We start from the raw sequence: 57,671 nt of genomic DNA, 5'->3' as shown, positions 1-57,671 counted from the left end.
AAAGTTCAACCTGGAGCGGGAAGGTTATAAAGTTTTGGAAGCTTATGATGGGATAAGAGCCCTTGAGATTGTAAAAAAAGAGCTACCGGATTTAGTTATCCTTGATATTATGCTTCCCGGGATGAGTGGGTTGGAAGTATGTAAAAATATCAGGAACAATGAAAAAACAGCGGAAATACCAATCATCATGTTAAGCGCTCGCGGGGAAGAAGTGGATAAAATCCTGGGCTTAGAGTTAGGGGCCGATGATTATATGGTGAAGCCCTTTTCTCCCCGGGAACTGGTAGCCAGGGTCAAGGCAAGACTCAGACGTTTGGAAGGAAGAGAGGGGAAAAAAGAGGGTATTATCAAAATTAAAGATATTGTCATAGATCAGGAAAAATTTGCGGTTTACGTTAAGGGCAAAAAAATGGACTTTACTCCCAAGGAGTTTGAGCTTTTAAAACTTTTAGCCAGTAATCCCGGTAAAGTATTTACCAGGGAATATCTTTTGGAAAAAATATGGGGCTACGAATTTTTGGGAGATACCCGGACGGTAGATGTTCATATTCGCCACATACGACAAAAGATAGAAGATAATCCGGCAGAGCCGGTTTATATTGAAACCGTTCGGGGAGTGGGTTACCGGTTCGGTGAGGAAAAGAAATGAGATTGAAGATTGGCCTGTTACTGCTGTTTATTGTTAATTTAATAATCCTTTTTCTGGTTGAAGGAAAATTGCTTTCAATTTTGGATGGGGTTTTACTTGCTGTCCTGGGATATATAATTTTTTGGGCATTTATTAAAGAAGTTAATAACAAGTTTAAATTATTAGAAGAATTTACCTCAAAATGGCGGCAGGGCCGGTATTCCAAGGTAAGCTATTATAATGATAAGGAATTAGGGAAAATTGTTGATAATATAAACCACCTGATTGAGCAGCTGGAAAAGTACAATAGAGCAATTACCGAAGGTGAAAAACGGCTTAATGCAATTTTAGCCGGAATTAAAGCCGGGGTTATGGTATTGGACCGGGAAGGGAGAGTTATTTTAGTAAATAAAGGTTTGGAAAATCTTTTCGGGAAGTTAAACTTTACCGGGGAGCCAAAGCCTCTCTTGGAAGTAATTAGAAACTACGAATTAGAAAAATTTTTAAAGGAAGCTCTGGCCAATTTAAAAGAAATGACCCGGGAAATAGAATTTTTACTGCCAAATTCCAAGACCATTTTAATTCACGTAACACCCTTAAAAGATGAACACGACCAAAAGGTTGGTCTGGTGGCAGTTTTTGATGATATTACCGAAGAACGAAAGTTAGAGAAAATGCGCAGTGAATTTATTGCCAATGTTTCGCACGAATTAAGAACGCCGCTAACCTCCATTAAGGGCTTTTTGGAAACTTTACTGGACGGAGCGTTGGAAGATAAAACCATTGCCAAGCATTTTCTCCAGATAATGAACAGTGAGACCGAAAGGTTGACCCGTTTAATTGATGATTTGTTAAGCCTATCCAAAATTGAAGCCAAAAAGGTGGATTTTGCTCCGAAACCGCTAATGCTTCAGGAATTAGTCCAAAAAATGAAGCTTTTGTTTAAAAGTCGTCTTGAAGAAAAAGAATTAAGTTTTATCATTTCCCTTCCGGAAAATTTACCCTTAGTATTGGCCGATGGCGATATGATCAGCCAGGTTTTAATTAACCTTATCGATAATGCAATAAAATACACCCCTGCCGGAGGAAAGATAGAAGTTTCAGCCGACGTCAAGGGGTCTTGGGTAGAGGTTGTGGTCAAGGATACGGGAATTGGTATTCCCGAAGAAAGTCAAAAACGGATTTTTGAGCGTTTTTACCGGGTTGACAAGGCCCGTTCCCGGGAACTGGGAGGTACCGGACTTGGGCTTGCTATCGTTAAACACATAATTGAACTGCACAACGGAAAAGTTTGGGTCAAGAGCAAGGTGGGAGAGGGAAGCGCTTTTGGTTTTACCGTTCCTATTGCTCAACAAGCACAAAAGGGGGAATAGCAAATGACAGCTCGGCGAAATTTTGATAAAGCGTTAAATGAATTGGAAAACGAAATATTACGGATGGGTAGCATGGTGGAAAGGGCCATTTATGATGCGGTTGAATCCCTGGCCAAACAAGATGTGGATTTGGCTCAAAGGGTAATTAACGGGGACCGGGATATTAACTATTTGGAAACGGAAATTGAAGATCGGTTGGTAACTTTAATTGCCACGCAACAACCAATAGCCCGGGATTTAAGGCGAATAATCACCGGGATAAAAATCATAACAAACTTAGAAAGGATGGGCGACCACGCGGTTGATATAGCTCGAGTAACTAAGAGGATAGCAGGACAGCCGCTTATTAAACCTTTAGTTGATATTCCGCGAATGGCCAAAATATCCCAGCAAATGGTTAAAGATGGGTTGGATGCTTATGTCCGTTCCGATGTGGAGAAAGCAAAATATATGTGTTCGTTAGATGATGAAGTTGATCATCTTTACTCGCAGGTTTTCAGGGAATTGCTGACTTATATGATGGAGGACCCCAAAACCATTGCTCAGGCTACTTCATTGTTATTTGTTGCCCGGTTTTTGGAACGTATTGCCGACTATGCTACCAATATTGGTGAGGCGGTTATTTACCTGGTTACCGGAGAAAGGTTCGATTTAAACCTGTAATGGGGCGAATTAAATGAATAACGCGAAAGTTGTTTTTCTAAAGAAAAAAAACAAAAAAAACAAAAAGGTTTTTCTTTACATTTTAATGGGTAGTTTTGTTGCGTTTATTCTTTTAAATTTTGGAAAAATTCTTTTGGTACAAAACTTCAACCCGGTTGGTTATTTAGAGTGGAAGGTTTTTGAGGATGGTGTCAGGACCGAAGGATTTCTTTTTAAAAATGAAGTTCCCGTTTATGCCGAAGCTAACGGCAAGGTTGAACTTCTTCTTACCTGGAAAAAGGTTAGAAAAGGAGATATAATTGCCAAAATAAAGGATAATGCCAGTCAAAAAATTATTCCGGTTAAAGCAAAGGTAAACGGAATATTTGTTCCCAATACCGATGGTCTGGAGTTTATTGGCCCCGATAATATTGAAACTATAAACCCAGGTAAAATTCTGGAACTCTACCAGCCCAGGAAAGTCGAAGAAGATGCGGTGGAAGGACAGCCTTTAGGAAAAATTATCGATAATTTAAATCCAATTCTCTTGGTAATACCCGAGTTATCGTTAAACTATAACTTATTAGAAGGGCGAGAGTACCGCCTAACTCTTAATGAAAAGTATAATTTGAAAGCTAATTTTCTTCGGAAAAATGGAGAAATGGCGTTGTTTTCCGTTAATTTTTACCCCGATGAACTTTTAAATCAGAGAAGGGTTACGGTATTTATTAAAACCAAAGAGTATAGCGGGTTTTGGGTTCCGGTTTCAGCGGTTAAACAAATTGCCGGAAAAACTTATCTTTATACGCTAAAGAACGAAGAGGTTGTTTTAACTCCCGTAAAAGTAGTGCTTCGCCGGGAAAATAATGTTTTGGTAGAAGGAGAAAAGGTATCTAAGGACGAATTAATAGGGAAGAAGTATTTAATCCGTCCTTTTCTTGTCCAACCCGGGGACAAGTTTCATTAATATTTCAGGGTGGAGGATCAACCATGGAAATATCCCAAAAGCTTCAGGAAGTTAAGCGAGAAATTGCAAAAATTCGACCGGGAAGTAAGGTAAAAATATTAGGAGTTACCAAAACGGTGGATGTGGAAAGGATTAAAGAAGCAAGTAAAGCCGGGGTAGAGGCTTTTGGTGAGAATAAAGTTCAGGAGTTTTTGGAAAAGTATGAGAAGCTTCCCCACCTCGAGTGGCATTTTATCGGTCACCTGCAAACCAACAAAATTAATAAAATTTTAGGGAAAGTTGTACTTATTCATTCACTGGATCGTTACAACTTGGCAGAGGAACTAAATAAACGGGCTTATAGATTGGGGATTAACGTTCCGGTTCTTTTAGAAGTTAACATGGCAAAGGAGGAGACAAAATTTGGTTTAATGCCGGAAGAAGTGGAGGAATTTTACTTTGAAGTTCGGGAAAATTTTAAGAATCTTGAGGTATCCGGGTTAATGACCGTAGCACCGTACGTGGAAAACCCCGAAGAAGTAAGACCGGTTTTCCGGGCTATGCGGGAGCTTTTTTTAAAACTTAAAGCTCAAGACCCGGAGAACGATAAATTCCAGTACCTTTCTATGGGGATGTCCAACGACTATAAAGTGGCGGTGGAGGAAGGTGCCAACATTATTCGTTTGGGTACCTTGCTTTTTGGGGAGAGAAACTATTAAAGGGGAGGGTATTTATGTCGGGAGGTTTTTTGGATAAGGTCTTAAATTTTATGGGATTTAGTGAGGAGGAAGAAGAAGAGTACGTTGAAAAAGAACCGGCGAAAAAAGTAAGAGGGAAAGCTAATTTAGTTGCTTTGCCGGGAATGAGCATGCTCAAGATGATGGTTTTTGAACCAAGAAGTTTTGACGAAGTGCAAAGCATTGCGGACAGTTTAAAATCCGGAAGTCCGGTGGTGGTGAATTTAGAGCGAATTGATGGGGAATTGGGCCGTAGAATTATTGATTTCCTGATGGGCACTACCTATGCTTTAGGTGGGCATTTACATAAAATTAACCCCCAGATTTATCTATTTGCTCCCCAAAATGTTTTAATCGAAGGGGAAATGCGCGAGTTTCGGGATAAAACCTTTTTTAACCCTTTTAAATAACGTGGAGGATTAACTATGAAACCAGCTGTGGGAATAATTGGCGTGGGCCAAATGGGCGGGGCAATTGCCCGGGGCTTATTGAAACAACAACCTTCCCCCGTAAAAAAACTTTATCTCTCCGATAAAAATCAGGAGTGTTTAAAACCTTTTTTAGAGCAGGCTGAGCCGGTTACCAGTGAACTACTGGTTAAAGAAGCTGATGTGGTTATTGTTGCGGTAAAGCCGCACCTGGTAGAAGAGGTGATAAAAGAAATTGCTCCTGAGCTTACCGGTAAGATTTTAGTTTCGGTGGCGGCTGGAGTTTCCTTGAAAAAAATAGCCGGGTGGGGGGTTCCTGCCGAATGCGAAGTGGTAAGGGTAATGCCCAATACCCCGGCTTTAATTGGTCAGGGTTTTATTGCGATTACGCCATCAAAAGTAGATGAGCTGTTAGCCAATATCTTTAACTCTCTGGGGGAAGTGGTCTTTCTCGAAGAAAAATATTTTGACCATATTACTGCCTTATCGGGAAGTGGACCGGCTTATATTTATTTAGTAGCGGAAGCATTAATTGATGGAGCGGTCCGCCTGGGTCTTCCACGGGATGTAGCAAGGAAAGCGGTTGTTCAGACTTTAATTGGGGCAGGAACAATGCTCAAGGAAACTCAGGAACATCCGGGAATTCTCCGGGATGCGGTAGTAACACCCGGTGGGACCACGGCGGCGGGTTTATACCAGTTGGAAAAACAGGGGATTAGAGGTATGTTTGCTGACTGCCTGGAAAAAGCTTACGAACGGGCCAAAAATCTTACTTAAATAGAGGTGGAACATGAATTTTTTGACGGATTTTATTAACATAGCTTTTAATATTTATGGCTGGCTTATTATCATTCGGATTTTACTTACCTGGATTCCGGTTAATCCGTATCATCCAATCGTTAATTTTATTACTTCTTTAACCGATCCCTATTTGAATATCTTTAGACGGCTTATTCCACCGGTAGGGATGATTGATTTTTCCCCAATTGTGGCGTTTTTTGTTCTCGAAGTAGTGAGAATGGTAATTTTACAGTTACTGTTGATGCTGGGGTGATGGTATGGAACTAAGTCAAGCCGAAATTGAAGACCTGCTTTCCCGAGCTGCTAAAGGGCAGATTGTTCGGACTGACTTTCTTGACCCTGCTGCAGCTTCTTTTACCCGGGACTTATTAAGAAATTATCCAGAGGTAAATTATAAAGTAGACGGTGGCTATCCCAGTGCGGAACGGGTCCGTTTTGCTTTTTTTCCTATCTACGTTTTTCCCGAAGATGTGGAACTTAATATTGGATTTATTGAAATAACTGGAAATTTTAAATTTCAAACGGTAACTCACCGGGATTTTTTGGGAGCGATCGTAGGTACGGGGATAAAAAGGGACAAAGTTGGTGATTTAATTCTTATTCCCAATGGTTGTCAGGTGGTGGTAGACCGGGATTTGGTACCATATTTAATTCAGCAGTTAGATAAAGTCCACCGGGTAAGTGTTAAAGTTAAGGAAATTGTTCGGGAGGAGCTTTTATTACCAGAAGCCAAAACCCGGGAAATAGTTGCTTTTGTGAAGTCTCTAAGACTTGATAGTGTTGGGGCCAGCGGCTTTGGAATTTCCCGAAGCCAGATGGTTAAGGAAATCGAAGGGCAAAAAGTAAGGGTTAACTGGAAATTGCAGGTTAAACCTTCGTATGAAGTTGCTCCGGGCGATGTAATCTCTTTAAGAGGACGGGGCAGGGTGGAAGTTGTTGAAATTGCTGGAGTTAGTAAGAGCGGGCGAAATAAGGTAATATTAAGACGATACCTTTAAATTTTGGGAGGGTCATAAATGCAGCTGCCGGTGGAAATCAGAGCAAAGGAATTTAAAAGGGTTTTTCGGGGTTACGAGCCGGAAGCAGTGGATAATATTTTAGAAATGGTAGCCCAGGATTTAGAAAAACTACTTGCCGAGAATCAACGGTTAAAAGAGTTACTTGAGGCTAAAGAACAGCAATTAGCAAATTTTAAGCTTTTAGAAGACAGAATAAATCAAGCTTTAATTGTGGCGGAAAAAACTGCAGGAGAAATAATCGAAAACGCTAAAAAAGAAGCGGAAATTATTCTTAAAACGGCGCAAAATCAAAAAGGAGAAATGATAAGTCAAGCTAAGTTAGAGGTGCAAAAAATTATGGAAGAATACGAAAGATTAAACCAGGAATACGAAAAATTCAAAAGGGAATTTAAAGCGTTGTTATTAAGTTATTTAGACGAGGTGGGTGAAAAAGACCTAAATACTAAAGACCGCCAAATTTCTCAAATAAAGCCCAAAAACGTGGAAATGCCTTAACAAAAAAGCCCTGCAGGAAAACTGCAGGGCTTTTTAACTATCAGATCCGGCAATTACAAGCTGGTCTTAATATACGAAATCATATCATCGGTAACAAGTTTTGCTACATCCGGCAGCATCTTAGGCATCAGCCGGTCCATAACCACCGGCATCAGGTTGGGCATCTGCCGCTTCATGTAATCGGGCATCGGAATCCGTTTTTCCACTTCTCTCAGCATATCCGGAAGGACCTTGGGCATCACCATGGGCATCAACATAGGCATCATCTTGGGCATCATTGGCTTCATTAAGGAAAGTCCACCGGGGATTGCCCGCATGACTTTCATCATTGCCACCATGTAGCCCGGCATTGCTTTAAACATTTGCGGGAAGAGAGCCTTCATAACTTGAGCAAAGCCTTCCGGAGTCATCAAAGCAATCATCTTTTCAAACACGGCCCACAGCTCTAAAGCATAAGGGGTAGGATTTGGTAACTCGATTCCCAAACCTTTGGCAGCAAAGGCAGCCAAGTCGACTACCGGCATATCGATATTGTTTTTATCGGCCGCTACCCTTAACTGAAACTGGCAGCAGGGGCAAAGGGCTATAAGCATATCAGCGTTAACTTTAACGGCTTCGTTTACCCGCTTTCCACCTAATTTATCGGAAGTGGGATGGGATTCGCCAATACGGGTTAACACGCTACCGCAGCAGAGGGCATTTTCCCGGTTGTGTTCCATTTCCACGAATTCGACGCCGGGTACCGCTTTAATAAGCTCCCGGGGTGGTTCGTAAACGCCGCCCGCCCGACCGATATGGCACGAGTCGTGGAAAGTAACCCGGGCATTGACTTCATGGGTGAATTTGAGCTCGCCGGATTTAATTTTTTCTTCTAATACCTGTGAATAATGCTTGGCTTCAATATCGTATTCAAGACCGAGCTTTTTCGCCCATTCGGGGTACAGGTCATGCCACGATAACCAGCAGGCTGGGCAGGAAGTTACAACCGTTTTTACACCCCGTTTTTTAGCTTCGGTAATGTTGTGCTTAACGATTTCCTGGAAGACATCCCAGCGTCCGGAAACTAACATGGGTATACCGCAGCATGCTTCATCTTTGCCAAGGTAGGTAAACTCAATGCCCGCCGCATCTAAAAGCCGGGCTGAAGCAATGGCAATGTCGTTTTCGACGTAACTTGCGGTGCAGCCGGCAAAATAAGCGATTTCAGCTTGGTCTTTAATTTTGCCTTTTAAGTCGTCCGGGACCCACTTATCCCGGTCTTCCCGAAAGCCCGCCCAGATGTTGATATCTTTTTGTAAACTGGCAGCCATCATTTCAAAGGCCGGGAAGGTCATATAACCTTTTTCCATTACAAGGTCGCCCCGCAGGACTCCCCAGGACGGTTCAATGGGTAAATCTAACTGACAAACAAAGTCACACTTCTCGCAAGTGGTACAGAGCAGGAAAGTATCGACCATTTTTTGATCAAACTTGGCTTTTCCTTCAATTACCTTGCGAATAAACGACCATTTACCCCGGGGGCTTGCCGACTCCCAGCCACGGCCGTCATACAGAGTACATACGTTGCGGCAGTAACCGCACTGGGCGCAGGCATAAGCATACCAGGCGACGTTTCCGGGAATTCCGTTTTTCGCTGCGAATTTTTCGCCCAAGTCGGGTTTTGCTTTATTGCCGAACCACCGGGCTACCCCTTCAAAAGTATTGGCCAGGGACATAACCGTATTAATGATGCCTTTTCCTTCAAGTTTCAAGGGGTTAAATAAACCATCGGGGTCCACTTTAGCTTTTAATTCTTTAATTTTTTGTAACCTTTCGCCATAGACCGCTGGTGCTTCATTAGCTAAATAGAGCCCTGCGGCATAGCTTCTACCGCCAAACTTTTTCGCCGTTTTTAAAACGGTAAGAGATAGGCTATAGGCAAAGTTAAAGGAAAACTTTCGTTCATCGTGCGGGATAAAGCCTAAAAGGACAATTTCACTATCGCCTACAACCGTACCTTCAACGACTAAAGGAAGGGAAATCAAGCGTTCAAACTCATTAAATACTTCACTTAAGCGATTTTTGGGAATCACGACTTCTGCTGGCACTAATGAAGGACCAATTCGTTTAACTTTCATGGGATTGTAGCGTTGCTCCCATTCGTGCTTGGTTATTTCCGCCGGTAATATTTCTCCACCATTTTTTGCAGCTAAACTTTCTATTTTACCGGCTATATTGCTGTCTTCAAAGGCAACAATGGTTATAAAGCCTTTGGGGAGAACTGGTCCTTTTTCTTCGTGCCCGTGGTGTATCTTGGGAGGTAACTGGTTTTTTAATTCGGCAGCCGTTGGATTGATAAAACCAACATGCCAGATATCAAGGCCGCTTTTGCCTAAATCAAGAATAAAATTTTGTAAATCTTTAGCTGACTGGAAGTTTGCGGCAATTACGTGGGTATCTTTAAGATGTTTTACCTTTAAAGTAACTTCGGTAATAACCCCGATAGTTCCCATGGTACCAAAAATCAAATCTAAATCTTTTCCGGTAAAGGTGCGGACTTCACCGTTGGCTAAGACAGCTCTGACGCTAACCACATTTTCTTTAAACCAGCCGTACTTGTAGCTACCGATACCGGATCCTTCCTGAGCTACCCAACCGCCAACCGTTGAAGCCGGGGCACTGGTAGGAACCATTCTCGGGGCAAGACCGTAAAAACTTAAATAATATTCTAAATCTTTCCACACTACACCGCCCTGAACCGTTACCGTTTGGGATTTTTCATCATGGGCGATAATTTTGTTAAAGCGGGATAAGTCTATAACCAACCCGCCTAAAACCGGTAACACTCCACCGTAGCCGGAAGATGCGGAAGCCCTCGGCGTAAGGGGAACTTTCTTATTTCTGGCCCACTTAAAAAGCCAGATTAATTCTTCTTCGTTTTCCGGCTGAACAATACCGGCAGGGGTGGTGTCACCTACCAGTGGTTTAATTAGGCTTGGTAAGGCACCTACATCATGGTCATATAAAATTCGCTCATTGTAATTAAAGTTGACCCGCGCACCAAACTTACGCTGAAGTTCGGCCTGCTCGGCTTGTGAAAAACTTCTTTTTTCCGCCACCATTACTCCTTCCTCCCTTTCGTAGGCTATTTTAAGTATACTGCAAGAAAATTTCGCTGTCAATATGGTTTAGAAGGGGGCGAAAAGTGAAAAATTTTAGAAAGAAAAGGTGAGAAGTGTCTAATATTATAAGACTTTATATATCTCTTGTGAAAGTTGCCACCAAGTATTTATATTTTTTAACTCAAGTATTTTTAAAAAATTCAAAAAAACTTTAGCGCAAATTATCGCATCCCCCAGAGCAGTGTGTCTTCCCCGGAGGCTTATAGCAAATTTTTGGGCAAAATTTTCTAAAGAATAGTTTGGTTCCCGGGGAAAGAGATATAGTCCTAAATCCACGGTATCCAGGATACGGGGGGTTAATTTTTTTCCGGTTAAGGAAGTTAGATGCTTATTTAAAAAAGCCAGGTCAAAATTTACCGAATGCCCTACGATAACCGAGTTATCGGCAAAATCCAGGAAAGTTGTCAGGGTATTAATAAGAGGAGGGGCGTTTTGCACAGTTTTTGGGCTAATCCCGGTTAATCTTTGGACTATTTCGGGTATTTCCCGCTGGGGGTTGACATAAGCATGAAAAGTTGGACGGGTAATGTTACCGTTAATAATTTTTACCGCACCAATAGCGATAATTTCGTCCCCCTGAAAAGGTTTTAGGCCGGTGGTTTCCAGGTCAATTACCGTATAGGTTAAATTTATAAGCGGAATGTCGTAAGGGTAAAAAGCATTTATCTTTTCAATTTTAGTGCGAAGCGGATTTTTATTTGGTTCTAAAAATTTTCTTATGGATCTTATCATTGAGATTCCTCCTTAAAAGACAGTTACCCGGAAGGCGTTGGCGGTTAGTTGCTGAAGTTTCTGAGCGTAAATTAAAGCTTCTTTTAAAAGCATTTGGTCTTTGCGGGGCAAATGGTAAGGATTAATAAGATTTGTCGGGGTTAGGTTTACTTTAATTTTGCTTAAATTTTCTTTGATTCTAAATAAAGAAAGGGTTTCAAAAGCAAATTGAAAGTTTTCAATTTCTTCCCGGGAAAAAATCTGTTTTGTTTCTAAAAACTTTAAACGTGTTAAAGTGGCGCTGGACGAATAGTATTTTTCCCTTAAGGCAAAAAGGCGGATGGCATCGACAAAATGGATTGTCCCCTGTCTTTTTAAATCAAGCATATCTTTGCGGGGACCGGATCTGGGGGTAATAAACGAATGCCAGACGTTAAGCGGCACTTTATTTAAATACTCATCCCGGGCTAAATGGAAAAACACTATTGGGGTTTGGGAAAGCTGTTCTAAAACCTGCTCTTTTAATTTTTCGGCTAATTTAAAATTACCGTAAACCGGGCGAAAATCGAGAAAGATGGAAAAAAGCCGAATATTTTCACCGGTTAAGTTTAAAAACCATTCCAAAAGTTTTTGTTCCCAACTTATTATTTGCCCGTTCCATAAAGGATTGCTGGCCATTACTCCGCCTTTACAGGGACTAAAACCCACTTCTATTAACAGGTTATTGATTTTTTGGCCAAGTTTTAAAAAGTAATCCTGAACTATTTTGGGCTCCTCCTGGGGGTTATCCCAGAGAAGACCGTTATCCAGGTCGGTGCGTAAATATTGTTCTTCCCGACCGGCACTGCCCATGTTAATAAAGCAAAAATCGGCTGGAGGAGGACCTGACTCTTTCTCCATTTCAGCGAGAGCCAGCTCTACCGCTTTTCGGTACGCTCGATCGAAAAATTCGGTCATGATTTTATAAATTTCGGCAATTCCGGCTTTTTCGGAAACGAGAGCGGTTAATACCCCTTCGGCATCTTTCAATCCCTGTTTAATTTCTTTTGAGCTACTGGCGGTCTCCAAAGAATTAACGATGGTAATGGTGCCGGTTTCCCGGCTTTTTAAAAGGTCTTTTAAGGTAATAATGCCTAACAGGGTTTCATTTTCGGTTACCAAAAGGTGGCGTACTTGTTTTTTAATCATTTCTAAAAGAATCTGGGAGTAGTAAGCATCCGGGCTTATCGTTGCCGGATTTTTATTCATAATGTCCAGGGCTATTAAAGAGTCGGTAGGAGTTTTACTTTCGGCTAAAACTTTTCTTACCAGGTCGTGTTCGGTAATAATTCCCAAAGGGCGATTGTAATTATCAACGATAACTACCGAGCTTACCTGGTGCTGGGCCATGAGGTTAGCTATAGTTTTAATCGACTCACCGGGGGTTGCTTTTACCACGTCAGGATTCATGAGCTGGGAAGCTTTTTTAATAATGTTTAGCGGCGAATACGATTCTGTTTGACTTTCCCGGGATATTTCTAAATATAATTCCCGCAGACGGTCGGTAAGAATTTTGTTAAAGGCGGCAGTAAAAGGGAGATTTTTGTTTAAAATCTCCATAAAAATATTTTTCGGGATAAACCCAATTAAGGCTTCCGTTGCGGCTCGAATACCTGCCGGGTAAGGTTCACCGCTAAAAAGCACCGCCTCGCCGAAAAATTCTCCCGGACGGCGGAGACTTATGACGATATCCTGACCGCGTTCGCTGGTAACCACAATTTCTAAAATGCCGTTAAAGACGAGAAATAGACCGTTTCGTGCCGGTTCTTTTTCCCTGAAAATATATTCCCCCGGCTGGTAGTTACGGGAAGTAAGGTTATTACTTAATTCTTCTAAATGATTTTCCGGCAGCAAAGAAAAAGGATAAATATGGGATAGAGTTTGGGGCAAAGAAATTCCCTCCTTTAAGGGGATTTTTTATAAATATAATAGCTTTTTGAATTTACTGTCACTAAAATTCCTCCGAACTGCCAAAAAGGCTGTTTTAACTGCATTTTTCTTTTTTCTTATTTTTTAGTTTCAACTAAAGAGGGGAAATTAGGCAGTTGGCTCTAAAAATAAAACCGTTTAAGGAGAGATAATTGTCAGAAAATTTTAATAAATAATACTTTAATATTAAAAACAGGGGCGTAAGCCCGGAAAGGAGGAGGTTTTATGGAACATTTAAGAGAACAGCAGCTTTTAAAGGAAAAACTATCCCACATCGACGAGAACCCAAAGTACCAGAAACTCATTGCCGAAAAGAAAAGTTTTATTGTAAAGGGGGTCATCTTTTTCGTTATTTACTACTTTTTGTTGCCGATTTCTGTTGGCTTTTTCCCGGAAATCATGAAGAAACAGGTAATCGGCAGCATTAATCTGGCGTATTTATTTGCCTTATCCCAGTTCTTCATGGCATGGATTTTGGCTTATCTGTATGTGCAAAAAGCCAACAAAGTGTTTGACCCCCTGGCGGAGGAAATTATTAAAGAAGTTAAAGGAGGGGCGTAGGGATGAAGATTAATTTGGCGTTTACCCTTTTTTCCATTATTGTTCTTATTACCCTCATCATAACTTACTGGGCGGCTAAAAGGACCAAGACTACGTCGGAATTTTATGCGGCGGGAAGGTCAATTACCGGAGTGCAAAATGGTATTGCGGTAGCTGGCGACTATATGAGTGCTGCATCGTTTTTGGGGATTGCCGGACTGATTTGTCTTTATGGTTATGATGGCTTTATGTATTCCGTAGGCTGGCTGGTGGCGTATCTTACGGTTTTGCTGGTGGTAGCGGAACCTTTACGGAATTCAGGTAAATATACGATGGCGGATGTTTTAGCCTACCGGATGAATAATAAAACTGTCCGGTCGGTGGCAGCGCTAAGTACTTTAACGGTGAGCCTCTTTTATATGATTGCCCAGATGGTAGGTTCGGGCAACTTGATTAAACTTCTTTTAGGCTGGAAGTACGAAACGGCTGTTGTGGTAATCGGTATACTCATGGTTTTATATGTGGTGTTTGGCGGAATGTTAGCTACTACCTGGGTGCAAATTATCAAAGCTATCCTGTTAATGACCGGAACCATAGTGCTTTCAATTGCCGTGCTGGCCCACTTTGATTTTAGTTTGGTTAAATTTATGGGAGCCGTTTCACAAAAATTCGGCCAAAGTTTTTTGGAGCCGGGGAATTTGTATAAAAATCCGTGGGATCAAATTTCCCTTGGTATTGCGCTAATCTTTGGTACTGCCGGTCTTCCCCATATTCTGGTTAGATTTTACACCGTGCCCAATGCTAAAGAAGCAAGAAAGTCTGTGGTCATCGCAATGTTAATTATTGGAACGTTTTATATATTGACTACCTTCCTGGGTTTTGGCGCTGCCTACTTTGTTGGGCAGGATGTGGTAAAAAGCTTTGATAAAGGCGGTAATATGGCGGCTCCCCTCTTAGCCCAGTATATCGGTGGTGGCCCCGGTACTCTTGGAGGAGAATTTTTCTTAGCCTTTATCGCAGCAGTTGCTTTTGCAACTATCTTAGCGGTAGTTGCCGGCCTTACCATCTCCGCTTCCTCGGCTTTTGCCCATGACTTTTACACCAACGTCTTACGGGGAGGAAAAGCCAGTGAAGCCGAGCAGGTGAAGGTAGCAAGGCTAACGGCACTAACGGTAGGGATACTATCCATCTTAATTGGAATATTGGCCAAAGGCATGAACGTCGCTCACTTAGTGGCTTTAGCTTTTGCGGTAGCTTCCAGCGCTAATTTACCGGTAATTGTTTTATCGATGTTCTGGAAGCGGTTTAATACTGCCGGAGTGGTGACCGGTATTTTAACAGGTTTGATAGCCTCGGTGGGCCTGGTTATGATTGGTCCTGATGTCATGGGTAAAGAAGCGGCAATCTTCCCCTTAAAAAATCCCGGAATTGTCAGTGTTCCGCTGGGCTTTTTAGGAGCAATTTTGGGGAGCTATCTTAAAGTGGAAAAAGCGGCGGAAGAAAAATTTGCCGAACTTTCTGTTCGAGCCAATACCGGTCTAGGGGCCGAAATGTAAGGGTTAAAACTTTGGCGCGGTATCCTGCGTGAGGGCCGGGTACTGCTGCCAGGATAACGGTCCCGCCTTTAGGTATAAAACTAAAGGCGGGGTTTTTTCTTGAAATGCTAAAATTAATGTTCGAATTGCTATTTTTTTAAAATTTAAAACAATTGCCCCCGAAAATTTGGTAACTCAACCGCAAAATGTGGCTTTTAAAGTAAGTTTTATTGTTGTTCGGGGATATCAAACCTATAATCTAAAAGTGAATATTAAGGGAAAGGAGGGTAGCAGAACAGTTAATTTCAATACTTTATTAGACAGGGGGGGAAAAAGTGAATAAAGGTATCTTGGTAACCGCTGCTGGTACCGGAATTAATTTAATGCTTGGGGTGCTTTACAGCTGGAGCGTAATAAAGAAAGCGTTAGTTGCCCAGGGCTGGAGTAATACCCAGGCGGCACTTCCCTATACCATAGCTTGTGCGGTTTTTGCGATTATCATGGTTTTTGCCGGCCGGCTCCAGGACCAGATAGGTCCGCGCAAGGTGGCAACGGTGGGGGGAATATTAATAGGTAGCGGAATGATTTTGGGCGGATTAATAACGTCCCTACCGGGTTTGATTATTTCCTTTGGAATTCTGGCAGGGACGGGAATTGGTCTTGGTTATGCGGCAGCAACTCCGGCAGCGGTGAAATGGTTCGATCCTGAAAAGAAGGGGTTAATTACGGGAATTGTAGTAAGCGGATTTGGTCTGGCTTCAGTATATATTTCACCCCTTACCACCTGGTTTTTAAATCATTTTGGCTTAGAGAGAACTTTTATCTATTTAGGTATGATTTTTTTGGTAATTACCGTTATCCTGGCTCAATTGTTAACCGACCCTCCCGCAGATTACCGGGCGACGGGAGCAACCGGTAAAACTTCAAAAATTAGTGTGGATTTTACCTGGCAGGAGATGTTAAAAACTTCCCGTTTTTATCTTTTATGGTTGATGTTTGCTTTTTCTGCTTCGGCGGGGCTCATGGTAATCGGTCACATTACAACCATTGCCAAAGATCAAGCCAACTGGGAAAAAGGCTTTTGGCTGGTGGCTTTGCTGGCAATTTTTAATGCTTCCGGCAGAATATTGGCGGGACTGGTATCCGATAGAATTGGCAGGGTCAACACCATGCTTTTAGTTTTCCTGGCTGGCGGGGTTAATATGCTTCTCTTTGGAACTTATCATACCATCGGCAGTATGGCTATCGGTACGGCAATTGCCGGTTTAGCTTACGGTGCTTTATTGAGCCTTTTCCCTTCGGCTACGGCCGATTATTACGGTACAAAAAATCTTGGAGTAAATTATGGTTTAGTTTTTACCGCCTGGGGTATTGGAGGGGTTTTTGGTCCGCTTTTAGCGGGTAAAGTGGTAGACCTGACGGGAAGTTACCTTTTAGCCTATAAAATTTCTGCTGTCCTTTTAGGAGGAGCGGTAGTGCTTGCTTTACTTTTAAAAATACCGCGGTATGTTCTGGCCAAAGCGTAATTTTAGGGACGGTTCTGTCAACCACCATTTTCTGTTCCGACAGAACCGTCCCTTTTGTTACTTTTTCAACATTACGCAGGAGGGAGCTAAGAGCTTAATGGCAGCTTCCATGTAGTTTTTTATTGGCTCGGTAGGGTCAAAAATGTCATTTATTCCAAGAGCCATAGCAACTAAATCGGTAATATCTTTTTGCCTTACTTTCGCATTTAAAGCATTAGAAGTATAATTCATCTGTGAACCGCAGCCGGCACAGTTAGTTACTATATAATCAGCCTGGGTGTCAATTGCCTCCTGAATCCGCTTTTGCCCTGAATAAGCAACGGTTGGCATAGAGTGGAACGATGCTACCAGACCGCAGCAGAGACCTTTTTCCCGGTTGTGCTGCATTTCTACTAACTCTACTCCCGGTAAAGCTTTTAAAACATTTCTCGGTTCATCGTAAATATTAAACCAGCGTCCGACATGACAGGAATCGTGGTAGGTTACCTTAACATTAAGGGGTTCTGTGAATTTTAGTTTTCCTTGTTCAATGAGACGGTTTAAAAATACGGTGACATGTTCGGTTTCAATATCCCAGTTAATTCCCAAGTGATGGGCTATTTGATGATAGTTTTCGGTAAAGGTAGCAAAACAGCCGGGACAGGAGAGAATTAATTTTTTAATACCCCGGGCTTTTAAATTTCGGTAATTTTCCCGGACTTTTTCGGCAAACTGTTCTTGATACCCGCCAAGAGCGTGGTATAAGCCGCAGCAACCTTCCGCATCACCCAGGTACACAAAAGGTACTCCTGCTTTATTCATTATCCTGGCTATGTTTTGCGGCATATTTTTCATGATGATACTTGCCCAGCAACCCGGCCAGTAGGCAATTTCCCCTTCTTCTACATATTCAATATCAGGAAGAAGCCAGTTTTTAGCCTCTTTTGGTACTCCCCAGAAGTTTCCGGTATTTACTACGTTCTCTTTAACTAAATCCAGACCGGTAATAATATAACCCTTTTCGTTAACTATCGGTCTTAAGCCAATCCAGCGTTCGGCGTTAGGTAAGTTGGTTTGACAGACCACATCGCACTTCTTGCAGGTGGTACACAGTACTAACGAGCTTACTAATTCTTCGTTAAGTTCAATTTCTCCTTTAGCATACTGGTTTAATAAATACCATTTACCTCTGGGAGAGTTCGATTCCCAGGGGTCGGGCATGAAGACGGTACAATTGGTTCGGCAAAAACCGCACTGGGCACAAATATAACTTTCTTCTACCATTTCTGCCGGTAGTCCCTTTACGGCTTTACCGTTGCCATTATCTTCTCTGCTGCCGCCTAACAGTTTACCGAGTCCGCCCAAGAGAGATTTACTGAAATTAGCGCTCTTCATAGCGGCGTTTAAAGCTTTTAAGGGAGAGTTTTTGTCTAAAGATGGAGGAAGAATTTTGCCTGGATTTAAGATACCGCTTGGGTCGGTTTTTTGTTTAAAGTTTAAAATTTTTGACACTAAATCTTTACCTAAAAACTCTTCCGCATAATCGGTAAAGTACATGCCAAGGGCAAAGATGCGACCATTCATTTTAAAAGCCAGATCATTTACTACTAACGAGTTGGCATAAAGGAGAGGGAAATTAAGCTTGCGCTCATCGGCTAAAAGGAAACCCAAGAAGGTAATTTGGTCTTTAGCAGCAAAAGTACCTTCAAAAGCAAATTCGCCTTTAAACTTATTTTTTGTTTCAGTTAAAAAGCGCCAGGCTTGATTTTTTGGCAATAAAACTTCGGAAGCTACAATTGACGGACCAAGACGTTTTAAACGCATGGGATAAAAACGGTTGTTCCATTCCTCTTCAGCAATAGCGGAGGGCATTATTTTTCCGCCAAACCGGTTTAAGGTTGCAGTAAGACTATCTAAATCTTTCTGGGTTGGGGATAGCAGGACAAAATTAAGAAAATATTTATCTTCAGGAAGAATATGGTGATTTTGGGCTTTTTGTTGAAGTTTTACAAATTCCGGGGACATTAAATTTACGGACCACAGGGGAAGATTTTCTTTTTCCAAACTATCCATTAATGAACTTAAATTTTCAAGTTCAGGAAAAGCTGCCAGTACAGGGACTTCTTCTTTTCTGGGCATAATTTTTATCGTAACTTCGTAAATTAAGCCGGTGATACCTTCTAAACCGTAAATTAATTTAAGCTCGTCACCGGCAAAAATTTTTTCCGTTCCGTCCCCCAGGATGGCTTTAACCTCTACGATATTTTCCAAAAAGCTTCCAAACTTATAACTACCGATTCCCGTGCCGCCCTGGGCAACCCAGCCGCCAACGGTGGAACCGGGATAGCTGGTAGGATAGAGCCGTAGCGTGTAACCGTAACGGTTTAGATACTCATCCAACTCCTGCCAGACAAGCCCTGGCTCAACGGTAACGGTTTGCTTTTCCGGGTTAAAGGAAATAATGTTTTTCATCCTGATAAAATCTACCACAATTCCACCTTTAGTAGGAACAGCTCCTCCGAAGCCAGCGGTAGCAGCGCCCCGGGGAACAATAGGGATTTTTGCCGTTTGCGCATAAATTACCAACTGTTTAATTTCTTCTTTGTTTACTGGCTGAACTACAGCGTCGGGTAGGGAGTTAAAAGTCTTTTTAACGGCACTCGGGATAACCCCCATGTCATGGCTGTAAAGAATTCTTTCAAGGTAATTATCCCGAAAACGTTCCTGAAAAATTTCCTTTAATTTTTCCATTTCTAAAACCTCCTGCAAAAATTATTTTGAGAAACTTGTAACAAAAAATTATAAGAACAGAAGCCCTTTTACACCGTTTCACCTCCTTGAAAGAAAGAATATTCTTTCACAAATATTTTTATAAAAAAGAATATTCTTTCTGTTACATTTAAAAAAATAAGATTACTTTTTTAAGGCATCAAATATTAGCTGGGCAGTGGTATCGATGATACTGGATAAAGGCTGGGTGATAATACCGTCAGTTTTTAATTCTATTAAACGCATGACAGGGCCGGAAATAAAAGCAGCTAAAAGTATCTGGTCTGCATCTTTAAAAGTACCTTCCTTTTGGCCAAACTCAACGATTTTTTTCACGGCTTCCAGGCCTTCAGCAGTGCAAATAGTAAAGTTGCAATCTAAAATTTCTTTGGGACGGGCGTGTAAAAGATAGTTAACGGTGATTAAATCTTCATCGGCCCAGTTAAACATCATTTCTACAAAACCACGAATTTTTTCTTTAGCAGTGGCCTTTGCTTCCACCTGTAACTGGTAACGGCTTAAAAAGCTTTCCACCGCATCTTCATGAATGACGCGGGCCAATTCCTCTTTAGAAGAGAAGTGGTGATAAATTGCCCCAATACTTACCCCGGCATCTTTGACAATATCCGGGATACTGGTTTGGTGGTAACCTTTTTCAACAAAGAGTTTCCGGGCTGATAGGTAAATTTTTTGTTTTATTTCTGTCTCTGGAGTTTTTTTTGCCAAATCCGCACCCCCACAGAAAGAACATTCTGTTTATATTATACCTTAAATTAAGATTTTGGCAAGGAGAAATTTTTGTGTTATTTTGAATATGTAACAGAGTTTTGTGGAGGTTGAGGCCATTGGAAGGATTTTGGGAAAAGTACCAGACTTTTATAGGAATTGCAGCAGAAAAATTAAAAGAAATAATTAACGATCCTCCTTTTCGCGGTTTAAGAATTAATCCCGGAAAAATCAGCAAAGAGGATTTATACCAGCGCTATGGATACTTAGAAGCGATTCCCTGGTGTCCGGAAGGTTATTATCTTTCTGAAGAAATGCTTTTGGGAAAAGACCCCTGGCACTGGGCGGGGGCATTTTATTTACAAGAGCCTTCAGCAATGCTGCCGGTGGAAGTTTTGGACCCTAAGCCGGGAGATAAGGTACTGGATTTGGCTGCTGCTCCCGGGGGTAAAGCAACGCAAATCCTAAGCAAATTAAAAGGGGAAGGAATTTTGGTTGCCAATGAAGTAAACTTTTCCCGGGCTAAAATACTGGCGGAAAATTTGGAACGGTGGGGCTATGAAAATTTTTTAGTTTTAAATGAAAGTCCGCTTAACCTTGAAGAAAAGTTTGAAGCTTATTTTGATCGGATTTTAGTGGATGCTCCATGCTCCGGGGAAGGGATGTTTAGAAAAAACCCCAGAGCTATTGATGAATGGTCCATTGAGCATGTTCTGGGGTGTAGCGTGCGCCAGAAAAAGTTATTAACCACTGCAGCAAAACTCTTAAAAGAAGGAGGTGTACTGGTTTATTCAACCTGTACCTTTAATCCCGAAGAAAATGAAAGGGTGGTAGCATGGTTTTTAAAACAAAACCCCAACTTTGTGCTGGAAAGTATTGAAATCAAAGGGGTTTCGCCGGGTATACCGGAGTGGGCCGAAAGTAACCTGGAGTTACAGAAAACCTTTAGGATCTGGCCTTTTAAACAAAAGGGAGAAGGACATTTTGCTGCACGAATGGTTAAGTTGTTTGATGATGGAAATAAATCGCATTTACCCAGGAAAGGTAAACCCGAAAGGAAAAAGATAAATATGGAAGAGTTTAGTAAGTTTTGGCAGGAATATTTTACTGTACCCGAGCCGGAAGTGGCCTTTAAAGGAGAAAAATTATTTCTCTTGCCGCAAAATTTGCCGGATATAAACGGTCTAAAGGTGGTTTGTGCCGGCAGAGAACTTGGCGAAATAAAAAAGGGACGCTTTGTACCGTCCCAGGCTTTGGCTTTTAGTTTGTTGAGTAAAAAATTTACTCGTGCCCTGGAATTGCCCAAGGAGCAGCTTCGAGCATTTATAAAAGGTGAAAGTTTTTCGGTACCGTGGGCGGAAGGCTGGTATTTAATCTGCGATGAAGGTGTAGCTCTTGGTTTTGGGTACGTCAAAAAAGGAGTATTTAAAAACCAATTAGCTAAAAATCTCCGTAGTTTCGCTTTTTAGCTGGTATAAGGTTTTTACAAAGACATCCAGCAAGTCGGGGTCAAAGTGGCTGCCACTGCAGTTTTTTATTTCGAGGATGGCTTCTTTGAAATTTAAAGGTTCACGGTACGGACGGGTTGAGGTCATGGCGTCAAAGCTATCGGCCAAAGTAATTATCCGCGCAAGTAAAGGGATATTTTTTCCCGAAAGACCGTCGGGATAACCGCTGCCATCGTATTTTTCATGGTGGTGGTAAATTATTGGAATCAAGGGTTTTAAAAAAGATATGGGCTTTAATATTTCGGCGCCGATAACCGGATGTTTTTTAATTGCACTTGATTCTAAAAGGTTTAGAGATCCCGGTTTATTGATAATTGCTTCATCAATCCAGATTTTACCCACATCGTGTAAAAGTCCTGCTAAATAAATAATTTTGAGGCTTTCCTGGTCAAGGTTTAAATTTTTGGCCACATGGTAAGACAGGATGCTTACCTGACGGGAGTGTTCTAAAGTGTAGTGGTCTTTAAAATCGATTAAGGATAATAAAACTTTTAACGTTTTGAATAAGGTTTTTTCTGCCTGGTTAAAATCAGAAAGTATTTCTTCTTCTATAGCAATGTGGTTTAAAATGTTAAAGCGGCTTCTTTTAATCTGGTACATGGCTTTATCGGCAAGATCCAGGACCATTTGCGGCGTCGGAGCAATCCCTAAAGTTGAAGCTCCCACCGAGGCTCTTATAAAACCGCGAAAACGATTTTTCCCAATAACATAAGTATATTGTTTGATTTTTTCTGATATTCTTTGGGCTACATTTAAAGCAGTTTGATAGTCAGTTGCCGGTAGTAAAACGGCAAACTCATCGCCACCGTAGCGAAAAACAAAGTCGTTTTTGCGCACGGAACTTTTTATGATTTTTGCGGTAGTTTTAATGATCTGGTCACCGGCCCTGTGGCCAAACATGTCATTAAACTTTTTAAAATTGTCCAGGTCGATCATGATAACCGAAAGGGGAAGCTTTGTTTGGTCTTCGGCTATTTTTAAAAGGCATTCCTGCAGGTAACGGTAATTATAAACGCCGGTTAAGAAATCCTGATAGATACCTTTTTCCAGCCGGTATAAGAGCTGGAGAGTTTCTATGACGTAAGCCGTATGATTTGCAAAAAAAGTCAAAAGTTCCAAATCTTCAATGGTAAAAAAGTCTTTTTCTTTATGAAATACTATAATAACCCCCAAAGTTTTGGACTTTCCGGCCATAGGAGCGGCAATAGCACTTTTATGACCATAGTAATTAACTATTTCTTTATTGGTAAGAGGAGAAGTGGTGGTATCGTTTATTAAAACAGGACGTTTTTCCTTAAAAACAAGACTACTGAGTCCCTTGTTTTTATTGATATTTTCCGGAATTGGCTTAGCGGCGGATGAATAATGGGATTTTAGTTCAAATTCATATTTGGGGTTTTTAGGGATGACAATATTACATCCTAAAGCCTGCCATAAATCTTTTAAGTAAAAACATACCTCCCTTAAGATGTCATCGGGATCTTTGAACTTTGCCAGTAACTGATGAAATTCATTTACCTTTTGCAGAGGATTTTTAAGATTGTTAACTCTAATATAGGCAGGTACAGGATTTAACATAATTACCTCCTGCTTGTATTTTATATAAAGTATTTCTACATAAGATGGTAAAATCCTTTTTAATTTGCAAAAATTGTGAAAAAGTATACATTGATTTTTATTTAAAAAGTGCAAATACTATCTTGTAAAACCTTTAAATATATCCTAATATACAAGAGGTGCATTTATAATATTTTTTGCGGAGGTAAAGTATGGATCTGAAAAAATACATTTATGACATTCCCGATTTTCCAAGTCCGGGAATTATCTTTCGGGATATTACTCCTTTACTGCAAAATCCCGAAACTTTTCGCCAAACGGTAGATTTACTGGCCGAAAAAGTGGAAGATTTAAAGCCTACCCACGTGGTGGCGATTGAGTCCCGGGGCTTTATGTTTGGGGCTCCTTTAGCTTATAAGCTGGGACTTGGTTTTGTACCGGTGCGCAAGGAAGGAAAGTTGCCCCGGGAAAGTATAAGTGCTTCCTATGATTTGGAGTACGGAAGCAACACGCTGGAAATTCATACCGATGCGTTAAAACCTGGAGATCGGGTGGTAATTGTTGATGACGTCTTAGCTACCGGCGGTACGATGAAGGCTACCGTTGAGCTTTGTGAACAATTAGGAGCACAGGTAGAAGCCCTTTTGTTTGTAATTGAACTTTTAGCTCTCGAAGGGCGGAAAAAACTTACCGGGAAAAAGGTTATTTCGCTTGTTCAATACTAAACCATAGCCCTTCCAGGCACCGGAAGGGTTTTATCATTTTCTTCAGGTGAAAATAGTGATATAATGACAGAAAAAGTGAGGTTAATTGCAATGAGCTTTCCTTTTATCGATTTCAATGGTAAAATAGCCCGCTATCCGATTATTCAGGGAGGGATGGCGGTAAAAATCTCTACTGCCGGTCTGGCAGCTGCAGTTGCCAATGCCGGGGGAATTGGTTTGATTGCGGCTTCCGGGTTAACTGCGGAAGAGCTGGTCGCCGAAATTAAAAGGGCCAGAAGTTTATCTTCCGGTATTATAGGAATAAACATAATGTTTGCAGTAACCCGTTTTAAAGAGCTGGTATTAACCGCTTTAAGGGAAGGCATTGATTTAATTGTTACCGGGGCGGGATTTTCGAGGGATGTTTTTGCAATGGGGAGGGAATTTCGTACCCCGGTGGTGTCTATTGTTTCCTCGGCTAAACTTGCTAAAATTGCCGAAAGCTATGGGGCAGCGGCAGTGGTGGTGGAAGGAAAAGAAGCCGGGGGTCATCTGGGTACGGATAAATCATTATGGCAAATCCTCCCGGAAGTGGTAAAGGCGGTAAAAATTCCGGTTATTGCTGCCGGTGGGATACTAACCCGGGGTGATATTAAAAAAGCTTTGGGAATTGGAGTAGCCGGCGTGCAAATGGCTACCCGCTTTGTTCTGACCCGGGAGTGTGAAGTACATGCAAATTATAAAAACTTATATTTAAAAGCCGGTACGGAAGATGTTGTGCTAATAGATAGTCCGGTAGGACTTCCCGGAAGGGCTCTAAAAAACCGATTCGTGGAAAGATTGCTTGCGGGAGAGGACTTAACTCCCCGGCGGTGTGTAAACTGCCTTAAAAAGTGTCGTCGGAATTTTTGTATTATGGAAGCATTAGAGCGGGCCCGACAGGGAGATATGGAAAATGGCCTGGTGTTTTCCGGGGAAAGGATCGGCGAAATTAAAGATGTTAAACCGGTTACGGAGGTTATAAGGGAATTATTTACGGGGGTGGAGTCATGAAAATTATTGTTTACGGAACACGGAAACGAGAGTGCTATACTTGAGGAACGCTTCCAACTCAGGAAGAGTTGGTAAAGTTTTTAAAGCCAAGCCTGGAACGTCGCTTTGGTAGCAAAGTAAGCATCCAGTTTGTAGATGTTGAAGGAGAAGAATTGCCTGAAGAGGTCCAGGAAAAAATGCAAAGGTACCCCTTGCCTTTGGTGTATTTTGAAGATAAGTTTAAATTTGCAGGTACGTTAAATTACTCGGTATTGGCAAAACATTTGGCGGAAGTAGGGATAAAGGAAGAATAAAACCGGGCCTAAAAGGTGCCCGGTTTTATAATGGGAGTATTTTTCATAACTTTTATAAATTTTACATTAACTTTGTTAGAAAAATGTAAAAATATCAGATTGGACCTTGAATTAGTATATTTTAACGGTAAAATATAAAAATGGAGGTGATAAGGTTATGAAAAACGGAGCGGTAAAAGGCTTGTTATGGTATGAAACCTACGTCAAGTTAATTACTGGTAATAACAAAAACAAGGAAAGAAAAAATTAATCTTCAACCCAGAACTCCCAGGCGCAGTAAAAATCATCCGGATGCTCGTCCGGCGGGCAGGCAAGACATCGGGTTTTAATCCGGGGATCTATGGTTTTAGCAAACCCGGAATATTCGGTTATTCCCACCGGTTTACAGGGAAAATCTGGTAAATTTTTCCGCTTGCGTGCTTCCTGAACCCGACAGGTTTTCATCCTGTAAGTTAATTTATTGCCTTCCCTGGAGATTTCCTGCTGGTTTAAAAAGCCATAAAGGCGAAACCGAAGGGCAATTTCTAAGGCTTCGAGGCCTCCGTTTTCCGGAAGTTTTAAAAAATCTTTAATTCGTTTAGCCTCGATGACAGTAAACTGGGCCCAGGCAGCTTCATCGAGCTCGATGGCTTTTTTTAAACCAAAATTTTTTTCCACTTCCAAAAACCAGAGGCCATCGTGAGCAAGCCATCTCTTAGCAAAATCCTCTAAAAGTTTTAAGGCCTGCTCTTTAGTTAAGTCTTCAGGTGTCATGCTTTTCCCCCCTCTTAAAGTAAAAATATTCAAAAAATTCCCCTTAAATTATTATTCGCTTTTTTATAAAAAAATCCTTTATAAGTTATTTTTTTATCAAGGGAAAAAGGAATTATTATAAACATTGTCGAATATTATCCACTTGAGGTGGGGATTTTGTCGAAAACAGGCGTTTCGGTGATTTTTTGTATTATACTATTTAGCACATCTTTTTTAGTACTGGCAACCAACCCGGTATTAGCTGGAGAGAAGGTTATCGTCGTTGGTGATAACGATTATCCCCCTTTATGCTATCTCGATGAAAGCAATAATCCTGCGGGATTTGATGTGGATTTAATTATTGCAATTGCCCGCAAGGCAGGAATCGACATTGAAATTAAGCTTTTACCCTGGGCTGAAGCCCGGAAAATGGTTGAAGAGGGTAAGGCCGATGTCCTTTTGGGGGTAAATTATACTCGAACCCGGGCCAAGCTGTATGACTTTACCGAGTCGTATCTGGAAAACCGTCAGGTAATTTTTGTTAGAAGCGATAACTATGTGGTAAAAAGCTTAGACGATTTACGAAACCTGAAGGTAGGTGTCCAAAGGGCGGATGTGGCTTTAGACTTTATAGGCGATTATCCGGATATTACTCTGGAGTATTTTGAAAACCAGCAACTGGCTCTTAAAGCCCTGGGACAGAATGAAGTTGATGCGGTAATTGGAAATTATTATACCGGTCTTTACTGGCTGCAAAAACTTAGTCTCGAAAATGAAATAAAAGTTGTGGGTATACCCCTTTCTATTACCAAGTACGGTTTGGGGGTTAAAAAAGGGCAAAACCAGGAGCTATTAAAAAAGTTAAATGGAGCTATCGTTAAATTAAAAGCTACCGGCGAGCTTGATAGTCTTAAAACCAAGTGGTTTGGAGAATTTCCTTACGAGAAAAGATTGTATTTTAACCGGATTCGTACATATGTTATCGTGGGAATCTTTATTTTTACCGCAATCTTATTATTTACTTTATGGTTAAACCGTCTTTTGCAGCAAAAAGTAGAAAAAGCTACCTATGAATTAAATTTAGCTTATCAGGAGCTTTCTGCTCAAAAAGATTTAATGGATAAAATGTTAGAACATGAATTAAACGGTATTATTACTTTGGATGAAAATCGCATCATAAAAAGAATAAACAACAGTGCCTTAAGGATTTTAGGAATTACCGATAAACAACTGGAAGGAAAGCACTTTTCTTTTACACCTCTTAAAGATTATTTTCCTGAACCTTTTTTGGAGCGAGCCTATCGGGGACAGACCTGTTCCCTTAATGAATTTCGAGTGAGTGTAGAGGGACAGACAAAATTTTTAAGCATGAACTTTATAAGCATTCCATCAATTAGGGCGGTATTAATTAACTTTAGAGATGTGACCGAAGAAAAAAAGAGCCTTGAGTTAATGATCAACCGGGATAAATTAATAACCGTTGGCCAGCTGGTAGCGGGTTTTGTTCACGAAATAAAAAATCCTCTTTTTACGGTGAAAAGTTATTTAGAACTGCTGCCGCTTAAGGCAAATGACCCGATCTTTCGGGAAGAAGTTATTAATATAATAAAGAATGAATTGGACCACGTACAAAAATTAATTAATGACTTACTTAATTACGCACGCCCGCAAAACTCGAAAAAAGAGATAGTTATTTTAGAAGAAGTAATTGTTCCATTATTAAATTTATTAGAACCTCAGTTTATTGCCAAACAAATAACGGTATTTAAAGAAAACTTAGGTTTTGCGGTTTATGCTGATCCCATGCAGTTAAGGCACGTTTTCATGAATCTTTTACTAAATGCAATTGATGCTATCCAGGATAATGGTGAGATAATAATTAAAGCTGCGGAGGACGGGGATAAAATAAAAATTGAGGTGCAAGATACCGGAATAGGTATCCCTCCTCAACATTTAAATCAAATTTTCAACCTGTTCTTTACCTCTAAAAAGGATGGCAACGGTATAGGGCTTGCCATCTGCCAGAAATTAATTCAGGAAAATGGAGGCAGTATTTTAGTCGATAGTACTCCGGGTGCGGGTACGACCTTTACCATTTTTTTACCCAAAGGAGTTCCCCTAAGCTTTCAACATGAGAAAGTAGGGTAAGTTTTTTTATTAAATCTTCTGGTAGCTTTTCCCGACCGTGATAAACACCGGCCAGGGCACCGGCAAGGGCAGCACGACTGTCGGCATCACCGCCTAAGTTGGCGGATTTAACGATAATGTCCAGGGGATTATCTTCGGCAAGGAAAATATAGACCGCTGCTTCCACGGTATCGGTGACAAAACCTCCGGTTTTTAAGTCACAGGCGTTTAAGTATGATAGACGGTATAATCTTTCCCGGGAAGCCCTGGCTTCGGCCAGGGTTTCCCTTTTTAAATAAAAGTCTGCTTTTTTTAAGGCTTCTTCGTATGCTTTTAAACGATTGGGGGAATTTAAAAGTTCTTTTAGGAAAAAGCCGGTAAAGACAATTAAATAGTCGGTAATGGGGTGAGGGTGAGTGACCCTTGAAAATCGTAAAGCATAATCGCGGTAAGTTTCATCTTCAGTGTAAAACAGGGCTGCAGGAACTACCCGGGGAAGGCTTCCGTTTCCGCAAAGCCTTTCACCTAATTTGGTTCGTAAATAACTTTTAATTCCTTCTATGTCGCTCCCTAACTGAGCATAAGCCTCTACTGCGGTTTTGGTAGCAGTACCGTACATTTCTGGTTTTTCCGAGACTGCTTGTTTCAAAGCTTCTAAAAAGGAATGAAAAGGGTTTTCCGGATTTTCTAATATTGCTTCGGCTGAGAGGGTTAAAAGCACGGTTTCATCTGATCCTTCTCCCGGGGGAAGGTTAAAAGGTCCACCGCCGGCTATGTCTTGAAAGACGCCATATTTATTGCGGATTTCCTTTTCTTCCATGTTTTCTAAAGTTACTCCTAAGGCATCTCCCAAGTAGAAGCCAAGAAGGCAACCGGTATATTTTTCTTTCATAAAACCTCTCCCTTACTCAAAATAAAACAAAGTTAGATAAACCATGGAAATTATTATTGATATCAACATTAGCGGAAAACCGTAAATAAAATATCTTGTATAACTTACAGGATAACCTTCTTTTTCGGCGATCCCGGCAACAATGACGTTTGCCGAAGCGCCAATAATGGTACCGTTGCCGCCAAGACAAGCACCTAAGGCCAAAGACCACCAGAAGCTATCCATTACTTCCGGGGGAAAAGCTGCGAGTTCGCCCATGGTTTTAATTAAAGGTATCATGGTGGCAACAAAAGGAATATTATCGATAAACGCTGAAGCTATAGCCGAAACCCAGAGGATAAACATTCCGGTTAGATATACATTGCCTTTAGTTAGTTCTAACCCCCAAACGGCTATCTTATGGATAACCCCGGTTTCTTCTAAAGCACCAACCATAATAAAAAGTCCTAAAAAGAAAAAGATTGTGGGCCACTCTACCCCTAAAAGGACGTGGTCAATATCCTTACCGGAAATTGCCAAAAAAACCATGGCCATAAAAAGGGCAACGGTAGCCGATTCTAAGTGCAGCACCTGATGAAAACTAAAACCTACAATTGTCAGGGAGACGATAATTAAACTCTTTTTTAATAAAAGATAATCGGTAATTTTGTCTTTGGGATCTAAAGCTAAAAGATTTTGTTTTAAGTTATCATCTACCGCAAAACTTTTTCTAAATAAAAAGTAAAAAATAATAGAAGTTACTGTAAGAATTACTAAAACTACCGGCGCAAGGTTAATTATGAAATCCATGAAGCCAAGATGGGTTTGACTACCGATCATTATATTGGGAGGGTCCCCAATTAACGTAGCGGTTCCGCCAATATTGCTCATGATAATTTGGTTTATTATAAACGGATAAGGAGAAATATTAAGGGCTCGGGTAATGGTTAAGGCTACCGGCACAATCAGTAAAACCGTAGTCACATTATCTAAAATTGCTGATAAAAAGGCGGTAATTAAACCCAGAACAATTAGAAGTGCTATAGGATTGGCCCGGGTGAGATGAACTGCTTTAAGGGCTAAGAACTCGAATAAACCGGAGTGCTTGGTAAGATCTACGATAATCATCATACCTAAGAGAAGGCCTAAAGTATTCCAGTCGATATAGTGGATTGCTTCTTCCTGGGTTAAGGTGCCGGAAATTAAAATCACGGTTCCGCCTAAAAGGGCGATGGCTGTTCGATTTATTTTTTCGGTAATGATAAAAAAGTAGCTTACTAAAAAAACGACAATTGCAATAGCCATTGCCTACCTCCTCGGTTTTTATTTTTATCTTACCATTTATTAAAGAAAAGTATCAAATTTAATACAAAAGCCGCGCTTTTGCGCGGCTTAAAGGGTTTTAAAAGTAAAACAGGAGAAGATAGCCCATAGAAATTACTATTGAAACCAGCATTAATGGAAAGGCTAATTTCATAAAGCCGATAAACGAAATCGGATAACCGTTTTTCTCAGCTAAACCCGCCACAATCACGTTAGCCGAAGCCCCGATTATCGTACCGTTGCCGCCAAGGCATGCTCCTAAAGATAAGGCCCACCACAGCGGCTCTAAAGCCTGGGGTGTCATACCTGCTAAAGCCCCCATCTTGTGAATTAACGGAATCATGGTAGCTACAAAGGGAATGTTGTCCACAAACGCCGAAGCTATCGCCGAAAGCCAGAGAATGAGCATTCCGGTTAAAGTGAAATTACCTTTGGTGGCTTCCAGGCCCCAGCGGGCTACCCGGTCGATAACTCCCGTTTCCACAAGGCCTCCTACTACGATAAACAAACCGAGGAAAAAGAAGATAGACGGCCATTCCACGGTTAAAAGCACTTCTTCCGGCTCGTCCCGGGTGATGGTTAATAAAAGGGCCGCTCCAAATAAAGCGATGGTGGCCGATTCTAAATGAAGAACTCCGTGTAAAATAAAGCCAAGAATGACGAGACCTAAAACAAAAAGGCTTTTCTTTAAAAGGGCAAAATCTTTAATTTCATCTACCTCATTTAATGTAAGTAACTGCTGTTTTACTTCTTGAGAAACGGAAAATTCCTTCCGGTATAAAAGATAAAGAATAAACATAGTAACTATGTGGATAACTATCACTACTGGAGAAAGGTTTACCAAAAAATCTAAAAAGTCTAAGTGAGTTTGACTACCAATCATGATATTGGGCGGGTCACCGATTAAAGTGGCGGTACCGCCGATGTTACTGGCTAAAACCTGGGAGATAAGGAAGGGAATTGGATTTACCCCTAACTTATCGGTTATGGTAAAGGTAACCGGGACAATCAGTAAAACGGTAGTCACGTTGTCCAAAAAAGCCGATAAGACTGCTGTAACTGTTGACAAAGCAATTAAAATATAAATCGGTTCCCCTTTAGCCCATTTAACAGCTTTTACTGCAAGATACTGAAAGACTCCGGTTTTCCTGGTGATGCCGACAATAATCATCATCCCGATTAATAGGCCCAAGGTATTCCAGTCGATGTGGTGAATGGCTTTTTCCTGGGATACTATTCCCAGGATGATTAAAAGAGTACCGCCCAAAAGAGCGGCAATGGCCCGGTGCAGCTTTTCGGAAATAATTAAGGCATAGGTCACCAAAAAGATGGTAAGAGCAATTAAAGATTGACCCATTTCCTTCTCCCCCTTTTAGTGGATTAAAAGCCGTAATTGTCACCATAAATTCATCTTAAATCATAATAAATCCTTTGTAAATGTTTGATAATTTAAAAACTTATTGTTTATAAAAAAGTATCTTTATTTGGGTGCATGGATGATTTAATATATTAGGAAAGAACTCCAAATTATAAAAATCTACAAAAGAGGAGTCGTTATGTTGTATAAAGTAATAGCAAAAAATTTAGTTAAAGGGAAAAAATGTATCCTGGTCTCCCGCTTATTTTCCGAAGATAAGCTTCTTTTAGCTGAAAACGGTGAAGTTCTTTTTGCCACTACCGCTAAATCGTTGGAGCTTAAAAAATATTACACCGGGGAAATTAACGAACCGGTATATTTAAAGGAGGAACAAATTTTCGTTGAACCTATTATCCCTCAAAGAAAACTTCTTATCCTTGGGGCAGGTCATGTGGCCCGGCCTCTGGTTACTTTTGCCCGGGAACTGGGCTTTCATATCACCCTTTACGATGACCGGCCAGCTTTTGCTACAAGGCAAAATATTCCGGGGGCCGATGAATATGTATGCGATAGCTTTGAACGGGTTTTAGAACATGTTAAACCCGCGGAAAATTTAGCAGTGGTAGTAGTTACCCGGGGGCACCAGCATGACCTTACCTGTGTGGAGCAGTTTTTACCTTACAAACTGGCCTATCTTGGCATGATTGGTAGCAGGACTAAAGTAAAGGCAGTATTTAAAGCTTTAACTGAAAAAGGCTTTACTGAGGAAGATTTAAAAAAGATTTACGCTCCTATTGGCTTAGACCTTGGAGGAAAGGAACCGGCTGAAGTAGCCTTGGCTATTATAGCTGAAATTCAGGCGGTTTATTACCATAAAACCCCAAAACATCGTAAACTCCCGGAGGTTTGATATGGAGACCTTGAATTTTGAGTTTTTAAAGGAAATAAATAAAATTCTTGAGGAACAACCAGGGGTGTTGGCCACGATAATTACAACCCATGGTTCAACTCCAAGAAAACCCGGAGCCCGCATGTTGGTTTTGCGAGATGGTACAACCATAGGTTCCATCGGGGGCGGGTGCGTGGAAGCGGAAATTAAAAGGGAAGCCCTGACTCTTTTTGATAATCCGCAAAAAAAGTATGCCTTAGTAAAAAGCAATTTAACTGACTTTTTGGCGGGAGAAGAGGGGATGATTTGCGGGGGAAGCCTGGAGGTTTATTTAGAACTTTTGCAACCGCCGGGGAGGATTTATTAAAATTATGGAGAAAGCTTACGGGATTCCACTGAATGAAGTTTTAGAAATGGAAGCCTACAGTGGAGTAAAGGTACTTGCTGGCAGGGCTGGTCTTAAAAGAATAGTTACTGGTGTTAATGTTATGGAAGTACCGGATATTTTGGATTGGGTAAAACCGGGGGAACTTTTATTAACTACCGGCTATGCTATTAAAGATGACCGGGAGGCACAGAAAAATCTGATTCCTTTACTTGCGGAAAAAGGGCTTGCTGGAATTGGTATTAAGCCGCGACGGTACTTAAACGAAATACCGCTTTTAATGATTGCCAAAGCAGAAGAATATAATTTTCCACTTTTAGAAATTCCTTATAATGCGTCGTTTAGCGATTTAATTAGTCCTGTACTGGCGGTTATTACCAATAAACAAAGTATTTATTTGCAAAAGATTATTGATGCCCACCGCCTTTTTACCAAAATAATTGCTGAAGGTGGGGGATTAAAGGCTATTGTATCACAGCTAAGTATGTTAATGAAAAATACTGTTTATGTTGAAGATTATATAAATTTAAAGCAGGTTTTTGTTTGCTGCGGTATTATAAATGAAGAGTTTGCAGAACTTAAAGCGGCACCGGTGGTTTCAGAAGTAGAAAAATTAGGTACGTTAGAAAGTGTTTCTAAAACCTTGGTGGAATTTAAGGGGAAGAGAATTGGCCGCTATGAAATAAATGTTAAAATAGGGGATGCTCTATACGGAAGGATCTTTTTGTGGGAGACAAGAGCCGAACTGTCAGAGATGGATTTAATTACCTTAGAGCGTCTATCAGCAGTTGTGGCTTTAGAAATTACCAAGGACAACTCGGTATATCAGGTTGAAAGAAGATACTTAAACGAATTTATTGATTATTTAATTTCCGGAAATATTTCCGATGAAGCTGAAGTGTTAGAACGGGGACGGCTTTTGGGTCTGGATCTAACTCTAAACTATGGAGTAGTTTTACTTCGACCCCAGGTATTGGAAAACGATGTTGGTCATTTACGAAATCTATTGTCAAGAGAAATTGAAAATTATGTCCGAAAAAGAAGTATTCGGTGTTTTTTAGGTACAAAAAGTGGAAATCTTATATTGTTTTTTGCGGTAGATGAAGCAAATGAAAAACTTCAGGAAAAAGAATTAAAAGCAAAAGCTCAGGAATTAAAAGAATACTTAGAAAAATTTCACAAAGTAAAGATTTTGGCTGTTACAGGAAGGGTCCATCCTGGTATTCGGGGTTTATCTACCAGTTATCGTGAAGCTTATAAAACTTTTCTAATCGCCCAAGAACAGCTGAATACGGATGAAGTTTTGTCCTTTTCGGATTTAGGAATTTTCAGGCTTTTATTTTCGCAGGAACAAAAGAAAGAAATAAACGAGTATTTGGCCGAAACACTTCTACCGTTAATAGAATACGATCGGGAAAAGGGAACTGATTTATTAAAGACCTTAGAGATTTATTTTGACTGTAACTTCAATTTAAAGAAAGTATCTGAAAGGCTTTTTACCCATTACAATACAATTGTTTATCGTCTTGAGAGGATTCGGGAGATTACAGGAATTGACTTAGAAAATGCTGAAGAACGTTTTAAGTTGGAGCTGGCCCTTAAGATAAGAAATATTGCAAACTTTACATGATGACTATGGCTTTGAGGGTTATACCCTTAAAGCCTTTTTTTATTTTGTTAATACCCATCAATTTATATCCTGTAATGTTGTAAAAATGTCATAAAGGAAATTCTTTAAATTGATGGAAAGTATAAATAGGCAATAAAAATTAGTCGAAAATTGGATTAAAGATATTTGAAAATTAACAATAAAAAGATGTGATTTTTGTGGAAAATATCAAACAATATTTTGGGATTTATATCGGGGAAACAGCTCGACAACTTCTTTTGCAAGGAATTGTTTTTCGTGTTCATTCGGTATTTAGGGATGTAGTTAACCTGATAGGAGAAGCTGAAGAATTGGTTACCGTTGCTAAACTGCAAAAAGGAAGGGCCTGGTATTTTTTAAATGTTGTTCCGGAAGAAGATTTTCTTTTAAATGTGACAAAAGATGATGTGTTTTACAGGGAAAGTGATAGCCTCTTATCAGACAAGGTGAAAATTAATTTTAAAGAAGCGGTTATCTGGCGAGGGGTAAGAGAAGAAGTTAGTAAAGAAGTTAACCTTGATGATTTAAAAAACATAAAAAATGCAGTGTTGCTGTTGAAGCCCTGGATTGCAAAATTTCTTTCGGAAAAGAAATTGGAAAAAATCAAAAAATTACCAAGTTTAAGTTTAGAAGAAGCTTTTTCAGAATTTTTAGGCTGGGGTGAAGGATTAACTCCCTGGGGGGATGATTTTTTAACCGGTTGGAGCCTGGTACTGGCGTTATTAGAGCCCCAAAAAGCTCGAAAACTTTATTTTGTCTGTGCTCCGGAAATTCGGGAAAAAACCAATTTAATAAGTTGTCAGCAATTACTTTCTGCGCTTTCTGGCCAGGGGCATGAGTTTGTGGAGAAATTTCTTTTAAACTTATTAAAGCGAGGTATTTTTGATCAATGGAGTTTTGAAAGGATTTTAAAATTTGGTGCCACCTCTGGTGAAGGGTTAATTACCGGAATGTATTTTGGCTTGAAACAAGAAGAAAGGGAGTTGATGGGATGAAAAAAATTATTATTAAGCCCAACCTTTATTACGACTCAGTAACTTTAATGAGAGTTTCCCAGGCTTTAAGTGAGGTTCCAGGAGTAGTAAACGCAATGGTGGGTATGGGTACTGACTTAAACAAAGACTCATTAAAAAACTTAGGACTTTTTGACGAGCAAGTAGAGAAGGCTTCGGCAAATGATCTAATTATTGGCTTAGAGGTTTCTACTGAAGAAGCTTTAAACCAGGCTTTAACGGTTTTAGAGCAGCAGTTAACCAAAAAACGGGAAGAAAAGGGTGGCAGTGAAAAAGTCTATACCGGTATTGAACAAGTAGTGAATGAAGATCCGGAAGCCAATATTGTTCTGATTTCAGTCGCTGGGATGTATGCGGCCCGGGAGGCAAAGAAGGCTTTATTAAATGGTCTACATGTATTTTTGTTTAGCGACAATGTTTCGGTTGAAGAAGAAATTATGCTTAAGGATTTAGCATTAGAAAAAGGACTTTTGATGATGGGTCCTGACTGCGGTACAGCCTATATTAATGGAACAGCGTTAGGCTTTGCCAATAAAGTTAAAAAAGGGCCTATTGGTATTGTTGGGGCCTCTGGTACTGGGACGCAGCAGGTAATGGTGCTTATTGACCGTTTTGGTTCAGGAGTAAGTCAGGTAATTGGGACTGGCGGTCGTGATTTGTCTAGGGAAGTAGGTGGCAGGATGATGAGCTTTGGGATTAAGATGTTGGCGGAAGATCCTGAAACAAAAGTCATAGTAACAGTTTCTAAACCGCCGGCACCGGAGGTAGCTGAAAAGATCTTATCATTATTGAAATCTATTTCAAAACCAGCGGTGGTTTGCTTCTTAGGTAGTGACCAGACCGGCTTTCAGGGAAACGACGTTGTGGTGGTAAATAACCTTGAAGATACTGCAACTATGGCGGTAAAACTGGTTAATTCTAAATTTTCTGGTACCAATGGAGACCAAGAGGTCTTAGCTAAGATTGTAAATGAGTTAAAAGGGAAATTAAATCCCCATCAGAAATACCTAAGGGCCCTTTATGGTGGTGGTAGTTTAGCTGATGAAACAATGCAAGAATTATTAAAGGATGGTTTTGAAGTATTTTCTAATATTCCGTTAAAACCTGAACTTGCCTTGCCGTCACCGTTAGAAAGTCGCGGGCATACAGTAATTGATTTAGGTGATGATTTCTTTACCCGGGGTAAACCCCATCCGATGATTGAGCCTGCTCTTAGAGTCCCACGAATAATTAAAGAAAGTCTTGACCCAGAAACGGCAGTTGTTTTGATGGATGTTATTTTAGGTTATGGCTGCCATAAAGATCCTGCAGGAGTTACTGCTCAGGCGGTTTATGATGCGAAGGAAAAATTAGCAAAAGAAGGTCGAGAAGTAATTTTCATCGGGGTTTTAGTAGGTACTGAAGGGGACCCGCAAAACTACCAGGAACAGGAAAGAAAGCTCAAAGATGCTGGGGTGCTTGTGGTAAACAGCAATTACCAGGCAGTTAAGCTTGTAAAATCAATACTTGGGTAAACGGAGGGAAAGTGATGGAATTATTTCGTCAAAAATTAAAAGCTATAAACTTGGGTAATAGAGATTTCGCGGAAGATTTAAGGGCTCAAGGTACGGAAGTATACCATTTAGAATGGGAACCACCTGCCAGGGGTAAAAAAGAACTTATTGATATCCTGAATTTAATAGAAGATGACCCGGAGATTGAGAAAGCCAATAAAATTGCTTTGGAGAAATATTTTAACTCCCAGCCAGTTTTAGTTAGCATTGGGATAGCCCGGGAAGTAATTCCGGGGATGGATGAAGATACGTTACTGCATGCTGGTCCACCTATTACCTGGGAGAAAATGTCTGGACCATTAAGAGGGGCGGTTATTGGAGCTCTTATCTATGAGGGACGGGCAAATACTCCCGAAGAGGCAGAAAAACTTGCTAAGTCAGGAAAAATTAAATTTTCGCCTTGCCACGAACATAATGCTGTGGGGCCGATGGCTGGAGTTATTTCACCCTCAATGCCGGTTTTTATCGTTCATAACGTAACCCACGGTAATTATGCCTATTGCACATTAAATGAAGGATTGGGCAAGGTACTGCGGTATGGGGCTTTTAGTGATGAGGTGATTAATAGACTACGCTGGATGGAAAAAGTCTTAGCTCCAGGCCTAAAAAAAGCCATAGAACTCTCCGGGGGTATTGATCTAAAAACAATAATAGCTCAGGCGCTTCATATGGGGGATGAACTTCATAACCGAAACAAAGCTGGTACATCTTTGTTTATCAGAAATATTGCTCCATATTTAGTAAAAGCCGGGCTTCCAGACAGTGAGCTGGTAGATATTTTGAATTTTATCAATAGTAACGATCACTTTTTTCTGAATCTCTCTATGCCTGCAGCTAAAGTAATGCTTGATGCTGCCCATAACATCCCCAAAAGTACTTTAGTAACCACTATGGCGAGAAATGGTACGGAGTTTGGGATAAGGGTTAGTGGCCTTGGCAACCGTTGGTTTACTGGACCCGCCCAGATGATAAAAGGGCTTTTATTCCCCGGTTTTAAGGAAGAAGACTGTAACCCCGATATTGGTGATTCGGCAATTACAGAAACTGCAGGATTCGGTGGCTTTGCCATGGCAGCAGCTATTGCTATTGTTCAGTTTGTCGGAGGTACGCCTGAGGATGCCCTAAACTATTCAAGGAAGATGTATGAAATCACAATAGCGGAAAATCGTGTATTCCAAATACCAATTTTTGGTTTCAGAGGTACTCCTACCGGAATTGACATTAGAAAAGTTCTCTCGAAAAATATTCTTCCTCAAATCAATACGGGTATAGCCCACCGGGAGGCTGGGATTGGCCAGGTAGGAGCCGGACTGGTTAATCCGCCTTGGGAATGCTTTGAGAAAGCCTTGTTGGCCTGGAAAGAACAGTATCTGGGGGAATAACTAATGGTTCAAAAACCACTACACGGCTTAAAAGTATTAGATTTAACCAGGGTATTAGCTGGCCCCTACGCTACCATGATTTTGGCGGATATGGGAGCAAACGTTATTAAGGTAGAAATGCCCGGTAGAGGGGATGATTCGAGGGCTTTTGGTCCATTTCTTCCCGATGGCACGAGTGCTTATTTTGCCAGTTTAAATCGGGGGAAAAAAAGTATAACGTTAAACTTAAAAAAAGAAAAAGCCAGGGAAATATTTTTAGAACTTGTGAAAACTTCCGATGTTTTAGTAGAAAATTTCCGACCCGGCACCATGGAAAAGCTTGGGCTTGGCTATGAGAAGCTTAAAGAAGTAAATCCACGTTTGATTTATGCCGCTTCTTCCGGTTTTGGCCAGACGGGACCTTACCGGGAAAAACCTGCCTATGACATGATAGTGCAGGGGATGGGCGGCATCATGAGTATTACCGGAGAACCGGGAAGGCCTCCTGTGCGAGTAGGGGTATCGATTGGAGATATTACTGCCGGGCTCTTTACGGTAATTGGGATTTTGACCGCTTTATACCAGAGGGAAGAAACGGGTGTGGGGCAGATGGTAGATGTATCAATGCTTGATTGCCAGATAGCAATCTTAGAAAATGCTATTGCCCGTTATGCAGTAAACCGCGAAGTACCAGGACCTTTGGGAACACGGCACCCATCCATTACGCCCTTTCAGGCATACCCCACCCAGGATGGTTATGTAATTGTTGCTTGTGGCAACGACACTCTTTGGGAAAAGTTCTGCCGGGCAATTAAAAAAGAAGAGCTTCTGGCGGATGAAAGGTTTGCTACTAATCCTTTAAGGACTAAAAATGTTGAAATATTAGAGGAAATATTAAAACCGGTTTTTCAAGAAAAAACCACTGCGGAGTGGCTTGTGATTCTGGAAAATGCTGGGGTACCTGCAGGTCCTATAAATACCGTGGATAAACTTTTTGACCATCCACAAGTATTAGCCCGGGATATGCTAAAAGAAGTAATAACTCCAGCGGGTGACCGACTGGTAGCGGCAAACAATCCTATAAAGCTTTCCTATGCCGATACCAATTTAAATCCCGTTGTTCCCGCTTTGGGTGAGCATACTCGGGAAGTATTGGAATCCTTAGGTTTTGGAGATAAATATGACGACCTTGTAGCTGAGGGTGTTATTTAGGCTTAATGCCTGTTAAATAAAAAATCTTATAAAAGGAGTGTGGTTTTCATGATTAAAAATTGGGACAAAGTAAAAATGTATGACTTAACCCAGCCGTTAAGTCACCTGACGCCAGCCTGGCCTACTTATGAACCTTTGCAGATTAAATTTTTTAAGCGCTTGGCTCCCAATGGAGCCAATGGTCAGCTTATCACCACTTCCAACCATGTAGGTACCCATTTAGATGGTCCGCTTCACTTTGTAACCCATGGCAAGGATATCGCCAGTCTGCCGTTGGAACACTTGGTAGGACCTGGGGTAGTAGTTGATTTAAGCGATATAGCTGAAGATTACGGAATTTATACCAGTAAAGACATTATGGAAAGGGTGGAAGTTAAGGAAGGGGATATTTTAATTATCCACACCGGCTACCACCACTACTCCTGGGATCAGCCTACCGCTGATGAAGTAAGGTATATGGTGAAGCACCCTGGCCCGACCCGGGAATTTGTGGACTGGTGTTTAAAAATGAAAATCAAATGGATTGGCGTTGACTGCGGTTCTGCTGATCACCCAATGAACACCAAAATTAGGGAATGGATGCCGCACCATGCCAAAGAAGCCGATAAATACCTGAGAGAAAAATACGGCAAGGGTCTGGATGAATTCTTCCCACCGGAGGATTATCAACAAATGCATATTGCTCTCTTCCCATATGATATTATCCATGCAGAAAATTTGGGCGGAGATATAGATAAAGTTTTAAATAAGCGGTTAATCATCGGTTGCTTCCCCTGGCGTTTTGTAGGCGGTGAATCTTCTATTTGCCGTATCGTAGCCTTTGATGAGGAGTAGGAGGAAGGAAAATGGCAACTCTGGTCCTCGCCATTGGCGGTAATGCCATAACCAAGCCTAATGAAAAGGGGACCTTTGCCGAACAGGTCAAAAATATCCGGAAGGTAACAGATCAACTGGTCGAGCTGGTGGCAAAAGGCCACCGGCTCGTTTTAGTACACGGCAATGGTCCGCAAGTAGGAAACCTCCTTATTAAAAATGAACTGGCTAAGGAAGTTGTTCCGGCTATGCCTCTTTATGTTTGTGTTTCCAATACCCAGGGTTCGTTAGGCCTGGGTCTCCAGCAGCAGTTAAAAAACAGCCTGAAAAAAGCAGGAATCGATAAAGATATTATTACGATGATAACGCAGGTAGTGGTAGATCCTAATGATCTCGCTTTTACCAATCCTACCAAACCAATTGGACCTTTTTATACGGAAGAAGAAGCGAAAAAGCTCATTGCCCAGCAAGGCTACCACATGGTAGAAGATAGCGGGCGCGGCTGGCGACGGGTGGTTCCCTCACCGGTGCCCCTGCGCATTGTGGAAGCCCGGGCAATAAAAAAAGCGTTAGAGCAGGATATGATAGTTGTAGCGGCGGGTGGTGGTGGAATACCGGTTATGGAAAAAGATGGTGAACTTTATGGTGTAGATGGAGTCATTGATAAAGACCTGGCAGCCTTAAAGCTTGCTCTGGAAGTTAATGCCGATATATTGTTTTTACTAACCGGTGTTCCCAAGGTAGCGATAAATTTTGGTAAACCAAATGAAAAACAGTTGGATAAGATGACAGTGGAAGAGGCGGAACAATATTACCGGGAAGGCCATTTTCCTCCTGGCAGTATGGGACCAAAAATTAGAGCTGCTATTGATTTTGTTAAAGCAGGTGGGAAAAAGGCGGTAATTGGTTTACTGGAAGAAGCCTTAAGTGCGGTGGAAGGTAAAGCGGGAACTACCATAACGAGGTGATTGGAATGATACCTTTTATAGCTGCGGGAGTACAAATTGCTATAACCCCCAATGATTTGGAAAAAAATACGGAAAAGGTATGTGCCTGGCTAAAAAAAGCCAAAAAAGAGCATAAGGCGGATTTGGCAGTTTTTCCGGAATCGGTTTTATCTGGTTTTACCCCGGCTTTACCTTTACTGGAAATTTACCAGAAGATAGCTCAACCTTTAGACAACCCTTATATAGAGAAGATTGCTACTCAGTGCCGAAAATCTCGGGTACATGCGGTAATTTCCTTTTACGAGCGGGGTTCGGAATTTCCACTGATTTATAATTCGGCAGTGTTAATTGATGATGAGGGGCAAACTCTCGGGGTATACCGGAAAACCCATCCTTTTCCCACCGAGAGAATTGGTGGCGGTGGCTGGACCACTCCCGGAGAAGAGCCGGTGGTGGTGAAGACCAAGCTTGGGGACATAGGGATGATTATTTGTTATGATGGAGATTTTCCTGAACTTTCCCGGGTATTAGCTTTAAAAGGTGCCGAAATAATCGTGCGGCCTTCGGCTTTACTTCGAAGTTATGAGATCTGGGAACTAACCAATATGGCTCGGGCGTATGATAACCACATTTACTTAATAGCTGTAAACGCTGTGGGACCTGATGCTGGAAACAATTATTATTTCGGACATAGTATGATTATTTCTCCAATTGCTCAAAAACTTGCTTTAGCCCGGGGTGGAGAGGAAATTATAAGTGCCAAATTAAATCCAGAACCTTTAAAATACGTAAGTTACGGGACAAAAGCACCGATGATTTTTGACCACTTGGAAGATCGCAACTTAAAAGCATATAAAGATATTTTAACAAAAGGTAAATCTCGTTTTGAACCAGCAAAAAGAATACCGTATTGGAAAGGGGAGGAACAATAATGGAACTATATCAAGCAATAATAGAGAGAAGAAGTATTCGAAATTTTAAGCCATCAGAGTTACCCAAGGACACAATTCTAAAGCTTTTAACGGCGGCAATTAATGCTCCCTCGGCTAATAACCGGCAAAACTGGCGTTTTATCGTCGTTACCAATAAAGCCCTTAAAAATAAACTTGTAGAAGAAGCATGTGAACAGCAGTTTATTAAAGATGCTGCAGTGGTTTTTGCTATGATCTGTACTGTACCGGGATACGAAATTGATGTTGCATTAGCTGCTGAAAACTTAATGCTTGCTGCTTGGGGGGAAGGGCTTGGAAGCTGCTGGATAAAGTCTTTTAACCAGGAAGTAGCTAAGAAACTTCTCGAGGTTGGTAATGAGGAAAAAATTGTTTGTTTAATACCTGTGGGGGAAATTGCTGAACTTCCGGAAAAACCTGCCCGTAAGCCATTAGAAGAAGTGGTAACTTTTAAATGATGGGGGAATATTCAATGGATATGGAAAAGCTAATCCAAGCATTAAAAGAGAAAGAAAAGAAGTATAAAGCCGGTGGAGGAAAAGAAAAGGTTGTTGCCCAGCATAATCGCGGAAAGTTAACTGCTCGGGAAAGGATTGACCTTTTTCTTGATCCTGGAAGCTTTGTGGAAATAGGACTTTTTGCTGAGCAACGGGCAAAAAATTTTGGCTTAACGGAACCCCTTCCAGGGGATGGAGTAGTAACGGGTTATGGGACGGTGAACGGACGTCGAGTTGTAGTAGCTGCTCAGGACTTTACGGTTCAGGGTGGTTCGGTAGGTTCAATGCATGCCGATAAAATCTGCCGGGCTATAAAAATGGCACAGGAAATGGGTGTACCTTTTATTTCGTTAAACGATTCCGGGGGCGCCCGAATTCAGGAGGGTATAGAAGCTTTAGAAGGTTACAGCAAAATTTTTGCCCATAATATTGATGCTTCTGGCATTATTCCGCAGATTTCGGTAATAGGAGGTCCTTGTGCCGGAGGAGCAGTTTATTCTCCGGCGCTAACCGATTTTATCGTGATGATAAAAGGTTCTAACATGTTTATTACCGGACCCCAAGTTATTAAAGAGGTAACTGGCGAGGAAGTCGACGGGGAGAGTTTGGGAGGTGCTTTAATTCACAACCAAATAAGCGGTGTTGCCCATTTTTACGCCGAAAGTGAGCAGGAAGCGGTGAAGATTGTCAAGGAGTTATTATCCTATCTTCCGGCCAATTATCTGGAAAGCCCGCCTGTAGCGGCGGAAGAAGGCTACCGCCGGGTTTTGGAGTTAAATTCGCTTATCCCTGTCCAGCCGACAAAAGTTTATGACGTACGGGAAGTAATTAAAGCCATTGCCGATTTTGGTAGATTTTTTGAAGTGCAGGCTCTATTTGCTCCCAATATTGTAATTGGTTTTATAAGAATTGGCGGCGAAACTGTTGGGGTTATTGCCAATCAACCGAAAGTAAAAGCAGGCTGCCTTGATATTGATGCTTCTAACAAAGCTTCCCGGTTTATTCGTTTTTGCGATGCTTTTAACATTCCCCTCTTAACTTTAGAAGATATTCCCGGTTATTTGCCCGGGGTATGGCAGGAGCATGCTGGCATAATTCGCCATGGGGCAAAGGTACTTTATGCTTATGGAGAAGCCACTGTACCCAAAATAACGGTAATTTTAAGAAAAGCCTATGGTGGCGGTTATATTGCTATGTGCAGTAAAAATCTTGGTGCTGATTTAACCATTGCTCTTCCTACCGCTGATATTGGCGTTGTAGGAGCTGATGCGGCGGTAAACATTCTGTATCGCGATGAGATCAAAAACGCTGAAAATCCCGAGGACTTTCGACAGGAAAAAATCAGCGAGTTTATTGAGCTTTTTGGCAACCCCTACTATGCTGCAAGCAAGGGAATTGTAGATATTATTGTAGAACCGGCCGAGCTTAGAAACCAAATTTTAGCCGGGTTTAAGTTCTTAAAAAGCAAAAAGATCAAGAAAAGCCCCAAAAAACACGGCAATATACCGCTTTAAGGAGGAATCTTATGATGGTTGAACGGGTTTGGCTGGGGCTGGAAATGACCGTTTTGGGAATGGGTGTGGTATTTCTGGCTCTAATTGTGTTAACCCTGGTTATGAGCAGCTTTAAGTATCTTTTTGCTAAAAAAAAACCTTCTGAAGTAAGGAGTTCCGCTGAAAATATTAGTAAGGTTTCTGCGGAAGACGACAATTTGGCTGTGATTTTAGCTGCAGCGGCGTATGTCTACTTAGAAGAAAATACAAAATCCTCAGGTTTTAATCCAAAGGATCAAGTTAATCCACTCTGGAAATATCATCAATTAGGAGGGAACTAAAATGCGCCAGCTAAAAATAACGGTTAACGGCAAGGTTTATGATGTCATGGTTGAAGAAGTAGGAGGGAGTCCAGCAGTGGTTTCATACCAGGAAGTTGCAGTTGCTGCACCGGTACCAGAAGCACCTAAGGCAAAAACGCTTCCTTCTTCCCCACCTCCATCTGTTCCAACCGCAGCGGGCAAGGAAATTAAAGCTCCAATTCCTGGAGTTGTGCAACGAATTCTTGTATCTCCGGGCCAAAAGGTTAAACGGGGCGATGTTGTGTTAATCTTAGAAGCCATGAAGATGGAAAACGAAATCATGGCCTCGGTGGAAGGAGTTATTAAAGAAATTCTGGTGACTTCCGGACAATCGGTAGCGGCCGGAGAAATACTGGTAATCCTTGAATAGGAGTTGAGAACATGCTGGATAAAATAGCAAGCCTTTTAGCTACTACCGGTTTTACCGCTTTTAAATGGCAAAACGGAGTAATGATTGTTATCGCGCTGATTGTTCTTTATCTTGCTATTAAAAAAGAATACGAACCGCTTCTTTTAATGCCTATTGGTTTTGGTATGCTTATTTCCAATCTACCGATTACAGGGATTTTTGACCCTCCTGCTAACGGTCAACCAGGAGGCTTATTTTACTACCTCTATCAGGGTGTCAAGCTGGGGATTTATCCTCCGCTGATCTTTTTAGGGGTGGGAGCTCTTACCGATTTTGGTCCGCTTATTGCTAACCCTATTACCTTTCTTTTGGGGGCGGCAGCCCAGTTAGGTATCTTTATCACCTTTATGGGTGCACTTTTGCTTGGCTTTACTCCGGCGCAGGCTGCTTCGATCGGGATTATTGGCGGGGCTGACGGACCTACCGCTATTTATCTAACTTCGAGATTAGCTCCGGAACTTTTAAGTTCTGTCGCACTGGCAGCGTACTCTTATATGGCTTTAATTCCGATTATTCAGCCGCCTATAATGAAACTTTTAACTACACAAAAAGAACGGGAAACGGTGATGGAGCAATTAAGAGAAGTTTCGAAAACCGAAAGAATTTTATTTCCGATTATTGTAACTATTCTTTGTGTTCTTTTGGTACCTTCTGCTTCGGCCTTAATAGCTTGTTTGATGTTTGGAAACCTTATTCGGGAAGCAGGGGTAGTGGAACGGTTATCTAAAACTGCACAAAATGAGCTAATAAACATTATTACTATTTTTTTGGGCCTAACTGTTGGAGCTACAGCTAAAGCCGAAACATTTTTAACGGTAAAAACTTTGGAGATTATAGTTTTGGGCTTGATTGCCTTTTCCTTTAGCACTGCCGGCGGGATTTTGATGGGTAAATTAATGTATAAACTTTCGGGCGGAAAGATTAACCCCTTAATTGGTTCGGCGGGAGTTTCGGCGGTACCAATGGCGGCCAGGGTATCCCAGAAGGTTGGGCAGGAAGCCAATCCGACAAACTTCCTTTTAATGCATGCCATGGGGCCCAATGTGGCCGGAGTAATCGGGTCGGCTATAGCCGCCGGAGTGCTCTTAACAGTACTTGGGTAGTAGTTTAAAAAAATTTCAAAAATAGTTAGATTTATTTGTGAATAGTTATAAAGGGATTTAACCTTTAACGAAGAATCTTAATTACTTAGAAATATTTCGACAATTTTTTCAAAATTTCACGAGGAGGGAGACAATGTTAACTCCTTTTGAGTACGTTAAAGCCCGGACATTGGACGAGGCAGTAATGCTCCTATCAGGAGATGACCGGGTAAAAGTTATGGCAGGTGGGACTGATTTAATTGTGCGAATAAAAGATAGGCTTTTAGAACCCAAAAGAGTGGTCGATATAAAGGGAATTGATGGAATTAGCGGTATTACAGCACGGGAAGACGGGGTTTATATTGGTGCTGCCACTACTATGAACGAAATTGTAAGAAATAAAGTAATAATTGAAAAATTCAGGGTATTAGGAGAAGGAGCCCATGCGTTAGGTTCATATCAAATAAGAAACCGGGCTACTATTGGTGGCAACGTCTGTAACGCTTCTCCCCTAGCTGATACTGCTCCAGCTCTTCTGGTGTATGAAGCGGTAATGATTGCCTATGGGCCGGAAGGCTTTAGAGAAATCCCTGCAACGGAATTTTTTGTAGGACCTGGGAAGACGGTTTTAAAATCCAATGAAATATTATATCAGATAAAACTTCCATATTATCAGGGAAAGGCTGGCGGTAGTTATATCAAGTTTGCCCGGACAAAAGCGGTAGACTTAGCCATTGTGGGGGTTGCGGCTCTTGTTTTTGATAACGATGATGTAAGAATCGCTCTGGGGGCAGTGGCACCAACTCCAATTAGGGCCAGAAAAGCGGAACAATTTTTAAGAGGTAAGAAATTTGACCAAACCATTAGAGAAGCGGCCCGCATTGCCCGGGAGGAGTGTTCACCTATAGATGACATCCGTGCCAGTAAAGAGTATCGGTTGGACCTGGTTGAAACCTTAACTTACCGGGCGGTGAAACAAGCCTTAGCCAATTTATAGAAAGGTGGGATAGAGATGATTTCGGTTCGTTTTAAAGTTAACAATGAGTGGGTCGAGCTGTTAGTTCATCCCCACCACCGCTTGATTGATATTTTAAGAGAAGAATTGGACTTAACAGGAGCAAAGGAAGGCTGTGGTGGTGGTGAGTGTGGTTCTTGTACCGTAATTATGAATGGACAACCTGTGAATGCTTGTTTAGTTTTGGCTCCAGAAGTTGATGGGGCGGAAATATTAACGGTAGAAGGATTAAGCAAGGACGAAGAGTTAGACATAGTTCAAGAAGCTTTTATTGATGAAGGGGCGCTTCAGTGTGGTTATTGTACCCCGGGAATGATTATGTCGGCCAAAGCGCTTTTAATGAGAAATCCCAATCCTACTCGAGAAGAAGTAATTGAAGCTATAAGTGGTAATCTTTGCCGTTGTACAGGTTACATTCGCATTGTGAATGCGGTATTAAAAGCCGCTCAAAAAGCGCGGGTTTAGGGGGTGAAGGAAGTGATTAAAAAGGAATCCTACATTGGTAAAAGCGTCAAAAGAAAAGATGGGCCGGAAAAGGTAACCGGTTCGGCAAAGTATGTTGGTGATTTAAAATTTGGATCAATGCTTTATGCAAAAATTTTAAGAAGTAAATATGCCCATGCCAAGATTATACGGATAGATACTTCCAAAGCAGAAAAATTACCTGGTGTAAAAGCGGTTGTTACCGGAAAAGATTTTCCTCAGAGGATGGGTTTATATCTTTTAGACCGCACTCCTTATGCTGTTGATAAAGTTCGTTACTATGGCGAACCTGTTGCGGGAGTAGCTGCGGTGTCTGAAGAAATAGCCCAAAAAGCAATTGAATTAATTGAAGTGGAGTATGAAGAGCTTCCTGCAGTATTGGATCCAAGGGAAGGCATGAAAGAAGGAGCGCCATTAATTCATCCTGACCTAAAAAATTATGAACATGTTCCTGCAATTTATCCAAAGCCAGATACGAATATTTCCAACCACTTTAAAATCAGGAAAGGCAATGTGGAAGAAGGTTTTGCGAAATCCGATTATATCTTTGAAGGCGAATACTACGTACCTCAAATCCAGCATACCCCCATTGAAACCCACACAGCTATAGTGATGTGTGACAGTACCGGAAAGTTCACAATCTGGTCATCCAATCAATCTCCCAATGCAGTACGCAAAATATTAAGTCATTCCTTGAAAATCCCCATGACCAAGATCCGAGTTTTAGGCCCCTACTGTGGTGGAGGCTTTGGGGCCAAAGCAGGAGTTAACATTGAAGCACCGCTTATTCCTTTAGCCTTAAAATTAAGAAACAAACCAATTAAATACGTAACTACCCGGGAAGAAGAGTTTAGGGATACTTTTGTACGTCAGGGAATGTATGCTAAAATTAAGACCGGTGTAACAAAAGAGGGAAGGATTGTTGCCCAGGAACTGGAAATGGTTTGGGATGCCGGTGCTTACAATGAATACGGGGTGAACATTACCCGGGCAGCGGGTTATTCTTCCGCCGGGGTTTATGACATTCCATATATGAAGACCGATTCGTACTGCGTTTATACCAACAAGCCAAACGGCGGTCCTTTGAGGGGCTTTGGGATGAGTGAAATGCACTGGGCAATCGAACAGCATATGGATATGATTGCCCATAAACTCGGGATGGACCCGATTGAATTCCGTTTGAAAAACATTCAGCGGGATGGTTCAACTAACGCTACCGGTCAGGTATTAAAGGATGTGGGTATTGAAAAGTGTATTTTACGGGCTAAGGAACTAATTGGCTGGGAAGAAATAAAAGGTGAGCCTAAGCCCGAGCTATCCAGTGGAAAAGTGCGGGCTAAAGGTTTAGCTTGCATGATTAAAGCACCGGCAATGCCAAATAACGCGGCCTCTTCGGCTATTGTGAAGTTTAACGATGATGGAACGGTAGCACTTTTAATAACCGCGCAGGAAATAGGTCAGGGAGCTTTTACTGCTCTTGCTCAAATCTGTGCTGAAGAGCTTGGTGTACCAGAAGATTGGATAAAAGTGAGCCAGCCAGATACCGACTATACCGCTTATGAATGGCAAACGGTGGCTAGCCGTATCACCTATTCTGCTGGCAATGCTGTAATTCGTGCCGCCCGGGATGCAAAGAGACAGCTTTTGGAAATGGGAGCTAAACATTTTGGAGTACCTCTTGAAGAATTAGATGTGTATGATGGCTATGTTTATGTTGTGGCAGATCCTGCTCGGAAAATCGCGGTTAAAGATATTGCCCTGGGTTTAACTTTACCTGACGGTAGCGGCTGGGGTGGTCCGGTAATTGGCAAAGGTGTATTTATCCCCGAAGGGGTGGTAAGCTTTGATAAAGAAACCGGCCAAAGCCCTAAAGGGGTATCGCACTGGACCTATGGTGTACAGGCGGTGGACATTGAAGTAGATGTGGACACGGGTAAGATTGATGTGAAGAAAGTTGTGGCTGTTTATGATATCGGGAAAGTGATAAATCCCGATTTAGCTAAAGCTCAAACGGAGGGGGGGATAATCCAGGGCTTATCCACGGCATTGTTTGAGGAAATGAAGTTTGACGAAAAAGGAAAGCTTTTAAATCCATCATTCGTGGACTACAAGATTGCCACTGCTGCAGAACTTCCGGAGATGATTATCGACTTTATTGAAACTCCCTTGGAAGACGGACCCTATGGCGCTCGTGGATTTGGCGAACACGTTATGGTTCCCACTGCACCTGCTATTGCTAACGCCCTTTACAATGCACTGGGAATACGCATTAATACGTTACCGTTGACAGCGGAAAAAGTACGGAAAGCTATTAAAGAAAAATACGGTATTTAAAGGGAGGGGGACAGGTTCCCCCTCTAAAATAAAACGGGGAAGGGTGAAATAATGGCTAGAAGGGTTATTCAAATTGAAGAAAAGCTCCCTTTATTGGAAACGTTGCCTTTAAGTTTTCAGCATTTAATGGCAATGTTTGGCGCAACGGTTTTGGTCCCTTTACTCTTTAAAATTGACCCGGCAATAGCTCTTTTAATGAACGGTATCGGGACTTTAATTTATACTTTTGTTACTAAAGGTGGTATACCTGCTTATCTTGGCTCAAGCTTTGCTTTTATTGCTCCTACCCTCTTAATAATTGATAAATGGGGTTATTCCGCGGCCCAATCGGGTTACATTTTCTTCGGTCTCTTCTTTATCGTGGTATCGTTTATTATCCGTTATGCTGGAACCAAGTGGATCGATATTGTACTTCCTCCACCGGTTATGGGGGCAGTAGTTGCGGTTATAGGCCTTGAACTTGCACCGGTTGCGGCCCAAATGGCCGGACTTACAGCCGAAAAAATGGACCCCAAAGTGGTCATGGTTTCAATGTTTACCCTTTTAATTGCAGTAGTGGGTTCGGTAGTTTTTCGGGGATTTCTTCAGGTAATACCGGTTTTAATTGCGGTTTTGGCCGGTTACGCTTTTGCTTGGACTCAAGGCTTGGTAGATCTAACTCCAATTGCCAAAGCCCCCTGGTTTAAAATTCCTACGTTTTCAGCACCTACGTTTAATGCCAATGCCATAATCTTAATAGCGCCTGCTGCCCTGGTAGTATTGGCCGAACACATTGGTCACTTAATCGTTACCGGAAATATTGTGGAGCGGGACTTGGTTAAAAAACCGGGTTTACACCTTTCACTTTTAGGAGATGGTATTTCGAACTTCCTTTCCGGCTGGACTGGTTCACCACCAAATACTACCTACGGCGAGAACATCGGGGTTATGGCAATTACCCGGGTTTATTCGGTTTGGGTTATTCGGGGTGCGGCCATAATAGCGATTATCCTCTCGGTTGTTGGTAAGCTTGCGGCGGCCATTCAAACTATTCCCGTGCCTGTAATGGGCGGTATTTGCATCTTGCTGTTTGGTGTTATTGCTGCATCGGGTATTCGGATGCTTATCGAACAAATGGTTGACTACAGTAAAAACTTTAACTTGGCACTATCGGCAGTGGTCTTTACGGTTGGAGTAAGCGGTGCTAAAATTACCATTGGTACTGCTGAATTAAAAGGGATGGCCTTAGCAGCAGTTGTAGGGATTATCTTGAGCCTTATTATGTACGGCTTAAATACCTTAGGCTGGCTTAATGAAGAATTAGAAGCTCCTAAGGAAACTCTTAGCCGCAAGATTGCAGAATAAAAAATTGAAAAGTTAAATATCTTTGCGAAAAGCCCGGTGAATACCGGGTTTTTCTTGCTTAATTAAAACAACTTTATGTCAAGAGGAGGAAAAAGATGATGTATTTATATTTGGCAGTAATGGTGATTGCAGCGGGCACAATTGGTTATTTTGTTGCCTTATGGCAATTGCGCCGGACTGTTAGCGTCCTGGAGGCAGTAGGCAAGGAGCTAATTAATCGAAATTTACGAGCAGTTAAAACTTATCCCAAAATTTCTGGGCTCTTAAAAACATTTGCGGCATATCATAAAAAACTGGGAGAAATGATGTATGAATGGTTAGAATATGCCGATAAAGACGCCAAAGAAAATCGTAAATTAGGACAGGATGTGTATCAGATTACTTCTCAAGTAGCGAATGCAATAGCCCACCAGGCCGAGGAAATGCAGGCTTTGACTCGCAGCATTGAAGAAATTGCTAATGCCGCCAAGGAAATTGAAGGTAATGTTTCCATTTTTGCTGAAAATTCTAATGTTGCTAATGAAAAAATAGCCTTAGGCAAACAAATGATGCTGGGGACAAGGGAAAAAATGGAAAAAATAAATACTTCTGTTAAGCAACTGGAAGAAAAAATGACTGATGTAAGAAAAATACTGAGTGTAATCAATGAAATTTCTGATCAGACATCCCTGTTAGCTTTAAACGCTGCCATTGAAGCTGCAAGAGCAGGAGAAGCAGGTAAGGGTTTTGCAGTAGTGGCAGAAGAAGTAAGAAAGCTTGCTGACAACTCCCGAAGATCGGTGGAGGAAATTGCCGAGCTGTTAGAAAGGACTAGTGAAACTTACCAAAAAGTTTTATCTGAAGTACAGGAACATGAAAAGTTAATTAACAATGTAGCCGAAAATTTTGATCTCATAAATAAGCTCACACAGGAAAATTATCAGCTGTTGCAAAATATCAAAAACAAAACAATTGACCAAACCCGGGAAACTGAAAAAATTTCCAACAGTGCTCAACAGCTTTCTGCAGTTATTGAAGAAATAGCAGCAAGCTCGCAGGAAATAGCACGTTATTCTTCGCGTTATCTGGAAATTGCTAATACTCTCGAAACTACCGTTAAACAGTACCAGTTGTAAGCAAAAAAGAATAAAGTTAAAGAAAGATTAAAACATTGTAAAATAAGTTGCACAAATTATGCAAAAAGTTGTATACTACCCGTGTAAAAATCAGAATTCAGGGAAGTGAGTTGGATGGAAAAAGAAAAACAATATAATCGGGTAGTATCCCTTTATTCCCTTGGTTTAAATCCTGTATTTAATCAAAATTATAGGTCCAAAAATCGGGGACAAAAAGGTTATCGGATTCGATTGCAACAATCACAAAGAGCTTTTATTTCTAAACCGGCATTAAATTTTTAGTGCCGGTTTTCTTAATTTTTAGGAAGAAAAATGCTAAAATAACCTATATAGGAGAAGACAAGGGGAAATTATATGGGCATAAAAGAGGTTATTCCTTATTTTTTGACAACGGTGCTGGATATAACTATTGTTTCTTTTGTTATTTACAAACTTTTGGTTTTAATCCGGGGAAGCCGGGCTGAATCCTTATTAAAAGGGGTTGTGATTTTACTTTTGGCAAACGCTTTAGCTAAAGCCCTGGGTTTAAATACTGTAAGCTGGCTTTTAAAACAGTCAATGACTTTTTTAGCAGTGGCTCTTCCCATTGTTTTTCAACCGGAACTGCGCCGGGCTTTAGAACAGCTGGGCCGGGGTTCTCTTTTTAAAACTACCCTTACCGAAACCGATGAAAAGCAGTTAAGGCATAATATTGAAATATTAACCAATGCTGCGTTAAAGCTTTCCGAACAAAAAATCGGAGCTTTAATTGTAATGGAGCGCAATACCGGTTTAAACGAATATATCGAAACGGGGGTAAGGCTTGATGCCGAACTTTCGGCGGAGCTTCTAATTAATATTTTTATTCCTAAGTCACCTCTACATGATGGGGCGGTGATTATTCGTCATGGCCGGATTGCCGCTGCGGCTTGTTTTCTACCGCTGTCATCAAATGAGCTTTCTTTAAAAAATCTCGGTACCCGCCACCGGGCTGGATTGGGCCTTTCCGAAGAGACCGATGCAGTGATACTGATAGTTTCTGAAGAGACTGGGGTAATTTCTCTGGCGGTGGAGGGAAAACTTTACCGCTATTTAAGCCGCGAGGAACTTCAACGAAAGCTTATTGAAAATCTTATATTTTACCGGGAAAGTGCCAAAAAATGGAGGTTTTAAAACTTGCGGGAAAATTTTATTTTAAAAATAACATCGGTATTTTTGGCAGTTCTTCTGTGGTTTTACGTAGCCAATGAGAAAAATAATTTTGTTCCGGTTTACAAGAAAGAAGTTAAGGTAACGCCGGTAATTACCGGCAAACCGGCTCCGGGGTACCAAATTGTGAGAACTAAAATAACCCCTCCCAAAATTCAAATTTCCGGGTGGGTTCCTGCGGGGGCCTTACAGGATACAGTTTTCACCGAAGAAATTAATATAAATGCTGCTAAAGAAAGTAAAAAAGTTACAGTTTCCCTTATTCGGGAGGACGGAGTCTATTACAGCACTGATAAGGTCGAAGTATATATTGAAATTGACAAAAAAAAATAAACTATCTATAATTTCATTGATATTTGCTACCCAAAAGGTGACGATAATGCTTTTTAAAATAAGTAATTTAAGGCTAAGAATCGAAGACGATGAAGCAAAATTAAAAACCGAGCTGTGCCGAAAATACGGTTTGAGGGAAGATAAGGTAATATCGTTGAAAATAATTAAAAAAGCCGTAGATGCTCGCAGAAAAGAGCGGCTTTTTTTTGTGTACACGATTTTGGTAGACCTGGCTATTTCTCGAGAAAAAGCCAAAAAACTTTTACAGGACCAGTATGTTTCTATACCGGAACCGGAAGTGGAGGATTTTCATAAGCTAAATGTAGCTTTAAAACAACCGGTTGTGGTGGCAGGAGCAGGTCCGGCAGGCCTTTTTGCGGCTTTATCTTTAGCAAAAGCTGGCTTTCCGGTTTTACTGCTGGAAAGAGGGAAGCCTGTAGCCGAACGGGTAGAGGATGTGCGGGAGTTCTGGCAAAACGGGAGGCTTAATCCCGAGTCTAACGTGCAGTTTGGAGAAGGCGGAGCGGGGACTTTTTCCGATGGCAAACTTACCACCCGCACCCACGACCGAAGAATAGCATTAGTTTATAAATGGCTTTTGGCTGCCGGAGCTCCAGAAGAGATTTTTTATCTTGCCAAGCCCCACATAGGCACCGACCGCCTGCGGAAGGTTGTAGTTAATTTAAGAAAGGAAATAATCAAATTAGGCGGTATCGTACGTTTTTCGGCGAAAGTCACGGGATTATTGGTGGATAAAGGAAAAGTTGTGGGTGTTGTCGTAAACGGTCGGGAAGAGTGCCGGGCTTCGGCGGTAGTTTTGGCCATAGGCCATTCGGCCCGGGACAGTTTTGCAATGCTATTAAATACTGGGGTTATCCTAGAACCCAAGCCTTTTGCGATAGGGCTTAGGATTGAACATCCGCAAACCCTAATTGATAAAGCTCAATATGGCCGGTATGCCGGGCATCCCAAGTTAGGGGCTGCTGAGTACCAGTTGGTCTATAAAAATAATGATTTAGGACGGGCTACTTTTAGCTTTTGCATGTGTCCCGGCGGGGTGGTGGTTGGTGCTTCTTCTGAAGAAGGCGGGGTGGTTACCAATGGTATGAGCTATTATCGCCGGAACGGGAAGTTTGCCAACAGTGCTCTTGTGGTATCGGTAAATCCCGAGGATTTTTACGAAGGGCCTTTGGGAGGGGTTAAATTCCAGAGGGAGATTGAGCAAAAAGCCTATAAAATTGGCGGTAAAAACTACCATGCACCGGCGCAACGAGCTGTGGATTTCCTTACTGGGAAAGTAAGTAGTTTGGAAGAAGTAGCCAGTGCGACTTATAAACCGGGAGTTAAAGCTTCCGATTTAAATGACCTTTTTCCCGAATACATTAATCAAATGTTGAAAGAAGGCTTAAGAGATTTTAATCGAAAAATACCGGGCTTTATTGAAAAAGGAATCTTAACCGCTCCGGAAACTCGAACGTCTTCGCCGGTAAGGATAACGCGGGACGAAAAGGGGATGGCTTTAGGTTTTTTGGGACTTTTTCCTGCCGGGGAAGGGGCCGGCTATGCCGGCGGAATAGTTAGTGCTGCGGTGGACGGAATTAGAGCGGCGGAAGCGGTTATAAATTATCTGACAAAGGAGGAAGGATGATGGGTAAACTTTTTGGCACCGATGGAGTCAGGGGAGTTGCAAACCGCGATTTAACACCGGAACTGGCTTATAAACTCGGTAGAGCTGCAGCCTATGTGTTAAAGGAAAAGTATAACGGAGAGGGAATAGTGGTAGGTAAGGATACCAGGATTTCTGGAGATATGTTAGAGTCCGCTTTGACTGCCGGGATTCTTTCTGTAGGCCTTGATGTTTTAAAAGTTGGGGTTATGCCCACACCGGCTATTGCTTATTTAACCAGGGAATTAAAAGCCGTAGCGGGAGCTGTAATTTCGGCTTCTCACAATCCTATGGAAGATAACGGTATTAAATTTTTTAGCGGTTCGGGTTTTAAACTTCCCGATGAAGTGGAAGAAGAAATTGAAAAATATGTTTTGGAAAAAAAGGAAATTCCCAGCCGGCCAATTGGGGCAGAAATAGGCAGGGTGCGGGAAATAACTGATGCGGGATTACTTTATAAATCCTTTGCTAAAAATACGGTAGAACTTCCCTTTAGCGGCCTTAGGGTAGTGGTAGATTGTGCCAACGGAGCTGCTTCATACGTTGCTCCAAAGATTTATGAAGAACTTGGGGCGGAGGTTATTCCTATTTTTAACACTCCCGATGGTACCAATATTAATGCTAACTGCGGTTCGACCCATCCGGAAGCTTTAATGCGGGCGGTGGTGGAGGAAGGTGCCCACTTAGGTCTGGCCCATGATGGCGATGCCGACCGGTTGCTGGCGGTGGATGAAAAGGGAAATTTAGTTGATGGCGACCAGATTATGGTGATTATTGGTAAGTACTTAAAGAAAAAGGGCTTATTAAAAAATAACCGTATAGTAGTAACGGTAATGAGCAATTTAGGACTTAAAAAAGCTTTTGCCCGGGAGGGTATTGAAGTTTTAGAGACGAAAGTTGGTGATAGGTATGTTTTAGAAGAGATGTTAAAAAATGGAGCGATTATCGGTGGCGAACAGTCCGGGCACATTATCTTTTTAGACCATAATACCACCGGTGATGGAATTATTACCGCTTTGCAGTTAATGCAGGTAATAGTGGCTGAAGGGAAAAAGCTTTCGGAACTTGCTCAGGAGATGCCCAAATTCCCGCAGGTCTTAAAAAACGTGCGGGTTTTGGATAAAGAAAAGATTATGACAGCAGAGGAACTTGCCAAAGCCATTGCCCGGGGTGAAAAAAAGCTCGGGGAAGGAAGGATTTTGGTCCGGCCTTCGGGAACCGAGCCGCTAATTCGGGTTATGGCGGAAGGAGCTGATGCAAAACTTACCGAGGAGGTGGTGGATGAGATTATAGCGGTTATCGAAAAATTATAGGCAAGTTATTGCCTTTAAGCGCCGGGACCCCTTCCGGGGTTGACGAGGTGGAGGTTTATCGAGGTATCGGCGGATGCCTCCCGGCTTATCGCGGCCGTTAAAGGCGTCGGACAAAACCGAAGAGCAATCTTCGGGACAAAGGGCGCCGGGCGAACTGGAGGTTAGAGGTTGGAAATTAGAGGTTGGAGAAAGCGCAGTTAAAAAATTGTCGGCAGGAGCCGACCCTACTAATCCCCGTTAAATAAAAACGGGGAGGATATTTTTTTGCTTTTTTGCCTTTGGGAAAAAATAACGCTAAATAAATTTTGATTGGAGGAAGCAAACATGTGCGGAATTGTTGGCTATATAGGACCGAAACCTGCAGCACCAATTTTAATTGGTGGCCTTAAAAAATTAGAGTACAGGGGTTATGATTCGGCGGGTATAGCCGTTATTGAAGATAGTCTGATTAAGATTACCAAGTCTGTAGGAAAGATTGCCAATTTAGAAGAGAAGCTTTCCGGGGTTATATTAAATGCTACTACCGGTATCGGTCACACCCGCTGGGCAACCCACGGAAAACCAGCGGATGAAAATGCCCACCCGCATATAGATTGCACCGGCAAATTTGCCGTGGTGCATAACGGGATTATCGAAAATTATCTGGATTTAAAAGAAGAATTAATGGCTGAGGGACATACTTTTCGGTCTGAAACCGATACGGAAGTATTAGCTCACCTTTTGGAAAAGTATTATGCAGGTGACCTTTTAGAGGCGG

Annotated in this window: 54 protein-coding genes and 1 pseudogene (1 of these 55 running past the window's edge); 45 read left to right on the top strand and 10 right to left on the bottom strand. The window is 41.5% G+C overall.

Going from position 1 to position 57,671, the window contains the following annotated elements; genetic code table 11:
• The 10 genes in view from ciss_RS08660 to ciss_RS08615 are tightly spaced (at most 23 nt apart) and all read left to right on the top strand, a layout consistent with a single transcriptional unit that may run on beyond the window.
• On the top strand, nt 1–649 hold the 3' portion of the coding sequence (locus tag ciss_RS08660; RefSeq protein WP_075865957.1) for a response regulator transcription factor. The gene continues 47 nt to the left of window position 1, outside the view; only the last 649 of its 696 coding nucleotides appear in the window; its start codon lies off the left edge, out of view; it ends in the stop codon at nt 647–649.
• A complete protein-coding gene (gene pnpS, locus ciss_RS08655; protein WP_075865954.1) occupies nt 646–2,001 on the top strand; it encodes a two-component system histidine kinase PnpS in 1,356 nt (451 codons plus the stop codon). The genes ciss_RS08660 and pnpS overlap by 4 nt, the downstream gene beginning before the upstream one ends.
• Nucleotides 2,002–2,004: 3 nt before the next feature.
• Nucleotides 2,005–2,664, top strand: coding sequence for a phosphate signaling complex protein PhoU (gene phoU, locus ciss_RS08650; RefSeq protein ID WP_075865950.1), 660 nt, complete (start codon nt 2,005–2,007; stop codon nt 2,662–2,664).
• 13 nt (nt 2,665–2,677) lie between these two features.
• On the top strand, nt 2,678–3,610 hold the full coding sequence (locus ciss_RS08645; protein WP_075865947.1) for a biotin/lipoyl attachment domain-containing protein: 933 nt from the start codon (nt 2,678–2,680) through the stop codon (nt 3,608–3,610).
• A gap of 23 nt (nt 3,611–3,633) precedes the next feature.
• Nucleotides 3,634–4,308, top strand: a complete 675-nt coding sequence (locus ciss_RS08640; RefSeq protein WP_075865945.1) for a YggS family pyridoxal phosphate-dependent enzyme — start codon at nt 3,634–3,636, stop codon at nt 4,306–4,308.
• Between the two features lie 14 nt (nt 4,309–4,322).
• Nucleotides 4,323–4,736, top strand: a complete 414-nt coding sequence (locus ciss_RS08635; RefSeq protein ID WP_075865942.1) for a cell division protein SepF — start codon at nt 4,323–4,325, stop codon at nt 4,734–4,736.
• Nucleotides 4,737–4,751: 15 nt separating this feature from the next.
• Entirely contained in the window at nt 4,752–5,531 is a 780-nt protein-coding gene (proC, locus tag ciss_RS08630; protein ID WP_075865939.1) for a pyrroline-5-carboxylate reductase, read from the top strand.
• A gap of 13 nt (nt 5,532–5,544) precedes the next feature.
• Nucleotides 5,545–5,808, top strand: coding sequence for a YggT family protein (locus tag ciss_RS08625; protein WP_075865936.1), 264 nt, complete (start codon nt 5,545–5,547; stop codon nt 5,806–5,808).
• Between the two features lie 4 nt (nt 5,809–5,812).
• Nucleotides 5,813–6,553 (top strand): YlmH family RNA-binding protein, encoded by a 741-nt coding sequence (locus tag ciss_RS08620; RefSeq protein ID WP_075865933.1) that lies wholly within the window; start codon nt 5,813–5,815, stop codon nt 6,551–6,553.
• 18 nt (nt 6,554–6,571) lie between these two features.
• Nucleotides 6,572–7,069: a DivIVA domain-containing protein gene (locus ciss_RS08615; RefSeq protein WP_075865930.1), complete on the top strand. Its 498-nt coding sequence runs from the start codon at nt 6,572–6,574 to the stop codon at nt 7,067–7,069.
• Nucleotides 7,070–7,122: 53 nt separating this feature from the next.
• On the opposite strand, the gene ciss_RS08610 is transcribed toward ciss_RS08615, so the two are convergent.
• The 3 genes from ciss_RS08610 to ciss_RS08600 all read right to left on the bottom strand — a co-directional run bounded on the left by ciss_RS08610 (nt 7,123) and on the right by ciss_RS08600 (nt 12,870).
• Complete coding sequence (locus tag ciss_RS08610; RefSeq protein ID WP_075865927.1) at nt 7,123–10,170, bottom strand: FAD-binding and (Fe-S)-binding domain-containing protein; 3,048 nt, start codon at nt 10,168–10,170, stop codon at nt 7,123–7,125.
• A 123-nt stretch (nt 10,171–10,293) separates the two neighbouring features.
• Nucleotides 10,294–10,962 carry a 3'-5' exonuclease gene (locus ciss_RS08605; RefSeq protein WP_075865924.1) on the bottom strand — a complete coding sequence of 223 codons (669 nt, stop codon included), beginning with the start codon at nt 10,960–10,962 and terminating at the stop codon, nt 10,294–10,296.
• A 12-nt stretch (nt 10,963–10,974) separates the two neighbouring features.
• The gene (locus ciss_RS08600; protein ID WP_075865921.1) at nt 10,975–12,870 is read right to left on the bottom strand and encodes a DUF294 nucleotidyltransferase-like domain-containing protein; all 1,896 of its coding nucleotides are present in this window, start codon (nt 12,868–12,870) and stop codon (nt 10,975–10,977) included.
• 264 nt (nt 12,871–13,134) lie between these two features.
• On the opposite strand from ciss_RS08600, the gene ciss_RS08595 reads away from it, so the two are divergent.
• From ciss_RS08595 to ciss_RS08585, 3 genes are all read left to right on the top strand, one after another.
• Complete coding sequence (locus ciss_RS08595) at nt 13,135–13,470, top strand: DUF485 domain-containing protein (RefSeq protein WP_075865918.1); 336 nt, start codon at nt 13,135–13,137, stop codon at nt 13,468–13,470.
• Nucleotides 13,471–13,472: 2 nt separating this feature from the next.
• Nucleotides 13,473–15,005, top strand: coding sequence for a solute symporter family protein (locus tag ciss_RS08590; RefSeq protein WP_075865916.1), 1,533 nt, complete (start codon nt 13,473–13,475; stop codon nt 15,003–15,005).
• A 314-nt stretch (nt 15,006–15,319) separates the two neighbouring features.
• On the top strand, nt 15,320–16,510 hold the full coding sequence (locus tag ciss_RS08585) for an L-lactate MFS transporter (protein WP_075865913.1): 1,191 nt from the start codon (nt 15,320–15,322) through the stop codon (nt 16,508–16,510).
• Nucleotides 16,511–16,567: 57 nt separating this feature from the next.
• Here the strand turns inward: ciss_RS08585 and ciss_RS08580 are convergent, their stop codons facing one another.
• Together ciss_RS08580 and ciss_RS08575 are read right to left on the bottom strand one after the other, a co-directional pair.
• Complete coding sequence (locus tag ciss_RS08580) at nt 16,568–19,240, bottom strand: FAD-binding and (Fe-S)-binding domain-containing protein (RefSeq protein ID WP_075865910.1); 2,673 nt, start codon at nt 19,238–19,240, stop codon at nt 16,568–16,570.
• Nucleotides 19,241–19,402: 162 nt separating this feature from the next.
• On the bottom strand, nt 19,403–19,984 hold the full coding sequence (locus ciss_RS08575) for a TetR/AcrR family transcriptional regulator (protein ID WP_075865908.1): 582 nt from the start codon (nt 19,982–19,984) through the stop codon (nt 19,403–19,405).
• A 119-nt stretch (nt 19,985–20,103) separates the two neighbouring features.
• Between ciss_RS08575 and ciss_RS08570 the strand changes: the two genes are divergently transcribed.
• On the top strand, nt 20,104–21,453 hold the full coding sequence (locus tag ciss_RS08570; protein ID WP_143298524.1) for an RsmB/NOP family class I SAM-dependent RNA methyltransferase: 1,350 nt from the start codon (nt 20,104–20,106) through the stop codon (nt 21,451–21,453).
• Here ciss_RS08570 and ciss_RS08565 read toward each other — a convergent pair.
• The gene (locus ciss_RS08565; RefSeq protein WP_075865903.1) at nt 21,421–23,070 is read right to left on the bottom strand and encodes a diguanylate cyclase; all 1,650 of its coding nucleotides are present in this window, start codon (nt 23,068–23,070) and stop codon (nt 21,421–21,423) included. The genes ciss_RS08570 and ciss_RS08565 overlap by 33 nt on opposite strands.
• A gap of 191 nt (nt 23,071–23,261) precedes the next feature.
• Here ciss_RS08565 and ciss_RS08560 point away from each other — a divergent pair, with 191 nt between their 5' ends.
• The 3 genes from ciss_RS08560 (at nt 23,262) to ciss_RS08550 (ending at nt 25,099) form a co-directional block, all read left to right on the top strand.
• Nucleotides 23,262–23,774, top strand: a complete 513-nt coding sequence (locus ciss_RS08560; protein WP_075865899.1) for an adenine phosphoribosyltransferase — start codon at nt 23,262–23,264, stop codon at nt 23,772–23,774.
• Between the two features lie 63 nt (nt 23,775–23,837).
• Nucleotides 23,838–24,806 carry an NAD(P)H-dependent flavin oxidoreductase gene (locus tag ciss_RS08555; RefSeq protein ID WP_201787788.1) on the top strand — a complete coding sequence of 323 codons (969 nt, stop codon included), beginning with the start codon at nt 23,838–23,840 and terminating at the stop codon, nt 24,804–24,806.
• A 68-nt stretch (nt 24,807–24,874) separates the two neighbouring features.
• Nucleotides 24,875–25,099: a hypothetical protein gene (locus ciss_RS08550; protein WP_075865894.1), complete on the top strand. Its 225-nt coding sequence runs from the start codon at nt 24,875–24,877 to the stop codon at nt 25,097–25,099.
• A gap of 246 nt (nt 25,100–25,345) precedes the next feature.
• Here the strand turns inward: ciss_RS08550 and ciss_RS08545 are convergent, their stop codons facing one another.
• A complete protein-coding gene (locus tag ciss_RS08545; RefSeq protein WP_075865891.1) occupies nt 25,346–25,852 on the bottom strand; it encodes a DUF6125 family protein in 507 nt (168 codons plus the stop codon).
• A gap of 156 nt (nt 25,853–26,008) precedes the next feature.
• Between ciss_RS08545 and ciss_RS08540 the strand changes: the two genes are divergently transcribed.
• Nucleotides 26,009–27,979: a transporter substrate-binding domain-containing protein gene (locus ciss_RS08540; protein ID WP_075865889.1), complete on the top strand. Its 1,971-nt coding sequence runs from the start codon at nt 26,009–26,011 to the stop codon at nt 27,977–27,979.
• On the opposite strand, the gene ciss_RS08535 is transcribed toward ciss_RS08540, so the two are convergent.
• The 3 genes from ciss_RS08535 to ciss_RS08525 all read right to left on the bottom strand — a co-directional run bounded on the left by ciss_RS08535 (nt 27,921) and on the right by ciss_RS08525 (nt 31,509).
• Nucleotides 27,921–28,850, bottom strand: coding sequence for an ADP-ribosylglycohydrolase family protein (locus ciss_RS08535; protein WP_075865886.1), 930 nt, complete (start codon nt 28,848–28,850; stop codon nt 27,921–27,923). The two genes, ciss_RS08540 and ciss_RS08535, sit on opposite strands and share 59 nt — an antisense overlap.
• A gap of 12 nt (nt 28,851–28,862) precedes the next feature.
• A complete protein-coding gene (locus ciss_RS08530) occupies nt 28,863–30,134 on the bottom strand; it encodes an ArsB/NhaD family transporter (protein WP_075865883.1) in 1,272 nt (423 codons plus the stop codon).
• A gap of 97 nt (nt 30,135–30,231) precedes the next feature.
• Complete coding sequence (locus ciss_RS08525) at nt 30,232–31,509, bottom strand: ArsB/NhaD family transporter (protein ID WP_075865880.1); 1,278 nt, start codon at nt 31,507–31,509, stop codon at nt 30,232–30,234.
• A 199-nt stretch (nt 31,510–31,708) separates the two neighbouring features.
• Here ciss_RS08525 and ciss_RS08520 point away from each other — a divergent pair, with 199 nt between their 5' ends.
• The 27 genes and pseudogenes from ciss_RS08520 to ciss_RS13585 form a co-directional block, all read left to right on the top strand.
• Complete coding sequence (locus ciss_RS08520; RefSeq protein WP_075865877.1) at nt 31,709–32,419, top strand: XdhC family protein; 711 nt, start codon at nt 31,709–31,711, stop codon at nt 32,417–32,419.
• Between the two features lies 1 nt (nt 32,420).
• Nucleotides 32,421–32,765, top strand: coding sequence for an XdhC family protein (locus tag ciss_RS08515; RefSeq protein ID WP_077177524.1), 345 nt, complete (start codon nt 32,421–32,423; stop codon nt 32,763–32,765).
• Nucleotides 32,766–32,769: 4 nt separating this feature from the next.
• Nucleotides 32,770–34,413 carry a PucR family transcriptional regulator gene (locus tag ciss_RS08510; RefSeq protein WP_075865874.1) on the top strand — a complete coding sequence of 548 codons (1,644 nt, stop codon included), beginning with the start codon at nt 32,770–32,772 and terminating at the stop codon, nt 34,411–34,413.
• A gap of 197 nt (nt 34,414–34,610) precedes the next feature.
• Nucleotides 34,611–35,426 carry an oxamate carbamoyltransferase subunit AllH family protein gene (locus ciss_RS08505; protein ID WP_075865871.1) on the top strand — a complete coding sequence of 272 codons (816 nt, stop codon included), beginning with the start codon at nt 34,611–34,613 and terminating at the stop codon, nt 35,424–35,426.
• Nucleotides 35,423–36,958 (top strand): acyl-CoA synthetase FdrA, encoded by a 1,536-nt coding sequence (fdrA, locus tag ciss_RS08500; protein ID WP_075865868.1) that lies wholly within the window; start codon nt 35,423–35,425, stop codon nt 36,956–36,958. Before ciss_RS08505 ends, fdrA begins: the two co-directional genes overlap by 4 nt.
• 14 nt (nt 36,959–36,972) lie before the next feature.
• Nucleotides 36,973–38,379 (top strand): YlbE family protein, encoded by a 1,407-nt coding sequence (locus ciss_RS08495; RefSeq protein ID WP_075865865.1) that lies wholly within the window; start codon nt 36,973–36,975, stop codon nt 38,377–38,379.
• Nucleotides 38,380–38,382: 3 nt separating this feature from the next.
• Nucleotides 38,383–39,570, top strand: coding sequence for a CaiB/BaiF CoA transferase family protein (locus ciss_RS08490; RefSeq protein ID WP_075865864.1), 1,188 nt, complete (start codon nt 38,383–38,385; stop codon nt 39,568–39,570).
• Nucleotides 39,571–39,618: 48 nt separating this feature from the next.
• The gene (locus ciss_RS08485) at nt 39,619–40,404 is read left to right on the top strand and encodes a cyclase family protein (protein WP_075865861.1); all 786 of its coding nucleotides are present in this window, start codon (nt 39,619–39,621) and stop codon (nt 40,402–40,404) included.
• Nucleotides 40,405–40,415: 11 nt separating this feature from the next.
• The gene (gene arcC, locus ciss_RS08480) at nt 40,416–41,351 is read left to right on the top strand and encodes a carbamate kinase (RefSeq protein WP_075865859.1); all 936 of its coding nucleotides are present in this window, start codon (nt 40,416–40,418) and stop codon (nt 41,349–41,351) included.
• Between the two features lie 5 nt (nt 41,352–41,356).
• Nucleotides 41,357–42,262: a carbon-nitrogen hydrolase family protein gene (locus ciss_RS08475; RefSeq protein ID WP_075865856.1), complete on the top strand. Its 906-nt coding sequence runs from the start codon at nt 41,357–41,359 to the stop codon at nt 42,260–42,262.
• Complete coding sequence (locus ciss_RS08470) at nt 42,262–42,738, top strand: nitroreductase family protein (protein ID WP_075865855.1); 477 nt, start codon at nt 42,262–42,264, stop codon at nt 42,736–42,738. The genes ciss_RS08475 and ciss_RS08470 overlap by 1 nt, the downstream gene beginning before the upstream one ends.
• 14 nt (nt 42,739–42,752) lie before the next feature.
• On the top strand, nt 42,753–44,291 hold the full coding sequence (locus ciss_RS08465) for an acyl-CoA carboxylase subunit beta (RefSeq protein WP_075865854.1): 1,539 nt from the start codon (nt 42,753–42,755) through the stop codon (nt 44,289–44,291).
• Between the two features lie 11 nt (nt 44,292–44,302).
• Entirely contained in the window at nt 44,303–44,611 is a 309-nt protein-coding gene (locus ciss_RS08460; protein ID WP_075865851.1) for an OadG family protein, read from the top strand.
• A 1-nt stretch (nt 44,612) separates the two neighbouring features.
• On the top strand, nt 44,613–45,002 hold the full coding sequence (locus tag ciss_RS08455) for a biotin/lipoyl-containing protein (RefSeq protein ID WP_075865848.1): 390 nt from the start codon (nt 44,613–44,615) through the stop codon (nt 45,000–45,002).
• A gap of 11 nt (nt 45,003–45,013) precedes the next feature.
• Nucleotides 45,014–46,144, top strand: coding sequence for a sodium ion-translocating decarboxylase subunit beta (locus ciss_RS08450; RefSeq protein ID WP_075865846.1), 1,131 nt, complete (start codon nt 45,014–45,016; stop codon nt 46,142–46,144).
• A gap of 133 nt (nt 46,145–46,277) precedes the next feature.
• Nucleotides 46,278–47,120: an FAD binding domain-containing protein gene (locus ciss_RS08445; RefSeq protein ID WP_075865844.1), complete on the top strand. Its 843-nt coding sequence runs from the start codon at nt 46,278–46,280 to the stop codon at nt 47,118–47,120.
• A 15-nt stretch (nt 47,121–47,135) separates the two neighbouring features.
• Complete coding sequence (locus ciss_RS08440) at nt 47,136–47,603, top strand: (2Fe-2S)-binding protein (protein ID WP_088775864.1); 468 nt, start codon at nt 47,136–47,138, stop codon at nt 47,601–47,603.
• Between the two features lie 12 nt (nt 47,604–47,615).
• Nucleotides 47,616–49,955 (top strand): xanthine dehydrogenase family protein molybdopterin-binding subunit, encoded by a 2,340-nt coding sequence (locus tag ciss_RS08435; protein WP_201787787.1) that lies wholly within the window; start codon nt 47,616–47,618, stop codon nt 49,953–49,955.
• A gap of 51 nt (nt 49,956–50,006) precedes the next feature.
• Nucleotides 50,007–51,299, top strand: coding sequence for a uracil permease (gene uraA / locus ciss_RS08430; protein WP_075865842.1), 1,293 nt, complete (start codon nt 50,007–50,009; stop codon nt 51,297–51,299).
• Nucleotides 51,300–51,394: 95 nt separating this feature from the next.
• Nucleotides 51,395–52,414: a methyl-accepting chemotaxis protein gene (locus ciss_RS08425; protein WP_077177521.1), complete on the top strand. Its 1,020-nt coding sequence runs from the start codon at nt 51,395–51,397 to the stop codon at nt 52,412–52,414.
• A 114-nt stretch (nt 52,415–52,528) separates the two neighbouring features.
• Complete coding sequence (locus ciss_RS13340) at nt 52,529–52,696, top strand: hypothetical protein (protein WP_166504007.1); 168 nt, start codon at nt 52,529–52,531, stop codon at nt 52,694–52,696.
• Between the two features lie 72 nt (nt 52,697–52,768).
• On the top strand, nt 52,769–53,566 hold the full coding sequence (cdaA, locus tag ciss_RS08420; protein WP_075865837.1) for a diadenylate cyclase CdaA: 798 nt from the start codon (nt 52,769–52,771) through the stop codon (nt 53,564–53,566).
• 3 nt (nt 53,567–53,569) lie between these two features.
• A complete protein-coding gene (locus tag ciss_RS08415; protein WP_075865835.1) occupies nt 53,570–53,935 on the top strand; it encodes a CdaR family protein in 366 nt (121 codons plus the stop codon).
• A gap of 46 nt (nt 53,936–53,981) precedes the next feature.
• Nucleotides 53,982–55,583 (top strand): NAD(P)/FAD-dependent oxidoreductase, encoded by a 1,602-nt coding sequence (locus ciss_RS08410; protein WP_075865834.1) that lies wholly within the window; start codon nt 53,982–53,984, stop codon nt 55,581–55,583.
• Entirely contained in the window at nt 55,583–56,914 is a 1,332-nt protein-coding gene (gene glmM / locus ciss_RS08405) for a phosphoglucosamine mutase (RefSeq protein ID WP_075865831.1), read from the top strand. Before ciss_RS08410 ends, glmM begins: the two co-directional genes overlap by 1 nt.
• A 73-nt stretch (nt 56,915–56,987) precedes the next feature.
• The gene (locus tag ciss_RS13335; protein WP_166504006.1) at nt 56,988–57,155 is read left to right on the top strand and encodes a hypothetical protein; all 168 of its coding nucleotides are present in this window, start codon (nt 56,988–56,990) and stop codon (nt 57,153–57,155) included.
• An 83-nt stretch (nt 57,156–57,238) separates the two neighbouring features.
• A pseudogene (locus ciss_RS13585) lies at nt 57,239–57,671 on the top strand (glutamine--fructose-6-phosphate transaminase (isomerizing)); the annotation flags it as partial.

The organism is Carboxydothermus islandicus, from assembly GCF_001950325.1.
Taxonomy (GTDB): domain Bacteria; phylum Bacillota; class Z-2901; order Carboxydothermales; family Carboxydothermaceae; genus Carboxydothermus; species Carboxydothermus islandicus.
This window is presented reverse-complemented; position numbering and strand designations above follow the sequence as displayed.

What these genes read in the sequence shown, in the direction of transcription:
- pnpS (WP_075865954.1), top strand. Translation starts at nt 646, where the DNA reads ATGAGATTGAAGATTGGCCTGTTACTGCTGTTTATTGTTAATTTAATA.
- phoU (WP_075865950.1), top strand. Translation starts at nt 2,005, where the DNA reads ATGACAGCTCGGCGAAATTTTGATAAAGCGTTAAATGAATTGGAAAAC.
- ciss_RS08645 (WP_075865947.1), top strand. Translation starts at nt 2,678, where the DNA reads ATGAATAACGCGAAAGTTGTTTTTCTAAAGAAAAAAAACAAAAAAAAC.
- ciss_RS08640 (WP_075865945.1), top strand. Translation starts at nt 3,634, where the DNA reads ATGGAAATATCCCAAAAGCTTCAGGAAGTTAAGCGAGAAATTGCAAAA.
- ciss_RS08635 (WP_075865942.1), top strand. Translation starts at nt 4,323, where the DNA reads ATGTCGGGAGGTTTTTTGGATAAGGTCTTAAATTTTATGGGATTTAGT.
- proC (WP_075865939.1), top strand. Translation starts at nt 4,752, where the DNA reads ATGAAACCAGCTGTGGGAATAATTGGCGTGGGCCAAATGGGCGGGGCA.
- ciss_RS08625 (WP_075865936.1), top strand. Translation starts at nt 5,545, where the DNA reads ATGAATTTTTTGACGGATTTTATTAACATAGCTTTTAATATTTATGGC.
- ciss_RS08620 (WP_075865933.1), top strand. Translation starts at nt 5,813, where the DNA reads ATGGAACTAAGTCAAGCCGAAATTGAAGACCTGCTTTCCCGAGCTGCT.
- ciss_RS08615 (WP_075865930.1), top strand. Translation starts at nt 6,572, where the DNA reads ATGCAGCTGCCGGTGGAAATCAGAGCAAAGGAATTTAAAAGGGTTTTT.
- ciss_RS08610 (WP_075865927.1), bottom strand. Translation starts at nt 10,170, where the DNA reads ATGGTGGCGGAAAAAAGAAGTTTTTCACAAGCCGAGCAGGCCGAACTT.
- ciss_RS08605 (WP_075865924.1), bottom strand. Translation starts at nt 10,962, where the DNA reads ATGATAAGATCCATAAGAAAATTTTTAGAACCAAATAAAAATCCGCTT.
- ciss_RS08595 (WP_075865918.1), top strand. Translation starts at nt 13,135, where the DNA reads ATGGAACATTTAAGAGAACAGCAGCTTTTAAAGGAAAAACTATCCCAC.
- ciss_RS08590 (WP_075865916.1), top strand. Translation starts at nt 13,473, where the DNA reads ATGAAGATTAATTTGGCGTTTACCCTTTTTTCCATTATTGTTCTTATT.
- ciss_RS08580 (WP_075865910.1), bottom strand. Translation starts at nt 19,240, where the DNA reads ATGGAAAAATTAAAGGAAATTTTTCAGGAACGTTTTCGGGATAATTAC.
- ciss_RS08565 (WP_075865903.1), bottom strand. Translation starts at nt 23,070, where the DNA reads ATGTTAAATCCTGTACCTGCCTATATTAGAGTTAACAATCTTAAAAAT.
- ciss_RS08560 (WP_075865899.1), top strand. Translation starts at nt 23,262, where the DNA reads ATGGATCTGAAAAAATACATTTATGACATTCCCGATTTTCCAAGTCCG.
- ciss_RS08555 (WP_201787788.1), top strand. Translation starts at nt 23,838, where the DNA reads ATGACAGAAAAAGTGAGGTTAATTGCAATGAGCTTTCCTTTTATCGAT.
- ciss_RS08545 (WP_075865891.1), bottom strand. Translation starts at nt 25,852, where the DNA reads ATGACACCTGAAGACTTAACTAAAGAGCAGGCCTTAAAACTTTTAGAG.
- ciss_RS08535 (WP_075865886.1), bottom strand. Translation starts at nt 28,850, where the DNA reads ATGAAAGAAAAATATACCGGTTGCCTTCTTGGCTTCTACTTGGGAGAT.
- ciss_RS08530 (WP_075865883.1), bottom strand. Translation starts at nt 30,134, where the DNA reads ATGGCTATTGCAATTGTCGTTTTTTTAGTAAGCTACTTTTTTATCATT.
- ciss_RS08525 (WP_075865880.1), bottom strand. Translation starts at nt 31,509, where the DNA reads ATGGGTCAATCTTTAATTGCTCTTACCATCTTTTTGGTGACCTATGCC.
- ciss_RS08520 (WP_075865877.1), top strand. Translation starts at nt 31,709, where the DNA reads ATGTTGTATAAAGTAATAGCAAAAAATTTAGTTAAAGGGAAAAAATGT.
- ciss_RS08515 (WP_077177524.1), top strand. Translation starts at nt 32,421, where the DNA reads ATGGAGACCTTGAATTTTGAGTTTTTAAAGGAAATAAATAAAATTCTT.
- ciss_RS08510 (WP_075865874.1), top strand. Translation starts at nt 32,770, where the DNA reads ATGGAGAAAGCTTACGGGATTCCACTGAATGAAGTTTTAGAAATGGAA.
- fdrA (WP_075865868.1), top strand. Translation starts at nt 35,423, where the DNA reads ATGAAAAAAATTATTATTAAGCCCAACCTTTATTACGACTCAGTAACT.
- ciss_RS08495 (WP_075865865.1), top strand. Translation starts at nt 36,973, where the DNA reads ATGGAATTATTTCGTCAAAAATTAAAAGCTATAAACTTGGGTAATAGA.
- ciss_RS08490 (WP_075865864.1), top strand. Translation starts at nt 38,383, where the DNA reads ATGGTTCAAAAACCACTACACGGCTTAAAAGTATTAGATTTAACCAGG.
- ciss_RS08485 (WP_075865861.1), top strand. Translation starts at nt 39,619, where the DNA reads ATGATTAAAAATTGGGACAAAGTAAAAATGTATGACTTAACCCAGCCG.
- arcC (WP_075865859.1), top strand. Translation starts at nt 40,416, where the DNA reads ATGGCAACTCTGGTCCTCGCCATTGGCGGTAATGCCATAACCAAGCCT.
- ciss_RS08475 (WP_075865856.1), top strand. Translation starts at nt 41,357, where the DNA reads ATGATACCTTTTATAGCTGCGGGAGTACAAATTGCTATAACCCCCAAT.
- ciss_RS08470 (WP_075865855.1), top strand. Translation starts at nt 42,262, where the DNA reads ATGGAACTATATCAAGCAATAATAGAGAGAAGAAGTATTCGAAATTTT.
- ciss_RS08465 (WP_075865854.1), top strand. Translation starts at nt 42,753, where the DNA reads ATGGATATGGAAAAGCTAATCCAAGCATTAAAAGAGAAAGAAAAGAAG.
- ciss_RS08460 (WP_075865851.1), top strand. Translation starts at nt 44,303, where the DNA reads ATGATGGTTGAACGGGTTTGGCTGGGGCTGGAAATGACCGTTTTGGGA.
- ciss_RS08455 (WP_075865848.1), top strand. Translation starts at nt 44,613, where the DNA reads ATGCGCCAGCTAAAAATAACGGTTAACGGCAAGGTTTATGATGTCATG.
- ciss_RS08450 (WP_075865846.1), top strand. Translation starts at nt 45,014, where the DNA reads ATGCTGGATAAAATAGCAAGCCTTTTAGCTACTACCGGTTTTACCGCT.
- ciss_RS08445 (WP_075865844.1), top strand. Translation starts at nt 46,278, where the DNA reads ATGTTAACTCCTTTTGAGTACGTTAAAGCCCGGACATTGGACGAGGCA.
- ciss_RS08440 (WP_088775864.1), top strand. Translation starts at nt 47,136, where the DNA reads ATGATTTCGGTTCGTTTTAAAGTTAACAATGAGTGGGTCGAGCTGTTA.
- uraA (WP_075865842.1), top strand. Translation starts at nt 50,007, where the DNA reads ATGGCTAGAAGGGTTATTCAAATTGAAGAAAAGCTCCCTTTATTGGAA.
- ciss_RS08425 (WP_077177521.1), top strand. Translation starts at nt 51,395, where the DNA reads ATGATGTATTTATATTTGGCAGTAATGGTGATTGCAGCGGGCACAATT.
- ciss_RS13340 (WP_166504007.1), top strand. Translation starts at nt 52,529, where the DNA reads ATGGAAAAAGAAAAACAATATAATCGGGTAGTATCCCTTTATTCCCTT.
- cdaA (WP_075865837.1), top strand. Translation starts at nt 52,769, where the DNA reads ATGGGCATAAAAGAGGTTATTCCTTATTTTTTGACAACGGTGCTGGAT.
- ciss_RS08410 (WP_075865834.1), top strand. Translation starts at nt 53,982, where the DNA reads ATGCTTTTTAAAATAAGTAATTTAAGGCTAAGAATCGAAGACGATGAA.
- glmM (WP_075865831.1), top strand. Translation starts at nt 55,583, where the DNA reads ATGGGTAAACTTTTTGGCACCGATGGAGTCAGGGGAGTTGCAAACCGC.
- ciss_RS13335 (WP_166504006.1), top strand. Translation starts at nt 56,988, where the DNA reads ATGCCTCCCGGCTTATCGCGGCCGTTAAAGGCGTCGGACAAAACCGAA.